The sequence below is a fragment of the Hydrogenophaga sp. genome, assembly GCF_051860785.1.
In the GTDB taxonomy this organism is placed as follows: Bacteria; Pseudomonadota; Gammaproteobacteria; order Burkholderiales; family Burkholderiaceae_C; genus Hydrogenophaga.
This window is the reverse complement of sequence record NZ_JBIMLB010000001.1, coordinates 335,427-391,354: the sequence shown is the minus strand read 5'-3', so window position 1 is coordinate 391,354 and position 55,928 is coordinate 335,427. Positions and strand designations below refer to the sequence as shown.

Below are 55,928 nucleotides of genomic sequence, written 5' to 3'. Positions count from 1 at the left end.
AGTTCGCGAAGCCCACGAAGGCCGGCATGATGGCGCCGAACACCATGATCAGGCCGTGCATGGTGGTGAGCTGGTTGAACAGCCCAGGGTTCACCAGTTGCAGGCCCGGCTGGAACAGCTCGGCGCGGATCAGCAGCGCCAGCACGCCACCCACCATGAGCATGGCGAAGGCGAACAACAGGTACAGCGTGCCGATGTCCTTGTGGTTGGTGGCATAGACCCAGCGGCGCCAGCCCGTGGGGGCGTGGTGATCGTGGTCATGGCCGTGCGCGTCGTGGTGGTCAAGAACTGCACTCATCATCGATTCCTTTGAGACTCTATGTTTTTAACCAGCCGGATCACTTGCGCGCAGCCTGCACTTCGGCGGGCTGGATGATCTGTTCGGTCTTGTTCGACCAGCTGTTCTTGGCGAAGGTCATGACGGCAGCGAGCTCGGTGTCCGAGAGCTGCTTCCAGGCCGGCATGGCGCCATTGGCCGCACCATGGATCACCACGTTGATCATCTTGGCGTGGTCGGCATCCGTGACGATGGCCGATCCGTCCAGTGGCTTGATCGGGCCAGCGCCCTTGCCGTTGGCCTGGTGGCACGCAGCGCAATTGGCGGCATAGACAGACTCGCCACGCTTGACCAGATCGGTCAGCGTCCACACCTTGCTCGGGTCGTCGGCGGCAGCAGCCATGGCCTTCTGCTGTTCGGTGACCCAGGCGGTGTACTGCTCGGCCGTCACCACCTTCACATGGATGGGCATGTAGGCGTGTTCCTTGCCACACAGCTCGGCGCACTGGCCATAGAAGTCACCGGTCTTTTCGGCGCGGAACCAGGTGTCGCGCACGAAGCCGGGGATCGCATCCTGCTTGACGCCGAAGGCTGGCACCATCCACGCGTGGATCACGTCGTTGGCGGTGGTGATGATGCGCACCTTGCGGTCCACCGGCACCACCAGGGGATTGTCGACCTTGAGCAGGTAGTCGTCGGTCACCTCGGGCTTGCCGCTGTTGGACATGACGCGGTGGCTGTTGTCCAGCGTGGAGACGAAACCAATGCCCTCGCCCTCACCCTTGATGTAGTCGTAGCCCCACTTCCACTGCATGCCCGTGGCCTTGATGGTGAGGTCGCTGTTGGTGGTGTCCTTCTGGGCCACCAGCACCTTGGTGGCGGGCAGCGCCATGCCAATGACGATGAGCAGGGGGATGATGGTCCAGCCCAGTTCCACCCAGATCGGCTCGGCCAGCGCCTGCGACTTGTGGCCGACCGACTTGCGGTGCTTCAGGATGGAATAGAACATCACGCCGAAGACGATGACAAAGATGACGGCGCACAGTCCCATCATGAACCAGTGCAGCCAGTGCTGCTCCACCGCGATGCGGGTCACCGGCGGGTGAAAGTTCAACTGATTGACGGCCGGGCCGCCCGGCAGATCCTTCACCTGGGCCGCCACCGAGGTCCAGGCGCCGACGCCCAGCGCCAGAGAGGCACCTGCTGCGCGAAGCGCGGACCACCGATTTCGCAGGGAATGCACCGTTTTCTTCGTCGTACTCACTTTAAGCGCCTCAAATATAAGTATTGATTTATATCAATGCCGATTAGAACAAATTTTCCCGGGCTCGCCCATCGAAACCCACCCAACGCATCCGTCATCCACCGCGCAATGCCAGGCGGATTTCCCGGGCCAGCGCCGGCCGAAGATCGGAGCGCAGGTAACGCCCGACTTTCACCGACTGGCCCCCACCACGGACTTCGATCAACTGACCGTCATCCCCTCGAGGCTCCACCCTCACCCACTCGCGGGCGAACTCGCACCGCTGGATCCTGCCCGCCGTTTCCTGCTCCACCACCAACTGGCCATCCAGCAGGTGGATGCGCTCGCGATCGGTGGCGTGACGGGCATACAGCAGGAACGCAGATCCCACAGCCACCAGTTCCAGCAACGCAAAGGGCAGCACCAGAGGAGCGCCCAGCGACCAGAAACCCACCGCGACTCCCAGCGACACCACGCACAGGGAGGCATAAAGCCAGCCCAGCTGAGCGGGTGTGACCGAACAGTTGCGCTTGAGCGACCACTCCATGCCTTGCTCAGACTGAGTCGCGAAGCGATAGACGCTGCAGGTATGGCTCACCAACCACCACCGATTCAAGCCGCCGCCAGCCACCAGGCCGACGCGCCGATGCAGGGAAGATGCCCTTGACGAAACGACAACCCCGGATTGTAGCGGCGCTCACCCCCTGCCCCGGGCAGTACCGCCACATCCGGGTGCGATGGATCGGATTCAGCGGCGCGGATTTCGCAACATGGCACGCAGGTCATCGACCGGCAGCGTGGTCGACGGACCCATGGCGACGCGGGGCACCGGTTTGAAGGCATGGCCGTAGATGACTTCGAAGGTCAGCAGCAGCCGCCCGTCGGGCGCACGCGGCAGCTCGGCTTCGATGGCCTGGCACAGGCGTTCTCGCCAGGCGCGCGAGCGGCAGGCGGGAAAACGCGCGGTGTTCAGGTTGCGCCCGAGTTCGCCCAGTTCCTTGAGCATGGGCTCCGCACTGCTGTACGAGAGGGTGATGCGCTCCATGTCCATCACCGGCTCGGCAAAACCGTTGTGCACCAGCATGTCACCCCAGTCGTGCATATCGGTGAAGGCATGCGCGGGCTCGGGCCAGCCGTGTCGCGCGAACACGGGACGGAGCTCGCGCAGGCTGTCCGGGCCAAGGCACGAGAACATGAGGAAGCCGTTGGTTTCGATGTGCGCGTTCCAGCGCTGGATCAGCGCCTGCGGGTGCGGCTCCATGTGCAGCAGCATGTTGGCCCAGAGCATGCGCACGCGGGTCTGGTCGTTGGCGGGCTGTGCGCCCTTGTGGCGACCCCAGTTGAGCGGGTTCCAGGCCGGGCCGGCGCCTTCACGGGTGGCCTGCAGTGCGTCCTGCACGCGCTCGGCCGAGGCGTAGCAGAGGGCTTCCGGCAACAGGCTGCGCAAATGCTGGTGCGCCCGCAGGCCGCCGGCGACCGGCTCCCAGTGCAACCAGCTGGCTGGCTGCTCACGGAACCAGTGCAGCCGTTCGGCCATGCGCGTGGCCACCTCTTCGTGCAGCCAGGGACTTTCACGTCGCGGGTGCCGCCGCCAGCGCAGCGCAGCGACAGGATCCAGCCCGGGCACTGCGGTTTCGGGAACGGAAAGCGTGTTCAATCGGGGCCCATGGGGGAGTACTGGGAAAAGCGGCCCAGTATATTGGCGCCCCATGTTCTCCACCTGGCACACCCTGCTGGCCCCTCTTCCGGGTATCTGCCAGGTGTGTGGTGGCTGGCCCGCGCGCCCGGTGTGCGAAGCCTGCGCGCGGCGCTTTGCCGGGCCGGCGGTGCGTTGCATGGGTTGCGCAGCGCCGGTGCCCGAAGGCCTGACGCGCTGCGGCACCTGCCTGACGCGCACCGATCCCCAGGTCCTGCAGGCCTGCACCGCCGCAGTGGACTACGCCTACCCCTGGGACCACCTGATCGCGCGCTTCAAGTTCCGTGGTGAACCCGGCTGGGCCGCACCTTTCGCGCAACAGATGCTGCAATCGCCCCATTCGCGCGACCTGCTGGTCCGATGCGGGCTCATGGTGCCGGTGCCGCTCACGCCCACCCGGCTGGGCGAACGCGGCCACAACCAGGCCTGGGAACTGGTGAAGGCGGTGCGGCAGCAGGCCCGGCTGCAAGGCCTGGCCCTGCCCGAGCTGGCCCATCCGGATGCACTGGTGCGGCTGGTCGAGGCGCCGGACCAGCACAGCCTGTCGCGCGAACAACGGCTGAAGAACCTGCGCGGGGTGTTCGCCGCGCACCCGGAGCGCGTGACACACATCTGCGATGCCCATGTGCTGCTGGTGGACGACGTGACCACCACCGGCGCCACACTTCATGCTGCGGCCCAGGCGCTGCTGCAGGCCGGCGCGGCCCGGGTCAGCGCGATGGTGTTTGCGCGAACACCGCCGCCGGATTGAGGTGCACCGGGTACAGTCGCTGCCCACACCTGCGTCCGAACCATGTTCCACATCGTCCTGGTCCAACCCGAGATCCCGCCCAACACCGGCAACGTGATCCGCCTGAGCGCGAACACGGGCTGCACGCTGCACCTGATCGAACCGCTGGGCTTTTCCATGGACGACCGGTACATGCGCCGCGCCGGGCTGGACTACCACGAGTACGCCGACGTGCGCCGCCACGCCGACTGGCCCGCGTTCCTGCAAGCCGAGTCGCCCGATCCGCGACGCCTGTTTGCCTTCACCACCCGTGGCAGCCACAGCGTGTTCGACAACACCTTTGCCGCCGGCGACTGGCTGGTTTTCGGCTCCGAAACCCGTGGCCTGCCCGAGGCGCTGCGTGAGAGCTTTCCCGCCCCGCAGCGCCTGCGCCTCCCCATGGTGGAAGGCCAGCGCAGTCTCAACCTGTCGAACGCCGTGGCGGTCACGGTGTACGAGGCCTGGCGCCAGATTCAATTTTCCCGACCGGTTCCGTGATGCAGGTCACGCGGGTGCGGGGGAGCCTGCTTCACAACGCCCGCGAAACGCGCACCATCGCGCCTGCAGCCTGTGACAGGCCATGCCGATCACCCAATGGCATGGTCCGACCAGCCAAACGCCAACCCGCAGGCTGCACGGAGACCACCTTGATCACTTCTCTCGCCCGGATCCTCGGGGTGACCATGGCGCCGCATCAGCGCCCGACCCGATCGGCCAGTCTGAAAGACCTGGCCATGATCCGCAACCAGTTGATGCGCAGCATCGCGGACTGCACGACGCAGGCCGCGCAACGCCTGCGCACGAAGATCGATCAGGCCCGGACCGCGCAGGAACTCTGGATGCTGCGCAACGACGCCTACCAGATCATTTCCCAGCAACACAACCAGTCCGTCGCCGCCGAGCGCATCAATGCGCTGATCGAGTGCTTCGAAGGCTGGCTCGAGCCCAAGCAACTGGTCCGGATCAACTAGCCGGCTTCAGGGATAGAGGCGGGCCAGCGACTCGGCCACGCAGGCGGGCTTGTCGCCACCCTCACGCTCCACCACCACCGCCCAGGTAATCTGCAAGCCGTCGCGTTCGATCGGCTCGGCCGCCTGCAGCGTCATGCGCCCACGCAGGCGGCTGCCCACCGGCACCGGGGACGGGAACCGCACGCGGTTGAGTCCGTAGTTCACACCCATGCGAGCACCCTTGATGTCCAGCGCAGCGTCGAAGAACGCCGGCAGCAATGACAGGGTGAGGAAGCCGTGCGCGATCGGTGCACCGAACGGCCCGGCCTTTGCGCGCTCCACATCGACATGGATCCACTGGTGATCGCCCGTGGACTCGGCGAAGCGGTTCACCTGCTCCTGGGTGACGGTGGTCCAGTCGCTCACCGCCACCTCCTGGCCCACACAGGCGGCCAGGTCGGCCAGGGTCTCGAAGGTCCTCATCAACGATCCAGCCACTGACAGATGCTTTCCCACTGGGCCAGGTCCTTCGGCATGCGGCCCGGCGTGATGTCGAACAGCGTGAGGCCACGTGCAGCCAGGTGCACGTAGTTCTGCGTGTCGCGCAGCGCACCCACCACAGGCAGGCCGAGGGAGACCACGAACTCGCGCAGCTTGTCGGCGGAGATCGTGCGCATGTCCACGCGCATGCCCACCAGGCCCACCTGCACCTTGCTGGCGCGGCTGGACTGGGCGAGTTCATCGAGGAAGGTCCGGGTGGCGTACATGTCGAAGATGCTGGGCTGCAGCGGCACCAGCACCTTGTCGGCCACCTTGAGCACCTCCCGGAGGCGCGAGCCCTGCAGCCCGGCGGGGGTGTCGAGCACCACGTGGGTCACGTCCTTCGGCGGCCGTCCGACCAGGTCTTCCGAGATGTCCCAGGTCTGGATGGGACGCGCGGTGGGCGGGCGCAGCTTGAGCCACAAGGCCGAAGACTGCTGCCGATCGGCATCGCCCAGCATGACCGAATGACCCTGGCGGGCGAAGTAGCCGGCGACGTTGGTCGACAGCGTGGACTTGCCCACGCCTCCTTTGGGATTGGCAACCACCACGATGGGCATGTAGAGCTCCTTTGTGCGTGTAGACACCCCGGCCGCAAGCTGCGGAGGGGAAGGCGGAATGGAGCCCTATGGTATCGCCATGGCGTCCCACACCAGTTTGCAGCCGGTGAGGAACATACCGGTATAGATCAGCCGGTAGAACAGCAAGGGCTGAATTCGGTGTGCCACGCGCACGCCCACCCAGACGCCGAGGGGTGCAAACGGCAGCAGCGCGAGCGAGGTCGTCATGTTGCGCAGATCGAGCAGGCCGAGCCACGCGTAGGGAATCCATTTCGCCAGGTTGACGAAGAAAAAGAAGAACGCCATGGTGCCGGTGAACAGCACCGGCGAGAGCCGCAGCGGTATCACGTAGGCGTTGATCGGCGGGCCACCAGCGTGCGCAATGAAACTGGTGAAACCCGAGGTGGCAGTGAGCAGCGCGCCCACCCATTTCGGCGGTGGTGCACTGTCCGCACGTGGCGGGAACAGCAGGCGCTGGGCGAGAAACAACAGCGTGAACACACCCACGATGCCCGCCACGAGGCGCGCGTCCATCACCTTGAAGAGCAAGGTGCCCACCACGATGCCCAGCAGCCCCCAGGGAATCAGGAACATCAGCAGGCGGCGGTCCACATTCTTCCGGAGGGCCGCCATGCCCAGCAGATCCATGAGCAGCAGCACCGGCATGAGGATGGCGGCTGCCTGCGGCACGGTGACGGCCAGCGCCATCATGGGCACCGCCAGCGAACCGAAACCGGCACCAAAGCCACTTTTGCTGATGCCCAGCAGGAGCACGGCTGGAATGGCGACGAGATAAAAATACGGATCGGTGATGAGGGGCATGGAAGAGGACAATCCCGAGGATGCACAACGTTCAATTCTGGGGCGAAACCCTGCGGCTGCTCGTCGAGCTTGCCGCCACGGTCGCTTTTGCGCTCTCGGGCATCCTCATGGGTGCCCGCATGCGGCTCGATGCCGTGGGGGTGGCGGTGGTGGGTTTTCTGGCGGCCTTCGGCGGCGGCACACTGCGCGATCTGCTGCTGGACCAGCGTCCTTTCTTCTGGGTGCGCCACGTGGAAATGCTCTGGGGCGTGCTCGCGCTGTGCGCACTCGCCATGCTGTTCCTGCGCGGGCGCCACGTGAAACTGACCGAACGCGCCATCCAGTGGCCCGACGCGCTGGGCCTCGGCCTGTTCACCGCCACCGGCGTGCACCAAGCGCTGCTGCTGGACATGCCGGCCCTGGTGGCCGTGCTCATGGGCCTGATCACCGGCGTGTTTGGCGGCGTGCTGCGCGACGTGGTGTGCAACGAAATCCCCACCGCCTTCAAGGACCATCGGCCCTACGCGTTGTGCGCGTTTGCCGGTGGCTGGTTGTATGTGGGCTTGTGGCAGATCGAGGCGCCCGGCTGGCTTTCGCTGGTCGCCTGTGTGGTGTTCACAGCGGGATTGCGCGGCCTGGCCTTGTGGCGCAACTGGCAACTCCCCGCCTGGAAGCTGTAGTCTTCAAACGCGTTCCAGCACCAGCGCAATCCCCTGCCCCACGCCGATGCACATGGTGCACAGCGCATAACGCCCACCCGTATGGTGCAGGCGGTTGACCGCCGTGGTGGCCAGGCGCGCACCGCTGGCACCCAGCGGGTGGCCCAGCGCAATGGCGCCGCCCCAGGCATTCACGCGGTCGTCGTCGTCCTTCAGGCTCAGCATGCGCAACACCGCCAGGCCCTGCGCAGCAAATGCTTCGTTGAGCTCGATCACGTCCATCTGTTCCAGCTTCAAACCCGTGAGCGCCAGCACCTTCTGCGTGGCCGGCGCCGGGCCGATGCCCATGACGCGCGGCGCTACCCCGGCCGTGGCCATGCCCACGATGCGGGCCTTCGGCGTCAGGCCGTTCTTCGCCGCCGAGGTTTCATCGGCCAGCAGCAGCGCGCACGCGCCGTCGTTCACGCCGCTGGCGTTGCCCGCGGTCACCGTGCCGTCGGGCCGCACCACGCCTTTCAATTTCGCCAGCGCCTCGAGGCTGGTTGCACGTGGGTGCTCATCCTGGTCCACCACGACGGCATCGCCCTTCTTCTGTGGAATCGTCACCCCCACGATCTCCCGAGCCAGATGGCCGGCCTGTTGCGCGGCCACCGCCTTCAACTGGCTGGACAGCGCCATGCGGTCCTGCGCCTCGCGCTCGATCTTGTAATCGGTGGCTACGTTCTCGGCCGTCTCGGGCATGGAGTCCACGCCGTACTGCGCCTTCATCAGCTTGTTCACGAAGCGCCAGCCGATCGTGGTGTCGTACACCGCGTTGTTGCGGCTGAAGGCCGACTCGGCTTTGGGCATCACGAAGGGTGCGCGGCTCATGCTCTCCACACCACCGGCGATCATCAGGCCCGCCTCGCCGGCCTTGATGGCGCGCGCCGCCGTGCCCACCGCATCCAGCCCCGAACCGCACAGGCGGTTGATGGTGGCACCGGGCACCTCCACGGGCAGGCCGGCCAGCAGGCTGGCCATGCGCGCCACGTTGCGGTTGTCCTCGCCGGCCTGGTTGGCGCAGCCGTAGATCACGTCGATCACGCTCGCCCAGTCCACACCGGGATTGCGGTCCATCAGGGCTTTGAGCGGAACGGCGCCCAGGTCGTCGGTGCGCACGCTGGAGAGGGCGCCGCCGTAGCGACCGATGGGGGTGCGAATGGCGTCGCAGATGAAGGCTTGTTGGGTCATTGGGTTTCTCCTCGGATCGGTCCGTGACTGTAACCAAGCCGGTCAAGCGGCGGTCATCCCGGGTTATTCACGTCGAGAGCTCCACGCCCGAAAATCCCTGACGGTCTGCGTGCTACGCTAAAACCATGTTCAACCCCTCCCAAGCCGACGTCCGTCGTTTTTACTGCTCGGTGTTCGCCAAGTCTCGCTCCAGCGAGCCCATGGAGGCCATCGAAATGCTGGCCGCGCAATGGATTGACGAGCATCCCGAACACCACGCCGAACTCACCGACGTGGAGGCCGCCCTGGCCCGCCTGGGCGAGGCCGATCCGGGGCGCGAAAATCCCTTCTTGCACCTGTCGATGCACCTGTCCATCAGCGAGCAGTGCAGCATCGACCAGCCTCCAGGCATCCGGCAGGCCGTGGAACTGCTGGCCGCGCGACGCGGTGACCTGCACGCCGCACACCACGAGGTGATGGAGTGCCTGGGCACCATGCTCTGGGAGAGCCAGCGCGCCGGACGGCCGCCCGACGGGCAGGCTTACATCGAAGCCGTGCGCCAGCGAGCCACGCGGGACTGAAACAGAAAAGCCGCTCAAGAGCGGCTTTTTTGACGGCGGCGGTGCAGCTCAGCGGAAGCGCGACTGCGGCACGGTCTTGAGGTCGCCTTCGACGGACGACAGGTACTTGGCGATCTCGCGCATTTCAGCCGGCGTGTACTGCTTGGCGATGCCGGCCATGATGCCGTTGGAACGGCCGATCACGTGATTGCCTTCCACCGTGTAGGCCTTGAGCGCGAAGAACAGGTAGTCGGCGTGCTGGCCACCGATCTTGGGGTAGCTGGGGTCGATGGGCTTGCTGAAGTTGGCGCCGTGGCAGGACGCACAGGCGCCTTTCTCGATCAGCGCGGCGGCCTTGGTGCTGGCCGACTTCGGCGCTTCGGGCGCGGCCTTGTCGGCGTGCGAGGCGTAGAAGGCGGCCAGATCGGCCATGTCCTGCTCGCTCAGCGAGGCGGCAATGCCGCGCATGGTGGGATGCTTGCGGTCGCCCTTCTTGTAGGCGTTGAGCGCAGCGACGATGTAGGCGCCCGACTGGCCCGAAATCTTGGGCACCTTGTGGATTTCAGGGAAGCTGTTCTGGTAGCCCTGAATGCCGTGGCAGCCGATGCACATCTCGGCCTTTTTCTGGCCTGCCTGCACATCACCCGTCACGCCCTGGGCCTGGGCGGAGATGGCCACCACGGAGAACGTCGCAGCGGTGACAAGGGTACGGGCGATCGTGGAGAGCGTTTGAATCATTTTGCAAGCACAATGAATGGGACGGCCGAGAAAAAATCAACCGCTGATTATATAGACTGGTCGGACGCCACCCTACCCCCCAACCCTTGCACGAAGCGCTTCCATGAAATTCAACGGCTCCGAGAACTACGTCGCCACCCAGGACCTGATGCTGGCCGTGAACGCCGCCATCACCCTGCAGCGCCCGCTGCTCGTCAAGGGAGAACCCGGCACCGGCAAGACCATGCTGGCCGAGGAAGTGGCGCAGGCGCTGAACCTTCCCTTGCTTCAATGGCACATCAAGAGCACGACCAAGGCGCAACAGGGCCTGTACGAATACGACGCGGTCAGCCGGCTGCGCGACTCGCAGCTTGCCGAAGACGACAGCGCCGAGCGGGTCAAGGACATCCGGAACTACATCGTCAAGGGCGTGCTGTGGCAGGCCTTCACGTCCGACCAGCCGGTGGCGTTGCTGATCGACGAGATCGACAAGGCCGACATCGAATTCCCGAACGACCTTCTGCGCGAACTCGACCGCATGGAGTTCTACTGCTACGAGACGCGCGAGTTGATTCGCGCGAAGCACCGTCCGCTGGTGTTCATCACGTCGAACAACGAAAAGGAACTGCCCGACGCCTTCCTGCGCCGCTGTTTCTTCCACTACATCAAGTTCCCCGATGCCGAGACGATGCAGCGCATCGTGGACGTGCATTTCCCCAAGCTCAAGAAGGAGTTGCTGGCCGCAGCAATGAAGACCTTCTACGACGTGCGCAACCTGCCGGGCCTGAAGAAGAAACCCAGCACCTCCGAGTTGCTGGACTGGCTCAAGCTGCTGATGGCCGAAGACATTCCGCTCGAGGCGCTGCAGAGCGCCGACAGCAAGGTGAGCGTGCCGCCGCTGGTGGGTGCGCTGCTCAAGAACGAGCAGGACACCACGCTGTTCGAGAAACTGGTCTTCATGAACCAGAGAAACCGATGAGCTTCGTGGCACCGGTGAGATTGCGTCAGCAAGGTGTTCTGCTCGAACCGCTGGATCTGTCGCATGAGCAGGGCCTGGCCAGCGCTGCAGCCGATGGCGAACTCTGGAAATTGCGCATCACCTCCGTCCCCGAACCCGGCCAGACACGCGCCTACATCGAGAGCGCACTTCAGATGCGCGCCGAAGGCCATCGCTTTGCCTTTGCGGTGGTCGAGGAAACGTCGGGGCGTGTGCTTGGCAGCACCAGCTACCACGACATCCTGCCTGCCGTGAAGCGCGTGGAGATCGGCTACACGTGGTACGCCCGGAGTGTGCAGCGCACGCACGTCAACACCACCTGCAAGCTGCTCATGATGGGCCACGCTTTCGATGCGCTGGGCTGTCACGTGGTGGGCTGGCGCACCGACAACTACAACTTCGCATCGCAAAAGGCCATCGAGCGGCTGGGCGCGAAAAAGGATGGCGTCATCCGCGGCCACGCGCTGCGCCGGGACGGCACCATCCGCGACACAGTGATGTACAGCATGCGTTCGGGTGAATGGCCGGAGGCCAGAGCCCAACTGCTGTACCTGCGCGACCTGCACGCCTGACCCAACCCGGGAGATCGCCATGCTGATCGACTTCTTCTACACCCTTCGCTCGGCCAAGCTGCCGGTCTCGGTCAAGGAATACCTGGTGCTGCTCGAAGCGCTGCAGGCCGACGTGGTCGGGCCGCGCAACCCGGAAGCCTGCTCCATGGACGATTTCTACTTCCTGGCGCGCACCGCGCTGGTGAAGGACGAGAAGCACTTCGACAAGTTTGACCGCGCCTTCGCCGCCTATTTCAAGGGCGTGGAGATGATCGCCGACTTCACCAAGCCCATTCCCGCCGACTGGCTGCGCCAGGAGATGGAGCGCATCCTGTCCGAAGAACAGAAGGCCAACGCGCCGAAGATGGACTGGGACGAGCTCATGGAGACGCTGAGGAAGCGCCTTGAAGAGCAGAAGGAGCGCCACGAGGGCGGCAGCAAGTGGATCGGAACCGGCGGCACTTCGCCGTTCGGCAACGGCGGGCAGAACCCGCAGGGCATCCGCATTGGCGGCAAGGGCGGCAACAAGAGTGGCGTGAAGGTGTGGGAACAACGCGCCTACCGCGACTACGACGACACGCAGGAACTCGGCACACGCAACATCAAGGTGGCCCTGCGCCGCCTGCGCAAGTTCGCTCGCGAGGGCAACGACTTCGAGCTCGACCTGCCCGACACCATCCGCGCCACCGCCGCCAATGCCGGCTATCTGGACATCAAGATGATCCCGGAGCGGCACAACAACGTGAAGGTGCTGCTGCTCATGGACGTGGGCGGCACCATGGACGAGCACATCCAGCGTGTGGAGGAATTGTTCTCCGCGGTCAAGAGCGAGTTCAAGCACCTGGAGTTCTATTACTTCCACAACTGCGTCTACGACTTCATGTGGAAGAACAACCGGCGCCGCTACGCCGAGAAATTCCCGACCTGGGACATCATCCGCAAGTACAACAAGGACTACAAGCTCATCTTCGTCGGCGATGCCACGATGAGCCCTTACGAAATATTGCAACCGGGCGGCAGCGTGGAATACAACAATGAAGAGGCTGGCGCCGAGTGGCTGCAGCGCCTCACGCACGCATTTCCCCGGTTTGCGTGGATCAATCCGGAACCTCAGGGCGTGTGGCAGTATCGACAGAGCATCAGCGTGATCCAGCAACTCATGGGCCAGCGCATGTACCCGCTGACCTTGAAGGGGCTGGAGGACACGATGCGCCTGCTGTCGAAATAGCCAACGAATGAAATGTCCCTTCCCGGCCCGGCCTGCACGGGCTCGGCTTCTCCTGCTTTGCGGAGCCTTGTTCTGCCTGCTCTCGGTGCCCTTTGCTGCCCTGGCCCAGGAAGCGGAATCGCCCGAGCAGGCTGCTGTGCGCTTGAATGCCGGGAAGCCGGCCCAGCCGGGGACATCGGCCGCGGACGACGACTCGGACGGGGGCGGGAACACGGAAACCCGCACGCGCCGAGGCCAGCGCGCCAGCGAGGCGCCCCCCCGTTTCGAGATCGACCTGAGCGCGCCGGACGAAGCCACCCAGTCCTTCCTGCTGCGCCACATGGAGCTGCAGCGCTACCGCCAGCAGCGCAGTCTGGACGCCAACGAACTCGGCCGCCTGCTGGTGCAGACGCCCGAGAACCTGAAGGAACTGCTCGCCACGCTGGGCCATTTTTCCCCCAAGGTGACGGTGACCGCACCGCCGGGCCTGGGGGAGGCGACGCTGAACGACCGCTATGGCGGCGGTGCCGGCACAACCGGGTCCCTCGGCACCGTGACCGTGCGGGTGGAGCCCGGCCCCGTGACGCAGGTGACCTCGGTCAACGTGTCCTTCGTGGGCGACATTGCCGATTCGCCCGCGGCGGCCCAGCAACGCGCCGATATCCAGCGCGAGGCCGGCCTGATCGCGGGCCTGCCCTTCACGCAGGCCGACTGGAACGCCACCAAGGCCGTTGCCCTGCGCCGCCTCCTGGCCCAACGCTACCCGCTGGGTCGCCTGCAGAACAGCCTGGCCGACATCGACGCCGAGGCCCACCAGGCGCGGCTCTACATCGAACTCGATTCGGGCCGCGCGATGCGCATGGGCGAGGTGAAGGTGCAGGGCGCGGAGCGCTACGACGCCATCACCGTGGAGCGGCTGGTGAGGCTCTCAGGCCTGGAGCCGGGCAGCGACTACGACCTCGCCAAGATGCAGGACGCGCAACGGCGCCTGGCGGAGAGCGGTTACTACGACGCCGTGTTCGTCTACGTGGACCCCACGCCCGAATCCGAAACGCTGCCGGTGCTGGTGCAGTTGCGCGAGAGCAAGCGGCAGAAGGTGGTGATTGGTGTGGGTGGCAGCACCGACAACGGCGCGCGCCTGTCGCTGGAGCACACCCACAACAGCGTGCCGGGGGTGGGCTGGCGCGCCCTGAGCAAACTCCAGCTCGAGCGCAACGACCGCCTGGCCAGCACCGACTGGAGCTCACCGCCCGACGACGATGGCTGGCGCAAGATCGTCGGTGCGCAGGCGGCCCGCCAGCTTGATGACTTCACCACCACCACCAGTCAGCGCCTGCGCGTGGGCCAGACGCAGCTCGGCGTGGAGTACGACCGCGCCTTCTACCTGCAGTACGACCGCGCCCAGGTGGTCAACAGCGTGATGCGCAACGCTGCCACCGAAGGTGCCGATTCGGCGATCAGTGCCAACTACGCCTGGACCCGGCGACGTTTTGACGACCTGATTTTTCCGCACCAGGGCTATGGTCTCGCGGTGGAGCTCGGTGCGGGCTACACGCTGGGCAGCACGCGCTTGCCCTTCGGCCGCACCAACGCTCGCTGGCTGACCTACTGGCCGCTGGGCAACGTGTCCGCCGCAGCCGAACCCGAGCCCGGACAGGCGCGCGAGGTGACCGCCACCCGCCGCACCGACATGGGCCGCCTCGCCCTGCGGGTTGAAGGCGGCGCGGTGGTCGCGCGCGACGACGCGCCGATTCCGGAAACGCAGCTGTTCATCACCGGTGGCGACAACACCGTGCGTGGCTACGGCCTGCGCGACATCGGTGTGCGCCGCCCCGACGGCACCATCGGCCCCGGCCGCTACAAGGCCGTGGTGAGCCTGGAATGGCAGCGCCCGATCTGGAACGACGACAACCGCTCCAACTGGGAAAACGTGGTGTTCATCGACGGTGGCGCCGTTTCCAACAAGGCCGGCGATCTCAAGCCGGTCTGGGGCGTGGGCACCGGCATCCGTTTCAACAGTCCCGTGGGTCCGCTCCAGCTCGACCTCGCTTACGGGCTGGAGACCAAGCGCCTGCGCATCCACCTCAACGTGGGCTTCACCTTCTGATGGCGACCCGCAACCCCGACACCCAGGCCCCGCCACCCTCGCGCATCGGACGCGTGGTGCGCTGGGTGTTCGGTGGCTTGCTCACGCTGGTCCTGTTGCTGCTGCTCGGAGTCGGCCTGTGGGCGGCCTCGCCCGGTTCGCTAGCGCAGGCGCTGGGCTGGGGTCAGTCGTTCATGGCGCGCGAGGGCATGAGTGCCGGCACGCTGACCACGGAAGACGTGGAAGGCAGTCTTTTCGCCGGCGGCCGCATTGGCCGACTGCAATGGCAGCGCGAGGGCATCACGGTGCAGGCCACCGACACCCGCATCGGCCTGAGCAAGCTGTTCTGGATGGACGCGCTGCTCTGGCGCGGCGTGCGCCTCTCGCACCTGGACATCGGCCACCTGCGCATCGACGACCAGCGCCCACCAGCACCCCCCACGCCACCCGAGCCGCTGCACCCCATCACGCTGCCCCTGCCGGTCACCCTGCCCTGGTCGATCGGCACACTTGAGCTGGCCGGCACCCGCGCGCTCACGCTCAACGAACTGAAAGGCCAGTACCGCTACCGAGCGGCCGAGAGCGCCTGGAACCTGGGCGTGGCCGACGCCCACCAGATCGAGCTGGAAAGCCTGCGCTTCGCCGAAGGCCGCTACCGGCTGCAGGCCGTGCTGGGTGCGCAGGCGCCCATGCCCTTGCGCGTCGATGCGCAAGGCGACGTGCAGGCCGAGGTGCCCGGTGGCGGTGAGCGCGTCAACCTGCAAGCCACCGCCGAGGTGCGCGGCACGCTGGGCACGCTGGACGCCACGCTCGATGCCGTGGCCCGGCTGCGCACGGTGGGTGGCGCCAGCACCGCGCCGGACACCGCGTCCACGCTCGATGCCCAGGCGCGGCTTCGCCCCTGGCAGGCCCAGCCGCTCGAATCGGCCAACGCCACCATGAACCGCCTGGACCTCGCCGCGCTCTGGCCGCAGGCGCCGGTGACCCTGCTCAGCGGCACGGTGCAGGCCCGGCCCGACGGCGACGCCTGGCGCGCGGAGCTGCAACTGAGCAACCAGGGCAGTGGACCAGCCGACCGGCAACGACTGCCGCTGGACCGCATTGAAGCCGCGCTGGAACAACGCGGCCAAAGATGGACCCTTTCACGTTTGGACGCGCAGCTCGGCCCGGGCCGCCTGCAAGGCGAAGGCTGGTTCGAGCCCGCACGCGAACCGCAGGCCTCGCCGCTGGGCGAGTGGCAGGGCGACCTGCGGGCCAGCCGCCTCAACCCGGCGCAGTTCTGGAGCAGTCTGGCGCCCGCCGCGCTCGACGGCACGGTGCGCGCCCGCACGGTGGATGCGCAGACCCCGCGCGCGGCGATCGACGTGGACGCGCGCGTGCGGCCTTCGGGCACGCAGCCGCGCGGCGGCGCGCTCGCCGGCTTGCGCCTGCGCGAACTGGAGGCCGAGGGCCGCTGGAAACCGCAGGCCCAAGACATCGCGCAAGGCGTGCTGGAACTGCGCACCTTGCGCCTGGCCGCGGCCGACGCCACGCTCGAAGGCCAGGGCGCGTTCGACACGCTGGCCCGCAGTTTCGACGGCCGCCTCGCGCTGCAGGTGCCGGGCGCGCAGGCCCGCTGGCAAGGCAAGGCGGCCCACGCCCAGGGCCAGGGCGATGTGGACCTGCAACTGGAAGACGCCACGCGACTGCTGACCTGGGTGCGCGGCCTGGAAACGCTGCCGGTGGCGGGGCCACCGATCAAGGCCGCGCTGGACGGGATGCCCGGCCTGGAGGTGGAAGGCAGCGCCCGGCTCGACGCCAATTGGCAAGGCGGCCTGGGCGCCTTCGGTTACCCGCCGCCCGCCAGCACGCCCAACGCCGTGGCCACCGCACCGCGTGTGCAGGTCGCGCTGGACGCTGCGCGCCTGCGCATCGCGCGCGATGTGCCCGCCAGCGAAGCCAGCACCGCATCGACCCGCCTGCAGACCCTGGATCTGCGGGAGCTGAGGCTCCAGGCCGACGGGCCGGTCGAGCGCCTCGCGCTGAGCCTGTCGGGTCAGGCCGAACAAGGCCCATGGCGTGCCACGCTGGACACCCACGGCACGCTGCAACTCGGCAGCACCGCCCGCCGACCCGACATCGACAGCGGCCGGCTCGACCTCGCGCGCCTGAAGCTGCAGGCCACCGACAGCGCGCGCCCGGACCGCACCGTGGAATGGACGCTCGAGACCGCTGGTGCGCTGGGTGCCGCCTGGCAAGGCGCTCGCACGGGAGCGCTGCAGGTGCAGGCCGACCCGGGGCAATTGCGGCTGCAACCGTCCTTCCAGCGCCGCGCCGCGCCGAGCGCTGCCGCCACGGTGGTGATCCCCGATACAACGGCCGCCGCCGCGGCAGCGGCCACGCCCAACGTCACCCAGCCCCTGAGCCTCAACTGGGATCGACTGAGTTGGCGCGCCGGCGCGCTGGACACGCGTGGCCAGCTCAGCGGCCTGCCCATGTCGTGGGTGGACGCGCTGGCCACCGCGGAGGGCGCGCGCCACGGGCCGCTGAGCCAGTCCGGCCTGGGGGGCGACGTGGTGTTCGATGGCGCCTGGGATTTGTCACTGCCCGCCGATGCCAGCCAGCCGCCGCGCCTGTCGGCCCAGTTGCAACGCCGCAGCGGCGACCTGTCGGTGCAGACCGATGGCGCTTTCGACGAAAACACGAACTCCGTTCAACGCCTGCAGACCGGGATTCGCCAGGCGCAGCTCAACATCGACACGCAAGGCAACACTGTGCAGGCGCGGCTGCGCTGGGACAGCGAGCGCCTGGGCCAGGCCAGCGCCGATCTGAGCACCACGCTGAGCCCGCCCAACGCGGCGCAATCCGCGTGGCACTGGGGCGAGCAGGCGCCGCTGGGCGGGCGCATCCAGGCCAGCCTGCCGCAGGTGGGCGTGTGGTCGGCGCTGGCACCGCCCGGCTGGCGCGTGCGCGGTTCGCTGGCCGCCGACCTCACGCTGTCGGGCACGCGCGCCGCGCCACTGCTCAACGGCAGCCTGCAGGCCGACGATCTGGCGCTGCGCTCGCTCGTCAACGGCATCGCTTTTTCACGTGGACAACTGCGCGCCACGCTGGCGGGCGAGCGCATCACCATCCAGCGCTTTTATCTGGAAGGCCGTGGCGGCGCGGCCACCGGCGGCACGCTGCTGGCCACCGGCAGCACCGAATGGCGCAGCGTCACGGTCGAGGGCCAGGCTCGACGCCAGCCCTACATCAGCCTGCAGGCCACGGCCACCCGGTTGCGCGTGTCTACCCGCCCTGATCGGCGTCTGACGCTCTCGGGCCAGTTGCAGGCCGAGCTGGCCGGCCCCGCGCTGCAACTGCGCGGCAAGCTCACGGCCGACGAAGCGCTGTTCATCCTGCCCGACGAGTCCACGCCCACGCTGGGTGCGGACGTCGTCGTGCGCGGCACCGAAATTCCGCTGGAAGACCCGAACGCGTTCCGCGTGCAGCCCGACGTGCTGGTGGATCTGGATCTGGGCAACAACTTCGAGGTGCGCGGCCTGGGCTTGCGCACCTGGCTGAACGGCGAACTCAATCTGCGCAGCACACCCGCGCAACCCACGCCGCGCGTGCTGGGCGAAGTTCGCACCGTGCGCGGCACGTACCGCGCCTATGGGCAGCAGCTCGCCATCGAAACCGGTGTGCTGCGCTTTACCGGCCCTTACGACAACCCCACGCTGGACATCACCGCCATCCGCCCCAACACCACGCAACGCGTGGGCGTGCTCATCAGCGGCACGGCGCAGACGCCGCGCGTTCGCCTGTTCTCGGACCCTGAACTGCCCGACAGCGAAAAACTGGCGTGGCTGGTGCTGGGCCGCCCGGCCAGCGGAGCCGGCGCCGAAGCCGCCGTGCTCCAGCAGGCGGCGCTGGCGCTGATCTCGCGCAGCGGGGGGGGCTTCGATGGTGGCCTGGCGCGCGCCTTCGGGCTGGACGAGTTGTCCTTCGCCGGCAGCGCCACCAACGCCGACGGCACCACCTCGGCCGCCGCGCTCACCCTGGGCAAGCGCATCTCCAACAAGCTCTACCTGAGCTACGAGAGCAGCCTGGCGGGTGCCATGGGCACGGTGTCGATGTTCTACGACCTCTCGCGCCGCTTCACGGTGCGCGCGCGAGCGGGCGAAGAGAACGCCATCGACCTGATATTTACAACGACATTTGACTAACCCCCGCGCCGCGCCTGCGGCGCGTCACCCCCTTTCAGGGGGCAACACCTGCGGCCCGGCAAAGCCGGTTCCGCGGTGTTTCTGGGCCGGAGCCTCACGCTCCGGAAAGGCCTCAAGCGGCCAGGGCGACGGCCGGCTGGTTGGCGGCGTGGGTGCGGATGTCGCCTTCGGCCGCTTCCATGGCCTTGGCCTTGGCCTCAGGACCCAGGCCCACGCCTTCGGCGCGCACGAAGCGCACGTCGGTGATGCCCATGAAACCGAAGATGGTCTGCAGGTAGCTTTCCTGGTGTTCCATGGCGCGGCCACCTTCGCTGGTGGAATAGACGCCGCCGCGGCTCAGGCCCACGATGACGGTCTTGCCGCCGGCCAGGCCCACGGCGCCCTTGTCGGTGTACTTGAAGGTGCGGCCGGCCTGGGCCAGGCGGTCGATCCAGGCCTTGAGCTGGGTCGGGACGGTGAAGTTGTAGAGCGGCGCGCCGATCACGACCACGTCGGCCGCCAGGAACTGGCTCACCAGTTTTTCGGAAAGCGCGTTCTCGCTGCGCTGCGTTTCGGTCGCAGCGGCCTGGCCGGTGCGAAAGCCCAGCGCGTCGGCGCCCAAATGGGGCACCACGTCGGCGGCCAGGTCCAGGCGCTCGACTTGCGTGCCGGGGTGGGCGGCCACCCACGCGGCCACGGTCCGGGCGGTGAGTTCGCGGGACACCGACTGGTCGCCGGTGACGGAGGAATCGATGTGCAGCAGTTTCATGAAAAGGCTCCTGAGGTTGAAAGCCACATCTGTGGCCATGAATAGATTGTGATTTCGTATCGATTGGGTGATAAGACGGCAGAATTGCGTCACATCGTTCCATCAACAGGACAATCAGGAGCCGCGCCATGCAGGACCTCAATGACATGCTCTTCTTCGCCGAGGTGGTGGAGCGCGGCGGCTTCGCGGCGGCGGGCCGGGCGCTGGGGGTGCCCAAGTCGCGCCTGTCGCGCCGCGTAGCCGAACTCGAAGCGCAACTGGGCGTGCGCCTGCTGCAGCGCACCACGCGCAAGCTCTCGCTCACCGCCATCGGCGAGACCTACCTGCGCCATTGCCTGGCGCTGCGCGAATCGGCCCAGGCCGCAGCCGACGCGGTGGCCGAGGTGCAGACCGAACCGCGCGGCACGATCCGCGTGGTCTGCCCCGTGACGCTCGCGCAGACCGTGCTGGGCGACGTGCTGCCGATCTACCTGGCGCGGCACCCGCAGGTGCAGGTGGACATGGAGGTGAACAACCGCGTGGTGGACCTGGTGGAGGAAGGCGTGGATGTGGCACTGCGCGTGCGCCTCACGCTGGAGGAAAGCGGCAGCCTGGTGATCAAGCGCCTGGACGAGGCGCGCTCCGTGCTGGTGGCCAGCCCCCGGCTGCTCGAACGCCAGGGCACGCCCACGACCGTGGAGGAAGCGAGCCGGCTCGACAGCGTGGCCATGTCGGCCACCGACGGCGTGGTCAGCATCCAGCTCACCCACAGCAGCGGACACCAGGCAGTGCTGCAACAGCGCCCCCGCCTGATCGCCGACGACCTGCTCACCCTCAAGCTCGCGGTGCTTGGCGGCTCCGGCATGTGCTCATTGCCCGACTACATGTGCGAGGAGGAACTGCGCGACGGCCGCCTGGTGCAACTGCTGCCCGAATGGACGCGGCCGGTGGGCGTGGTGCACGCGGTGTTTCCCTCGCGCCGGGGCCTGTCGCCCGCGGTGCGCAGCTTTCTGGATTTCCTGGGCGAATACGTGCCGGTCTGCGGCAACATGCTGCGCCTGCCCGCCGCCTTGCGCCCCGAGGTGCCCCCGTACAATGCGGGCTCTTTTTCGCCGCCATAGTTCAATGGATAGAACGAGCGCCTCCTAAGCGCTAGATACAGGTTCGATTCCTGTTGGTGGTACCAGCCACCTGCCGCCTGCGAGACACCCCCACCCCCATATCCTCTGGTTTTCGTACAACAATTAACTCAGGTTACATTTTTGTACATTTGACCGCCACGAACTTCGTGGCTTCACGAGGATTGGGGACGTTCATGCAAAAAGCGTTGGGTTGCATGCTGTTGGGCGTGCTTGCGTTGGCTGGCTGTGGCGGAGGCGGAGGGGATGATGTGGTCGAGCCCCTGTACGTGACGGTCACGTACCCCATGGATGCGGTGTCCCTGTACCAGCAAGTCACGATCACACCGGCGATGGCCGGCTTCCAGAGCTATGTCCCCCGGTGTTCGCTGGTCAACGGCGGTCTGCCTGCCGGTCTTCAGCTGAACAGCAACTGCACCATCACGGGACGCGCCACCGAGGCCACCCGCACCTGGATCACCGTCAGGGTCGGTGCAGACCGAGTGATCAACACCATCGACGTGGGTGCCGAAGTCCTGGTCAACGGTCCTGGGCTTTGGTACCCCGAGCGGCTCTTCCTCGGCGCCCTGCCCATCGGCACCCTGGTGAACGACGATCCCAGGCCAACGAACTGGACCGCCGCACCCGACCTGTCCATGAGCTGGAGCTACAGCCTCACTGGTGGCAGCCTGCCGCCGGGCCTGACGCTCGACCCGGTCAGCGGCCGCGTGTCCGGTACGACGCAAACGGGCGGCAGCTATTCAGCCCAGATTCAGGCCAGTCTGCAAACCCAGTTCGGCACCTTCCAGACCTACGCCACCAGCTACTCGGTGAACGTGAACGTGCCCACCCTGGGCTACCCCAGCAGCGCGTCCACCGCCTGGTTGAGCCAGCCCTTCTCCCTGGCGCCGCAGATCATTGGCGTGCACCTCCCGGACGCAACCATCTCGGGCGCAAGTCTCTCGCCAGCATTGCCAGCCGGGCTCACCGTCGACGACGCGGGCGTGATCAGTGGAACGGCCACCCAGCTCCAGACCGTCGTCAGCGCCCATGCGCTGCAGGCGACGCTGAACCAGGGCGGCGTGAGCGCACCGACGCAAGGCTCCCTGAATCTCTGGATCCGTTCTCCGGTGTCCTACAGCTACGAGGCCGGCAACACCTCTTTCGGTGTTCCTTTCAGCCTTTCGCCCACCATGACGCTGCACAGCCCCGTGCCTCTGCAGCCTGGCGCCACCCGCGTGTTCAGCCAGCAACCGGGTTATTGCTGGCTGCCCACGGGCCTCTCGATCGATCCAGCCACAGGCACGCTGTCGGGCACGCCGACAGACCGGGGCAACTTCGGCTGCTCCATCGACATCGTGCACACCAACCAGGGCGTGACCTGGACCACGTCGACCTACCTGAGCCTGGCTGTGTTCTGAAAAACCCGCCACCCGGGTAAGGCTACCGGGCGCCCTGTGGCGCGCACGAAAATACTGTATATGCTTACAGTATGAACACCGTGTCGCGCAAGCTCCGCATCCTGGCCGATGCCGCCAAGTACGACGCGTCGTGCGCCTCCAGCGGCGGCACACGGCGCGACTCGAGCGACCAGAAGGGCATCGGCTCGAACGAGGGCATGGGCATCTGCCACAGCTATGCGCCGGACGGCCGCTGCATCTCGCTGCTGAAGATCCTGCTCACCAACTGGTGCGTCTACGACTGCCTCTACTGCGTCAACCGCGTGTCCAGCGACGTCGAGCGAGCGCGGTTCTCGGTCGACGAGGTGGTCCGGCTCACGCTCGATTTCTACCGGCGCAACGTCATCGAGGGCCTGTTCCTCAGCTCGGGCATCATCCGCTCGCCCGACTACACCATGGAGCAGCTCGTGGCCGTGGCGCGCCAGTTGCGCGAGGTGCACGGCTTTCGCGGCTACATCCACCTGAAGACCATTCCCGATGCCGATGAAGCCCTGCTCGCCCAGGCGGGGCGCTTCGCCGATCGCCTGAGCATCAACATCGAGCTGCCCAGCCAGGCGGCGCTCGACGCGCTCGCGCCCGGCAAGAGCAGCCAGCAGATCCGGCAATCGATGGCGGGCATCCGTTTGAAGCTGGACGAGGCGTGCGAACAGAAAGCGCAGGCCGAGCAGATTCGCTCCCTGCCCGGCCAGCGCGGCACCGGCGCCGCGCCGCCGCGCTTTGCGCCGGCCGGCCAGAGCACGCAGATGATCGTCGGCGCCGACACGTCGGACGACCGCTGCATCCTGCAGACCAGCGCCGCGCTGTACGCGGGCTACCGGCTCAAGCGCGTCTACTACTCGGCCTTCAGCCCGATCCCGCACGCCAGCGCCAGGCTGCCCGGCCAGGCCGCGCCTCTGGTGCGCGAGCACCGCCTTTACCAGGCGGACTGGCTGATGCGCTTCTACGGCTTCGACGCCACCGAGCTCGTGCTGCCCGGCGGCATGCTGTCGATGACCATGGACCCCAAGCTGGCATGGGCGCTGGCGCATCCCGAGCTGTTTCCCGTGGACGTGAACCGCGCCCCGCGCGAGACCTTGCTGCGTGTGCCGGGCCTGGGCGTGCGCTCGGTGCAGCGCCTGCTGGATGCGCGGCGCGTGCGCCAGGTGCGGCGCGCCGACCTGGAACGCCTGGGCAGTGCAGGGCGCAAGGCGCTGGACTTCGTGCACCTGCCCGATCACCGGCCGGGCGCCGCGTTGCTCTCTCCGGTGTCGCCCGACGCGCCATCTCCGATGGCCCAGCCCGATTTGTTTGAAGCCTCCAGCGCGTGAGGATCGCCATGCGCTGGCAGGTCGAGTTCCAGTCCAACGAAGTGCCCGCTGCACTGCGCGCGCTCTCGGCGCTGCTGACCTGCGGCGCTGCGCCGGACGAAGTGGTGTGGACCGAAGGCGAACCGGCGCAGGGTGATCTGCTCGGCGAGGCCACGGCACCCGCGCCACCACCGGAAGCGGTGCCACTGCGGGCCTTGCGCCGCCTGCCTGCCGGCTTCGTGCCGCTGGCCGAGACAGTGGCGATGCACGCGCATCCCGATCGTTTTCAGCGCCTGCACGAACTGGCCATCGACCTGGCGAACGATCCACGCCGCTGGCGCGATGCGCTGGACCCGAGGCGCCTGGCCCTGGAGCGCATGGCGCGCGAGGTGAGGCGCGAGATCCACAAGATGCACGCCTTCGTGCGCTTTCGCCAGATAGAGGAAGGCGATGGCGAGGTGCGCTATGTGGCCTGGTTCGAACCGGTGCATCACATCGTGCGGGCCGCCGCGCCGTTTTTTGCAAAGCGTTTTGCTGCCATGCGCTGGGCCATCCTCACGCCCGCGTTGTGCGTGCACTGGAACCGCGAAGGCCTCGAATTCACGCCCGGCGTCGACCGTGCGCAGGCGCCTCCACCGGATGCCGGCGAGGCGCTGTGGCTGGACTACTACCGCAGCATCTTCAACCCCTCGCGCGTGAAGACCGCTGCCATGCTGCGCGAGATGCCGCGCCGCTACTGGCGCAATCTGCCGGAGACGCAGGCCATCACCGGGTTGCTGCAGGATGCGCCGGCGCGAAGCGCGCGCATGGTGGCGCAGGCCAGCGAATCGCAGCGGCGCTTGCCGATCAACGTGCCTGCGCTGGCCGCTCGGGTGCCCCGCACCCCACAGGAACAATTGGACGACCTGGGCCGGCGCGCACGCCATTGCACCGATTGCCCGATGGCCTCGGCCGCCACGCAGACGGTCTGGGGTGAAGGCCCGGTGGGCGCCCGCCTCATGATCGTGGGCGAACAACCCGGCGACCAGGAAGACCTGGCGGGCCGTCCGTTCGTGGGACCGGCTGGGGCTCTGTTGCGGCGGGCGATCGCCGAGCTCGGCTGGCCCACCGACCAGCTCTACCTCACCAACGCGGTCAAGCACTTCCATTTCCTGGCGCGCGGCAAGCGCCGCCTGCACAAGACGCCCGGTCAGCGCGAAGCCGAAGCGTGTGCGCAGTGGCTGGAAGCGGAAATCCGGCTCGTGGCGCCGCAGGCCATCCTGGCACTGGGCGCCACCGCGGCGGCCAGCGTGCTCGGACGCGGCGTGGGGGTAGCGCAGTGCCTGGGTGCGTGGTGGCGGCGCCATGACGGCGTGCCGGTGTGGGTGGTGCACCACCCTGCCGCGGTGCTGCGCCGCGCCGAATCGGGCGCACCGCCGTTCGAAGCCTGGGTGGAGGCCATGCGCCCGGCGCTTCAGCGCAACATCGCGTAGCCGACGCCGATCGCCATCGCCAGACCCACGGCGTCGGCGAACAGCGCGCACGCGAGCGCGTAGCGCGCGTGCTGGATGCCCACGCTGCCGAAGTACACCGCAAGCACATAGAAGGTGGTCTCGGTCGAGCCCTGCACGATGGCCGCCAGGCGCCCGGCGAACGAGTCCACGCCGTGCGTCTGCATCACGTCGATCATCAGTCCGCGCGCGCCCGCGCCCGAGAGGATCTTCATCAAGCCCACGGGCAGCGCCGGCAGGAAATCGGTGTTCCATCCCATGGCCGCCACGGCCGCACCGATGCCCGAGAGCAGGAAATCCATGCAGCCGGCGGCGCGGAACACGCCAATGGCAATGAGGATGGCGATGAGGTAGGGCACGATCTGGATCGCCACACCAAAACCTTCCTTGGCGCCTTCGATGAAGGCGTCGTACACATTGATGCGCCGCCACGCGCCGGCCAGCACGAAGAGCATCACCACGCCCAGGATGACGGCCGCACCTGTGGTGCCGGCCACGCGCGCGGCCTGCTCGGCCGGCAACCGCGAGAGCGCGGTCACGGCGGCGGCCAGCAGGCCGCCCACCGCCAGCACCGGCAACAGGAAACGCGCGCGCCACAGCGGCAGGCGCTGGCACACCGCCACCGCCAGCACGCCCGCCAGCAGCGCGGTGAAGGTCACCAGCAGCGTGGGCAGGAAGATGTCCGCCGCGTTGAAGTTCGCCCCGAGTCCCTGCTTGAGCGCGATGCTCTGGCGGATGGCGATCACCGAGGTCGGGATCAGCGTGAGACCGGCCGTGTTCATCACCACGAACATGATCTGCGCATGGCTGGCGGTGCCCTGCGGTTCGGTGTTGAGCGTCTGCAATTCGCGCATGGCCTTGAGGCCCAGTGGTGTGGCCGCGTTGTCCAGGCCCAGCAGGTTGGCCGACATGTTCATGGTCATGGCACCCTGCGCCGGGTGACCCTGCGGCACCTCGGGGAACAGGCGCCGCAGCAGCGGACCGGCCAGGCGCGCGAGCAGTTCGATCATTCCGGCGCGTTCGCCCACGCGCATGAGCCCGAGCCAGAGTGCCATCACGCCGGCCAGTCCGAGCGAAATCTCGAAGCCCGATCGCGCGCCGTCGAACATCGCCATCATCAAGGCTTGCAGGATGCCGTGTTCGCCGAGCAGCCAGCGCGTTACGGCGGTGGCGAACGCCACGGTGAAAAAACCGATCCAGACCCAGTTCAGCGCCATGGGGTGCGATGGTAGCCGCTGGCACATGCCAACCATCTGTCGCGTGGTCTGGGGGCGATGTCGAAAAGCGGGCGCAAGCTTCATCGTACCCATGCCAACAGAGCAACCGGGCATGTGGATGTCCGGTTTTTTCAACTTCTCAGGAGATGTCCATGTCAGTCCAGCTATCTGCCTACCTGTCCTACGACGGCAATTGCGCCGAAGCCATGAAGTTCTACGCGAAGGTGCTTGGCGCCAAGCTGGAAGCCCTCATCACCTATGGCGAAATGCCTGGCGGCGAACCGGTGCCCGCTGACCAGGCCGATCGCATCATGCACGCCTACCTGGTGCACCCCGATTTCGCCATCATGGCCGGCGACGCGCCACCCGGCGTGCCGTTTCAGGGCATCCAGGGCTGCATGATGGCCATCACCTACCCCACCACGGCCGAAGCCACGCGCGTGTTCAACGCCCTGGCCGAAGGCGGCAAAGTCGGCATGCCGCTGGCCGAGACCTTCTGGGCCGACACCTTCGGCATGGTCACCGACCGCTTCGGCACGCCCTGGGGCGTGAATGGCGGGCCGCGTGAAATGCCCGCCCGCTGAATCAGAGCTGACCTTCGGTCAGCGTGTCAAGCTGGAAACGCCCGCTGCGATCCCACAGCCAGGTGTCGACATACTGCACCCGGCCGAAGCCGCCGGGTGAGGGAAACGGCGCCGCCGCGCGCACCAGGCGCTCGATCTCGGCCATCACTTCGGGCGCATGGCTCGGGCCGCGCAGCCAGCGCGTGGCGCCCACGCGCCCGCCCGGCAACACCTCGACCTCGAGCACGCCAATGGCGTAGAGCATCGGCGGCAGCTTGCCCTGGTGGATGCGCTCGGGGTACTTGCGGTAGAGGTGCGCGGCGGCTTCGCGCTTGTAGGCGGGACTCGCAGGGGCCTGGCCCGGCAGGGGCGGCCGGACGGAGCAACCAGCGATGAGGGCGCCGACACTGCTGACGGCGGCCAGCGAGAGGAACCGGCGGCGGGCTTCGATGGAATTTTTCATCGGGGCATTACAACAGCACGCCCTGCACGGCACAAGCCGATGCAACGACCGCTTACCGCTGTCGCAAAGTCCGGCTGAGCAGGATCACCGGCACCAGGCCCACCAGCACCAGCGTGAGCGCTGGCAACGCGGCCTCGCCCAGGCGCTCGTCGCGCGCCAGCTGGAAGGTGACCACGGCCAGTGTGTCGCTGTTGAAGGGGCGCAGCACCAGGGTGGCCGGCAGTTCCTTCATCACGTCCACGAACACCAGCAGCGCGGCGGCGGCGGTGGAGCGCCGCAGCAGCGGCCAGTGCACGCGCACGGCCAGGCCGAGTCCAGTGGTGCCCAGCATGCGGGCGGAGTCGTCGAGGCTGGCCGGGATGCGCGTATAGCCGCTCTGCACCGACTGCAGGGCCACCGCCGTGAACCGCACGAGGTACGCCCACACGATACCGAGCACCGTGGCCGTAACGAAGTAACCGACCGTGGTGTCGGGCTTGACTGCCTGCAGCCAGCCCACCGGCAGCAGGATGCCCACCACGATGACCGCGCCGGGCACGGCATACCCCAGGCTGGCGAGCTGCGCCACGCCGCGCGTGAGCGGACCAGGCCGCGCGCGCTGCGCAAACGCCAGCGCCAGCGCGATGCCGGTGGCCAACGCCGCGGCCAGACCAGCCAGCCACACGCTGTTGCGCGACCATTGCAGGAACGCGGTCCAGGGCAGCGAGTCCCAGCCGCCAATCAGCGGGCGCAGCATGAACAGCACGGGCAGCACGAAGCCGAACACGATGGGCAACGCGCACACGGCCACGGCCCATGAGGCCCGGCTTCCGCGCAGGCGCACCGGCTGGGCCTCGGCGCTGCCGGCGCGCTGGCCGCGCAGCGTGGCAAAGCGCAGGCGGCGCTGTGCGCGGAACTCCAGCCACAGCAACAGCGCGACCACCGCCAGCAGCATGGTGGCGAGTTGCGCGGCCGCGGCGCGGTTGTCCATGGCGAGCCAGGCCTTGTAGATGCCGGCGGTGAAGGTCTGCACGCCGAAGTAGCTGACGACGCCGAAATCGGCGAGCGTCTCCATGAGCGCCAGCGCCACGCCAGCGGCCACGGCGGGGCGCGCCAGCGGCAGAGCCACCTCGCGGATGCGGCGCGCCAGCGGGGCGCCGAGCAGCCGCGCCGCTTCCATCAACTGCGCCGCGCGCTCGGCCAAAGCAGTGCGCGCGAGCAGGTACACGTAGGGATACAGCGAGAACGTGAACACCCAGACCGCGCCCGGTGTGTTGCGGATCTCGGGGAACACGCGGCCGGTGAGGCCGAAGCTCTCGCGCAGCCACACCTGCAAAGGCCCGCTGAACTGCAGGAAATCGGTGTAGGCGTAGGCCACCACGTAGGCCGGCATGGCCAGCGGCAGCAGCAGCGCCCATTCGAAGAAGCGGCGGCCTGGAAATTCGAAAAGGGTGACCATGCTCGCCGTGGCCATGCCCACCAGGGCCACGCCGATCGCCACGCTCACGCACAGCAGCAAGGTGGTGAGCGCGTACTCTGGCAGCACGGTCTGGGCCATCTGGCCGAGCACGTCGCGCGCCGCGGCGTCGAACTGGAGCCACGAAGCGCCCAGCGCCAGCACCGGCAGGGTGAGCGCCAGGGCAAGCAGGATCAAGAGGATCGGGGCCAACCAACGTTGCATGGGCAAGGGTTTCGATGGAGGGCCTGTGACCCACGTCAACACAAATGAGAATTGTAGTTATCTACAATGCCCTTCTCATGTTCCTGAACGTCTCCCAACTCAGCGTGCGCTATGCCGGCCTGCCGCAGGCGGCCGTGGATGGTGTCTCGCTCGGCTTGCGCGCGGGTGACATTGGCGTGCTCATTGGCCCTTCGGGCTGCGGCAAGACCACGCTGTTGCGCGCCGTGGCCGGGCTCGAGCGCGCCAGCAGCGGCAGCATCGTGCTGGACGGTGAAACCGTGAGCGACGGCCAGCAACATATGCCGGCCGAACAGCGCCGCATCGGCATGGTGTTCCAGGACTACGCGCTGTTCCCGCACCTTGACGTGGGTCGCAACATCGCGTTCGGCATCGAGAGGTTGCCGCGCGCCGAGCGCGAGGAACGCGTGGCCGAGGTGCTGCGCCTGGTGGGGCTGGCCGGCATGGAAACGCGTTACCCGCACGAGCTGTCGGGCGGGCAGCAACAGCGCGTGGCGCTGGCGCGCGCACTGGCACCGCGCCCGCGTCTGCTGCTGCTCGACGAGCCCTTCTCCAACCTCGACGTGGACCTGCGCGAGCGGCTTGCGCACGAGGTGCGCGGCATCCTGAAAGCGGCCGGCGCCACCGCCCTCTTCGTCACGCACGACCAGCTGGAGGCCTTTGCCATTGGCGACGTGATCGGCGTGATGCACGAAGGTCACCTGCACCAGTGGGAAGACGCCTACGCGCTCTACCACCGACCGGCCACGCGTTTCGTGGCGGAGTTCATCGGACACGGTGTGTTCGCGCCGGCCCAGATCCAGATGAGCGGCGACCAGGTGTCCGTGCAGACGCCGCTGGGTCCGCTGCACGACGTGGAGGAATGCCCGCTGCCTTCAGCCTACGAAGCCGGCCTGTGCGACGTGCTGCTGCGCGCAGACGACATCGTGCACGACGACGATGCACCGGTGAAGGCGCAGATCCTGCGCAAGGCGTTCCGGGGTTCCGAGTTCCTCTACACGCTGCGCCTGGCCAGTGGCGAAGTGCTCATGACGCACGTGCCCTCACACCACAACCACGCCGTGGGCGAGTGGATCGGCATCCGCGCCGAGGTCGACCACGTGGTCACTTTCGAACGCGGATCGGGCGCTAACTCGCCACCCGCCCAGGCCAGCGCGACACCACCAGCCCATCCAGCAGCAGCACGGCCAGCAACACTGCACCCGTGAGCGGGAACGCCAGCGCCACCGTACACATCACCACGGCGCCGCCCTTCCACAGCGGTAGGTTGCGCGGCGCAGGCGGAGCCACCACGCGCCAGCCGCTGCGAGCGGGCCGGCGCTTCCACCACATCACCATGCCGCTGACGCACAGGAATGCGACGCACGTGCAGAACAGCAAATTGAGTGTGGCGTTCCAGAGTCCCATGTCACCCTGGTGAAAGGCGATGCCCACAGCCATGCCTTTGGCCATGGGCGAGTAGTCTGCAAACGCCACCTCGGCGATGACGCGCCCGGTAAACCGGTCCACATGCACGGTGCGATCGCGCGTGGGGTTGCGCAGGTCACCGCTCATGGTGTCGGCCGAGATGGTGAACACACCGGATTCGCTCTGCGGCAACTGGATGTGGTGCTGGCCGTCGAAACCAAGTTGCTTCGCGAGCGTCGCCACGGTGTCGACATTCACCGGCTGGCCCAAAGGCACACCCACCGCGCCCGAAGCCGAGCCGGAGGCCGGCAGCGGCGTCTGCTCCAGACCCCAGGGCACTTCGTGCTGTCCCTTCGGGTTCAGGCTGCCATGCGTGGCGTCGGACTTGAGCGCTTCGCCCCACTTCTCTGCCGGAAACGAGCCCCAGGGTTGCACGATCTTGCCGCCCCAGATGCCGGACCAGGACAGGCCCGTGAGCAGGAAGGTGAGCAGCACCGCACTGATCCAGAAGCCCACGCTGCCGTGCAACGAGCGCCACCAGAGTCGGCCTTTCAACCGCAGATCCGGCACAAGCACCTGTCCCCAGCGCGTGCCGCCGCGTGGCCACCAGAGGTAGAGCCCGGTGACGATCATCACCACGCCGAAACCAGCGGCGATCTCGATCAGGCGATCTCCCACATCGCCCATGAGCAGGGTGCCATGGATGCGTTGGGCCCAGGCAAAAACGGTGTTGTCCTTGTCGACCAGGTGCAGCACGCGGGCGGTGTACGGATCCACCGCCACTGCTTCCGTGAGGCCATCGCGCGCCACCACGAACCAGCTCGCCTCATTCACCGCGCGCGGGGCCACGTATTCGAGCAACGCGCCATCCGATCGCAGCTCCATCACGGCTTGCGCCTGCACGCCCACCGGCTGAGTGAGCGCCTGCCGGGTGACACTGACCACTGGCCCGAGCCGCGTCTGGAAGCCGGTGAAGAACACCATGACGGCACCGGTGACCGAGAGCATGAGGAGGAAAGGCACCACGTAGAGCCCGGCGTAGAAATGCCAGCGCCAGGCGATCGCGTGAAAGGCTGAGGCGGCGGACGGCCTTGTGCCCGCGTCCTGACGGGACGCGCGTTCGACGGCGGCCATGACCTCAGTGCTTGTGTTTGCCGTGGTCGGCCGGGGCAGAGGCGGCGCCACCAGCACCGCCCAATGGGCGAGCCGTGGCCTTCACCTCCAGCGTCTCGCGCTTGCCGTCCTGGCCTTCAAAGACCAGCGTCACAGGCACCACGTCGCCCGCCTTCACGGGTCCCTTCAAGTCCATCAGCATCACGTGGTAGCTGCCCGGCTTGAGTTCGACCGGTTTGCCTGCGGGAAGGCTCAGGCCGGCGGTGAGGGCGCGCATTTTCATCACGTCCTTCTCCATGGCCATTTCGTGGACTTCGACCACGCCAGCGACAGGAGACTTCACCGCCACCAGACGTGTGTCGGCTTTTGCGGTGAGTTGCATGAAAGCACCGGTGGCCTTCTGCTGGGCCACGGTAGCGCGCACCCAGGGATCTTTGACTTCGACGTTGGCAGGGGCTTGTGCCCAGGCGCTGGCGGTGAGGGCCAGCAGGGAGGCGATGAGAACTTTTTTCATGGCGGAATCCAGCGAATGAGGGAGGGCATGGCCCGGGCCGCGAAGCAGCGGGGGCACGAGAGACAGCGCAGCGAAAACGCCGCGCGGTTCGCTAGACCCGGGGCGGCGCGCGCGACAGCGCGGCGGGCCACGGAGGCGCGGGGATGGCCGATTGAAAACGCGCCTGCGGCAACCCGGCCGGCATGGACAGCGCAAACGACGTCGACCCGATCCAGGGTGACAGACCGGCAGACCCTTGCAAGCTGCACCACGGGCAGTGCCGCGAGGCATCGGCCATGGGTTTGCCAGCAGCAGGATCTTCCAGCCCATCGGCCTTCACCCACACCATGCCGCTGGCGCTGCAGACCTGCACCCAGCCCGCACCACCTTGCGAAGCCACCACCGCCTGCGCCACGGCGGGCGCGAGCGACCCCAGCAGCATGGCAAGCATGGCCAGCCAGGCGGCGAATCGGCGGGTGAAACGGTTGAGGGGGGACAGCGGCATGAGCGCGCAAGTTTATCAGCGGGTCAACTGCGGGACGTCCAGACAGAGCGCGCGCGGCTAGCATCGAATCACAACACCACCCCAGGAGATACCCATGCTCATCCTATGCGGCTTCTCGGCCAGCAACTACTACAACAAGGTCAAACTCGCGCTGCTGGAAAAAGGCGTGACGTTCGAAGAGGAACTGGACTGGGTCGGCGAGACCGACATCGGCTGCAGCCCACTGGGCAAGGTGCCCTACCTCAAGACCGACCGTGGCCCGATGTCGGAGTCCACCGTGATCCTGGAGTACGTGGAAGACGCCTACCCGCAAACCCCACTGATGCCCAGGGATGCCTTCGAGGCGGCCAAGGTGCGCGAACTGCTGCGCTACATCGAACTGCACCTGGAGCTGGTGGCTCGCAACCTGTACCCGGAGGCCTTCTTCGGCGGCAAGGTGAGCGAGTCGGCGAAGGAAAAGATCGGCCAGCAGCTCGAGAAGAACATCGCCGCCTTCGCCCGCATCGCGAAGTTCTCGCCTTTCGTCGCGGGCAACCAGTTCACGCTCGCCGACTGCGCGGCGGCTGTGCACCTGCCACTGGTGGCCAGCGCCACCAAGATCATCTACGGGCGCGACTACATGGCCGAACTGCCAGTGCGTGAGTACCTGAAGACAGTGGGCGAGCGCGCTACGGTGCAGAAGGTGAATGCGGACCGCAAGGTGAACACCGAAGTGATGCTGCAGCGCGCGAGGGACAAGGCCAAGGCCTGATCAGGGAAAGCGCCGCACCAGTTCCACGCCCACGAACACCGAGCGCCGCGCGCCAGGTTCGAAAAAGCGAGAGTTGCCTTCGTTGACGATCACCGAGCCGGCGTGCGCGCGGTCGGTGAGGTTGTCGATGCGCAGGAACTGGCGCCAGGTCCAGTCACCGCGCACCTGCTCGAATCGCACGCCCAGGTTGAACAAGGTGCTGGCTTCGGCGAAGTCGGTGTTGCGGTCGTTCACCGCCATGCGCCCGGTGTGCGTGGCCTCCAGCGTGAACACACTGCCCGCCCAGCCGGGCTCCCACGCCACCTGCAGAAACGCCTGTTGCCTAGCCAGCCCTGGCATGCGATTGCCGGCGGCCACCGGCACGGTGGGCGTAGCGCAAGGCGAAGCCGTGCAGGTAAGGAAACCATCGCGGTAGCGCGCGTCCATCCAGGTGTAGGCCGGAGTGACCGTGAACTGGCCCCACTGCAGCAGGCCGGCCAGTTCGAAGCCATGGCGGCGCGTGCGCCCCGCGTTCTGGAAGGTGGACCGCCCACCGGTGTTGGAGAGCACCACGATCTCGTCGCGCGTGCGCGTCTCGAACAGCGTGGCGCTCCAGGTGCCCCAACCCTGGCGTCCGCGCAAACCCCACTCGGCGCTGAGGCTGCGCGAGGCATTGAGCGCGGGGTTCAGACCCGTGAGGCCTGAGGCGCGGTAGGCAACCTCATTCAGCGTGGGCGTCTCCAGGCCCCGCCCCACACTGGCGAAGGCCTGCAACTGCGGCGTGATCTCGCGGCGCACACCGAGCACAGGGCTGAAGCCGTCGAAGCGCACGCTGCCACTGTCGTCCGGATTGCCTGCCGCGATGTAGCGGTCTGCGGAGGTGAAGCGCACGCTGGAATGCCGCAGGCCGGCGGTGAGCGTGGTGGCATCGGTGCGCCACTCAGCCTGCACATACGGATCGAGCGTGCTCGCGCGATTGGTCTCGTCGCGGCGCAGGTTGCCCACCACGCCCAGCGTGGGGCCGATGAAATTCTCATAACCCCGGCGCACCTCGCTCTGGCGGTCCAATGCCAGACCAGCGCTCACGGTGAGCCGCTGGCCGCTGTCGTAACTGCGGTCCAGGCGCCAGCGTGCGTTCCAGCCCCAGTAATCGCGCGCCAGGTCGATCACGCCGCCCGCACTGCCGGGCGGTGTCTGGGCGCCGGTGGGAATGGCCTGGAACTGCCGCACGCCGCGCTGCCCGCCGTAGCCCATGAGTTCAATGCGGTGGCCTTGCCCCAGTGCCTGTTCCCAGGCCAGACCGAGTTGGGTTTGTGAAACCGTCTTGCGCGTGTCGAACTGCGTGGCCGCTGCCGTGGTCTGGCCGGGGTCGGCGTCGAACTCGGCGCGTGTGAGGCCCAATGGATCCTGCGCGGCGCTGGTCTGGCGGTTGAAAACCAGCACGCTGCGCCCGCCCTCGTGGGTGCGCGTGAGCTTGAGGTTGCCGCTGGCGCGCGAGGCGGCGGACTGCACGCGCTCGCCGCCGGTGGCGAACTTCCCCACGTCCAGCGTGTAGCCCCAGCCAGGCTCGGCCTCGCTGCTGCCCGTTCGCCCACTGAGTTGCGTGGACAGTCGCCACAGGCCATTGGTGCCGGTGGCCAGACCCGTGCGCCATTCGGTGGGGCGCTGCCCATCCTGCGTGTAGAGCGCGATCGCACCGCCGGCCGATGCGCCGTACAGCGCGGAGAACGGACCCCGGATCACCTCGATGCGTTCGGCGCTGCCCAGCGGAAAGTTCGCCGCCTGGCCCTGCCCGTCGGGCGCACTGGCGGGGATGCCGTCCACATAAAGGCGAACGCCGCGCACACCGAATGGCGCGCGCGCGCCATAGCCGCGCACCGAAATTTGTAAATCTTGCGCGTAGTTCTGACGGTTGCGCACCACCAGCCCCGGTACACGGCCCAGACCTTCTGAGAGGTTGATCTGCAACTGGCCAGCGCGCAGCTCCTCGCCATCGATCACCTCCACCGAGCCTGGCGAGCGCCAACTCTGTTGCCAGGCGCTCTCACCGGTGACGACCACCGGCGCCAGCGCGCCGGTGGTGTCCGAGCGTTCAGGAGCCTGTGCGTGAACGCCGCCACCACTGGCCGCGAGCAGGACGAGACATGCTCCTCTAGTTCTTCGGCCGAATGGCATCGGCCGTACCTTGAATGAAAGCCTTGATTTTCTGGACATCGTCGGGTGTGAGTTTTCCGGTGAAGTCCGGCATTCCGCGTGCCTGGGCCGGGCCGTTGAACACGAATTTATCGAGGTTCTCGATGAAGCCCGCATCCATGTACCCAAGATTGGGGATGTTACCCCCCCGGTCCACACCCGGAACACCATGGCAGAACACGCAGTTGCTCACGTAGAGCGCGGTGCCCGCCGGCACGTGGGCCGGGTCGTACTTGACGCCGGCCACGAGCTTGCCGAGCTGGTAGTTCACGAAGGCCGGGGGCTGCGCCTTGCCGCCCACGGCGAAGGTGTAGACCGTGCCCGGACCCTGGCGATCGGTGGCACGCTGCGCCAGCCCGTACACACCGCCCCAGCCCACCGCGATGGACACGTACTGTTTGCCGTCCACCAGGTAGGTGGAAGGTGCGGCGATCACGCCAGTGCCGGTGGGCGTCTCCCACAGTTGCTCGCCGGTGGTGGCGTTGTAGGCGATGAAGCGCCCGTCGGCCGTGCCCTGGAACACGAGATTGCCAGCGGTGGTGAGCGTGCCCCCGTTCCAGGGCGAGATCTGTTCCTTGGTCCAGGCGGCTTGCTGCTTCACCGGGTCCCACGCCACCAGCCGGCCAAAAGGCTTGCTGGTGGGCGGCTCCACGTTGGCGAAGGTCGCGAGGTTCCAGCCCATGTTCGCGTGCGGTTCGCCCGGGCGGTCGGCGTTGAACTTCCAGTCCTTGTTGTCCATCAGCGTGAGTGGCACGCCCTGCACCGGCATGTAGACCAGTCCCGTGGCGGGGTTGTACGACATGGAGTGCCAGTTGCGCGCACCGAAGGCGCTGGGAATGATCTCGCGCGGGCGGTCGGCCGTGCGCGCGGCAGCGGTCTCGATCGGGCGGCCGTTCTTGTCGTAGCCGGTGGCCCAGTTCACTTCCACGAAATTCTTCGCCGAGATGAACTTGCCGTTGGTGCGGTCGATGACGAAGAAGAAGCCGTTCTTGGGCGCGTGCAGGATCACCTTGCGCGGCTTGTTGTCGAGCTTGATGTCGGCCAGGATCATGGGCTGCGTGGAGGTGAAGTCCCAGTTGTCACCGGGGGTCTGCTGGTAGTGCCAGACGTACTTGCCGGTGTCCGGGTTCAGCGCCACGATGGAGGCGAGGTAGAGGTTGTCACCACCGGCCGGGCTGCGCTTGCTGCGCGCCCAGGGCGAGCCGTTGCCGGTGCCGATGTACATGAGATTGAGGTCGGGATCGAAGGTCATGGTGTCCCATGCCGTGCCACCGCCGCCGGCCTCCCACCACTTGCCAGCCGGGTCCCAGGTTTTCGCGGCCTTCGCCATCGACTCGTCCTCGAACGGCTTGCTCGGATCGCCCGGCACGGTGAACCAGCGCCACTTCTGATCGCCGGTCTTCGCGTCGTAGGCGGTGATGTAGCCGCGCACGCCGTACTCCGCGCCGCCGTTGCCGATGATCACCTTGCCCTTGAAGACGCGCGGCGCACCGGTGATGGTGTAGCTGAACTTGCGGTCGATGATGGTGTCCTTCTCCCACACCTTGGCACCGGTGGCCGCGTCGAGCGCGATCAGGCGGCCGTCGTACGCCGCCACGAACACCTTGCCCTCGTGCAGCGCCACGCCGCGGTTCACCACGTCGCAGCAGCCCTTGTAGCCGGCCTCGCGCGAGACCTGGGGATCAAACGTCCAGATGCGCTGGCCGGTGCGAACGTTCACCGCGTGCACGACGCTCCAGGAGGCCGTGACGTACATGATGCCGTCGACCACCAGCGGCGTGGACTCCACCCCGCGCGAGGATTCGAGGTTGTATGACCAGACCAGTCCCAGTTCCTTCACGTTGGCGGTGGTGATCTGGTTGAGCTTCGAGTGGCGGGTCTCGGCGTAGTCCAGACCGTAGCTGGGCCAGTCGGCCGTCTGGCGCGCGTTGCTCTTCATGAACGCGGCATTGACCTTGCTGATGGTGGTGGTGATGTGCGCCGCCGAACCCTTGGCAGGGGCTTGCTGCGCCAGTGCGCTGCCCGCGAAGGCCAGCAGGGTGACAAGGCAGGCGAGCGTGCGCCGCCCGGTGCCGGGGAATGGGAACGGTTTCATCGTGTCTCCTGGTGCGGCCCGATGACAAGGGGCCTGGCGTGGGGTGCCCCGCCAGTAAGGAGCAGGGCCGACAAATCGTCGTCTTCCGGCGCCCCCGTTTCACCCTCGGGATTTCCCTTAAGCCAATGTGTTCCGGCGTGGAACACATGCCGGGCAGGGCCAAGGGCTTACCCGCATGCGCGGCAGTTTCGAAGGGCCGGATACTGCATTCGGAGACAACCCACGGACCACGCGAGGACACCGCCATGCGCCAGCCATCGACGGGACGCCAGCACGCGCCGCAACAGCTCTTTTTTCGCACCGCCGAACAACGCACGGCGCTGGCACGCCAGCAGTTCTTCGACGAAGGCGCGCGGCCCTCGGGCCTGGTGGGCGAAGCGGTCATCCAGTCCTGGCTGCGCTGCTGCAAGGCCCACCAGGACCCTGGAGAGCTGGTGAGTTTCGAGCAGGTCACGCGCAGCCGCGCACACGCCACGCTGAACCGCAACCGCCAGCTCCTGCAGGCCGGCAACCACGAACTCAACCACATGGAGGCGGCCCTCAGCGGGACCGACTGCCGCGTGCTGCTGACCGACGCGCACGGTGTGGTCATTCACGCCACCGAACTGACGCCGACCACCGGCCAGCCGCTGCTCAAGACCGCCTCGCGCGTGGGCGTGAACATCGCGGAAACGCACATCGGCACCACCGCGCCCGGCATCGTGGTGCGCAGCGGCGAGGCCTGCACGGTGGCCGGCGCCGAGCATTTCTTTCAATGCCTGCAAGGGTTGCACTGTGCGGCCGCACCCATTCACGACATCCACGGCCAGCTTGCGGGGGTGCTCGATATCTCCGTCGAGGGGGGCCCGTTCCACTTCGACGCCGCTTCGGTGGTGGGTCTGTACGCCACCACCATCGAAAACCGCCTGCTTCAACTGCAATCGGTAGAGCATCTCGTGCTGCACTTCCAGGCCAGCCCCACGCTGCTGGACACACCGCTGGAAGCGCTGGCCGGCATCGACGCGAGGGGGCGCGTGCTCTGGCTCAACGCGGTGGCGCGCCGCCTCACCGGATCCGCCCTGCAGGAGCAGCTCATGGTGGAAGAAGTGTTCGGCGCCACGCTGGGCTGGCTGCTCGGGCTGCCCAGGCAGACTTCGGTGCAGACGCTGCACCTGCCCAACGGCCTGGGCGTCTGGATCAAGGGCCGACTCACCGCCCCCGATGGGGCCGACTTCAAGCACGCCGTGGCCGTAGCCAGATCCGCGCCGCCGCCACCACCGCAAGCCCAGTTGCAGGCCGCCATTCCCCCCATCGAGCCCGAAGCAACCGCCTCGCATTCCACGCTCGTGGACCACAGCCAGCGCCTGATCGAGACCACGCTGGCGCAATGCGGTGGCAACATCGCCAAGGCGGCGCGGGCACTGGGGGTGTCGCGCGGGATGCTGTACCGACGGCTGCAGAAAAGCAGCCCGCCCCCCGCTCAGGAATAGGCACTCACGGTGCAGACGGGCGCCGCGTGAAAGCCGAAATGTGAAGCCTCAATCTTCGACGAACGCTTCCTCGCGCTTGGCCTTTACGGAGGGCAGCAGCACGACCACCAGCAGCACCACGGCGATGGCAAGCAGCGTGGCCGACATCGGGCGCGTGACGAACACGCTCCAGTCGCCGCGCGAGATCAGCATGGCGCGCCGCAGGTACTCTTCCATCATCGGCCCGAGGATCAGGCCCAGCAGCAACGGTGCCGGCTCGCACTTCAGCTTGTGGAACAGGTAGCCGATGACACCAAAGATGGCGACCATCCAGATCTCGAAGACGTTGTTGTTCTCCGAGTAGACGCCCACCGCACAGAACAGCACGATCGCCGGGAACAGCCACTTGTAGGGAATGGTGAGCAGCTTGATCCAGATGCCGATCATCGGCAGGTTGAGCACGATCAGCATCAGGTTGCCGATCCACATCGAGGCGATCAGGCCCCAGAAAAGCTCCGGGTTCGAGGTCATGACCTGCGGGCCGGGCTGGATGTTGTGGATGGTCATCGCGCCCACCATCAAGGCCATCACCGCATTGGGTGGAATGCCCAGCGTGAGCAGCGGGATGAAGGAAGTCTGCGCGCCCGCGTTGTTGGCCGACTCGGGGCCCGCGACACCGCGGATGTTGCCTGTACCGAAGGGAAGTTCGCCGGGCTTGAGCTTGACCTTCTTCTCGATCGTGTACGAGGCGAAGGCCGACATCAGCGCGCCACCACCCGGCAGGATACCCAGCACAGAACCCAGCGCGGTGCCGCGCAGCACAGCGGGCGTCATGCGCTTGAAGTCTTCCTTGGTCGGCATCAGGCCCTTCACCTTGGCGGTGAACACCTCGCGCTGACTCGATGGTGTGGCCAGGTTGGCAATGATTTCACCGTAGCCGAACACACCCATGGCTATGGCAATGAAGCTGATGCCGTCGGTGAGTTCGGGAATGTCAAAACTGTAGCGCGCCACGCCGGAATTCACATCGGTGCCCACCAGACCGAAAGCCAGGCCGAGCAGGATCATGGCCACTGCCTTGACCAGCGAACCCGATGCCAGCACCACGGCGCCGATCAGCCCCAGCACCATCAGCGAAAAGTATTCGGCCGGGCCGAACTTCAGGGCCACTTCGGTCAATGGAGGCGCGAAGCCCGCGAGGATCAAGGTGCCGACGCAACCCGCAAAGAAGGAGCCCAGGCCAGCGGCGGCCAGCGCGGGCCCTGCCCTGCCCTTGCGCGCCATCTGGTAGCCGTCGATCACCGTCACGACCGACGATGCCTCGCCCGGGAGATTGACGAGGATGGCGGTGGTCGAGCCACCGTATTGCGCACCGTAGTAGATGCCGGCCAGCATGATGAGCGCGGCCACGGGCGGCAGGCCGTAGGTCGCCGGCAGCAGCATGGCAATGGTGGCGACCGGTCCGATGCCGGGAAGCACGCCGATCAAGGTGCCCAGCAGGCAGCCAAACAGCGCGTAGAGCAGGTTCTGCGCCGTGAAGGCGACGCCGAAACCGATCGAAAGGTTGGTGATCAGATCCATGGTTCTTGTCTCGTTGTCGTGGTCGCTGCCTTCAGCCGAGGAAGGCTGGCCAGATCGGGAAGTTCAACTTGAGCGCCATCTTGAAGGCCACGTAGCTGCCAACCGCCAGGATGGTGGCCAGAATGAGCACCTCCTTGAACTTGAACTGGTCGCCCGCCAGACTGGCGACGAAGGTGAGCGCGTAGATCGCGACGATGAGGCCCATGGCGGGCAGGCCGAGGCTGCGCACGCCGACCAGCAACACGCCGAAGATCAGGTTGGAGCCGATGATGAAGATCAGCGGCCGCCAGGCAATTCGGCCGATCGGCTCACCGTCTTCGGTCTTGACGGTGATGGACTTGATCGCGATCACCGCGCCCAGGATGGCGATGAGCACACCCACCATCAAGGGAAAGTAACCGGGTCCCATGCGGGCAGCGGTGCCCACGGTGTAGGTCGTGGCGCCCCATGCGAAGGCCACGCCAAACACGGTGAACAGCACACCCGAGACGAAATCTCTCTGACTCTGGATTCTCAACGTTGACTCCTGAAATCTGCGTCACTCGCCAGGCGCAGGACAGGGTCCGACGGCGGCACGAAAGTACGCGAGCGATCGTAAGAAGAGTCGGCGTTGGCGTGGATGAACAAAACATTGCCATTTGGCAATGTGAAGCGAGCCGCCGGTGAACGTCAGGCGTGGGAACGCGGCAGTTCGATGATGGCGCACAGGCCGGGATTCGCATCCTCGAAACGAAGACGCCCACCGTGCAGGGCGGCCACCGCCTGCACGCTGGCCAGGCCCAGGCCATGCCCCGGCGCTTCCGGATGGAGCCGATGAAAGCGCACACCCAGGCGTTCAAACTGCCGGGGGGGCACGCCAGGCCCGTTGTCCTGCACGGTGAGCAGGAACCCATCAGGCGTCTCCCGGGTGCCCACCCGGATCAGCGCGCCCTGGCCACCGTACTTGAGCGCGTTGTCCAGCAGGTTCGCGATCGCCCCGGCGAGCAGGTCGCGATCGCCAGCGAGCAGCGCCTCGTCGGTGGGCTCGCGCACCAGCACCGCGCCCTGCGCGTCGGCGACGGCTTCGTAGAGTTCCAGCACGTCGTTGGCGATCAGGTCGAGCGACACCTGCGTGAAGCTGCGACGCCGTGCACCGGCCTCCGCTTCGGCGATCTGCAGGAGCTTTTCGAAGACGAGCGTCAAATCCTCGACCTCCCGGATAGCGGCCCCGACAGCGGCCTTCCCCTGTGCAGAGCTGGCGGCTTTCTCGGCCTCGCGCAGGTTCACAAGGATGCGCGTGAGCGGCGTGCGCAGGTTGTGAGCGATGGTGTCCGAGACGTGGCGCACGCCTTCCATGAGCGACTCGATGCGGTCGAGCATGGCATTGATCTCCCGATTGAGCAGCGCAAATTCGTCTTCTTCACCCGACTCGGCCACCCTCTCCTGCAGCCGCCCCGCGCTGGCGATGCGCCTGGCGGTCAGCCGTATCGAGCCGACGTGGCGCTCGAGTTCCTGCCGGAACACGAAGGTGCCCCCGATCAGCAGCAGCACGGCGAAGATCGCTGCTGCGCCACTGGCCCTGGCCACCAGCGATTCGATCATCTCCTGGTCGCGCAGGTTCTGTCCCACCACCAGCACGCCACCCCCCGGCAGCGCGTGGGTGACCAGGTAGGCATTCAGGCTTCGGCCACCGCGCACCACCCGCCGCTGCACCGGGCTGGCGTTGCTGGCGGCATCCGGCAACTGGTCGAGGTTGCCCGCGAGCCATCGGCCTTCGCGGTCGATCAGCAGGTAGATCTCGTTTTCGGCATCACGGTCGTCGGCCAGCGCGCGTGCGATGGCCGCACTCCCAGCCTCAAAGCCGCCTTCATCCACATTGGCCAGCAGCTGCTGCGCCGTCAGCGACACGTGGCGCGCCATGCGTTGGTGCATCACGCCCACGGTCTGCAGGTAGATGATGGCCAGTGCGGCCATCATGGTGATCACGACCAGAACACCGTAATGGAACGCAAGGCGGGAACCGACCGAGCGCCAGAGCGGGCGCAGCCTGTCGATCATGGTTCGGGGTCGGCCGCGATGCGGTAGCCGATGCCCCGCACCGTGTGAATCAGTTGCGGCGCGCCCCCCACATCGAGCTTGCCTCGCAAACGGCTGACCTGCACGTCGATCACGTTGGTCTGCGGATCGAACTGGTAATCCCACACCGCTTCGAGCAGCATGGTGCGGGTGAGCACCTGACCGGGATGGCTCATCAGGTAGGCCAGCAGGCGGAACTCGCGCGGCTGCAACGGCACCGGCCTTCCGCCGCGCTCAACCTGGCGGCTGGCGAGATCGAGCCGGAGGTCGGCGATCTGCAACACGCGCAGGGGCGCAGCGGGGTAGGAGCGCCGCACCAGCGCCTCGGCGCGGGCCGCGAGTTCGGAGAAGGCGAAGGGTTTGGTCAGGTAGTCGTCGCCGCCGGCCTTGAGACCGCGCACGCGTTCATCGAGCGCGCTCAGCGCACTGAGCACGAGCACCGGGGTCTTCTTGCCCAGCCCGCGCAAAGTCGAGAGGATGGCGAGGCCGTCGACCTCGTTGGGCAGCATGCGATCCAGAATGATCAGGTCCCAGGGCTCACCGGTGGCGCGGCCAAGTGCTTCCATGCCGTCGCGACAGATCACGACCACATGGCCGAGTTCGCGAAAGCCCGTGGCGATGTAGCGCGCGTTGTCCGCGTCGTCTTCCACCACCAGGCAACGCCACATCGCTGGAGATTCCATCAGGCCGTTTTCCCTTGCACGCCGGTCTCCGGTTCCAGTAACCGGGCCACCTCTTCCTGCATGTCGCGGGCCCAGGTGCGGCGGTCGCGGCCCTGGGGCATCTGCGGCTCGCCGTAGCGCACCCTCACCTGCACGCCATCGGCACAGAGCGTGGCCCAGATTGAGCTGATCAGCGTGGCGTCGCCCACGAACACGGGTGCGTCGTGCGGCGCACCCGTGCGGGTGTCGATGAAGCGCAGCGCCACCGGCAGGATGGGGGCATTGGCCGAGATGGCGGCCTGGAACAGGTTGGCATGGAATGGCAACAGGGCCCGCCCGTCGCCCGTGGTGCCTTCGGGAAAGATGGCGAGGATGTCGCGCTCACGCAGGCGCTCGGCCATGTGGTGAACCATGCGCATGGCGTCGCGCCGGCTGCCACGTTCGATGTAGAGCGTGCCGGCACCGGTGATGAGCGAGCCCAGCAGCGGCCAGTGCTTCGCGTCGGACTTGGAGACGAAGCGAGCGGGCTTGGCGGCGTTCATGACCAGGATGTCGAGCCAGGACATGTGGTTGGCTACTACCAGCAGCGGGCCACTGGCCGGTGGCTCACCGCGAACCACCAGATCCACACCCATGATGCGCAGCATCTGCCGCGACCATTCACGCACCAGCAGCTCGGTCTGGGGCGGCGTGAGGCGGCCGAACTCGGTCCGGATGATCCACAGGCCACGCACCACGAGGCCAACGCCTCTCAGAACACGCCAGAGCGCGCGCACGCGCTTTTTCATCGCCGGGCCGCCCCCAAGATGAAAACTGCCCCCTCGGGGGGCAGCGACCCGCGCAGCGGCGGAGCGTGGGGGCCGCTTTTCACGCTGTTGTGGCCCCTTCGGCCGAGTGGTCGGCGCCCACCTGGTGGGCCAGTTGGCCAGCCACCAGCGTGGCGCGCACGCTCACCGGCAGCTCGTGGCCACCGAAGGGGGTGTGCTTGCCCTGGCTGCGCAGCGCCGCCGGGCTCACGGTCCAGGGGCTGTTCGCGTCAAAGATGCAGACGTCGGCCACGCCACCCAACGCCAGCCGCCCCACGCTGGCCTGCAGCGTGCCCAGGCTGGCGCCCAGCACCGCCTGCGGCCCGCTGGTGAGCACGGTCAGCGCCTGCATGAGGCCCAGGCCATCCTGCTGTGCCCAGGTGCAAGCCAGGCCAAGCAGCAATTCGACCGCTGTGGCCCCGGGATCGGCCTCGGCGAAGGGCAGCGTCTTGGCGTCGCTGTCCACCGGGTTGTGGTCGGACACCAGCGCATCGATGGTGCCGTCGGCGAGCCCCGCGCGCAGCGCATCGCGATCGCGCTGCTGGCGCACCGGCGGCTGCAGGCGCAGGCGGCTGTCGTAGAAGCCGATGTCCACGTCGGTGAGATGCAGGTTGTGCACGCTCACATCGCAGGTGATGGGCAGGTCTTCGGCTTTGGCCTGGCGCACCAGCGCGAGGCCGGCCGCGCTGCTGATGCGACAGAGGTGCACGCGCGCGCCCGGGCCACTGCCCTTCACGCTGCGCATGAGTTCGAACAGCGTGTGCAGCGCAATGGTTTCGGCCGCCACTGGAATGCCGGCAAGACCGAGGCGCGTGGCCAGCGGACCGCTGGCGGCCACGCCCTTGCCCAGCCAGAAGTCCTGCGGGCGCAGCCACACCGTGTAGCCAAAAGTGGCGGCGTACTGCAATGCGCGCTGCAGCACCTGCACGTTGACGATGGGCACCTCGGCCTGGCCAAAGCCGATGCAGCCGGATTCGGTGAGCTCGGCCATTTCGGTCAGCACCTCGCCCTGCAGCCCGCGCGTGAGCGCGCCAAGCGGGAACACGCGCGCCAGATGCAGCTTCTCGGCGCGGAACTTGAGCATGTCCACCAGGCCGGGCTCGTCGAGCACCGGGTCGGTGTCGGGCGGGCAGACCAGCGAGGTGACGCCACCGGCCACTGCTGCGGCCATCTCGCTCTCGAGCATGCCAGCGTGTTCCTGGCCGGGCTCGCGCAGGCGCACAGCCAGGTCCACCAGCCCGGGCGCCACCACGCAGCCGGTGGCGTCGATGGTGCGGTTGGCGTGAAAGTCGGCCGCCACGTTGCCGATGGCGATGATGCGGCCGGCGGCGATCGCCACGTCGGCCATCTCGTCGCGACCGGTCGCCGGGTCCATGACTCGGCCGTTCTGGATCAGGATTTTCATAGAAGGTTCTTTCGCACATCAAGCGAACGGCCGCAGCGCAGGGCCGCCCCAAGCAAGGCCAGCCCCCTCGGGGGGGAGCGACCCGCGCAGCGGTGGAGCGTGGGGGTCATGCTCATGCCTCGTTCCCCGCGACGATGCCCATCACCGCCATGCGCACCGCAATGCCGTAGGTGACCTGCGGCAGGATCACGCTCTGCGGCCCGTCCACCACCGCCGAGTCGATCTCCACACCGCGGTTGATCGGACCCGGGTGCATGACGATCGCGTCCGGCTTGGCCCAGCGCAGGCGCTCGGGTGTGAGGCCGAAGCTCTTGAAGTACTCCTGGCTGGAAGGCAGCAGCGCGCCGCTCATGCGCTCGTTCTGCAGGCGCAGCGTGATCACCACGTCGCAGCCCTTGATGCCCTCTTCCAGCGTGTGGCACACGCGCACCCCCATCTGCGAGAGGTCGCTGGGCACCAGGGTGCGCGGGCCGACCACGCGCACGTCGGGGCAGCCCAGTGTGGTCAGGGCGTGGATGTCGGAGCGTGCCACGCGCGAATGCAGCACATCGCCCACGATGGCCACCGAGAGCTTGGTGAAGTCCTTCTTGTAGTGGCGGATGGTGTACATGTCGAGCAGCCCCTGCGTGGGGTGCGCATGGCGGCCATCGCCCGCGTTGATCACGTGCACGTGGGGCGCCACGTGCTGCGCGATCAGATACGGCGCACCCGACTCGCTGTGGCGCACGACGAAGATGTCGGCCGCCATGGCGCTCAGGTTGGCAATCGTGTCCAGCAGCGACTCACCCTTGGCGGTGGAGCTGCGCGCGATGTCGAGGTTGATCACATCGGCCGAGAGGCGGGTGGCCGCAATCTCGAAAGTGGTGCGCGTGCGCGTGCTGTTTTCGAAGAACAGGTTGAACACGCTTTTGCCGCGCAGCAGTGGCACCTTCTTCACCTCGCGGTTGCTCACGCTCACGAAGTTGGCCGCCGTGTCCAGGATCTGCGTGAGGATGTCGCGCGAGAGGCCCTCGGTGGAGAGCAGGTGGATGAGCTCGCCGTTCTTGTTGAGCTGGGGATTGCGTTGCGTCACGTTCAGGCTTCCTTGTTTTCCAGCACGAAGCTCAATCGGCCTCCGTCGTCGCGCGCGAGTTCGAGCGACTGGCCCTGCGCGACCTCGATGCTCGCGGCGCAGACGTTGGCCTCGATCGGCAGCTCGCGTCCACCGCGGTCCACCAGCACCGCCAGCCGCACGCTGGCCGGCCGGCCGTAGTCGAAGAGTTCGTTGATCACGGCGCGCAGGGTGCGGCCGGTGTAGAGCACGTCGTCGACCAGCAGCACGTGGGCGCCGTTCACGTCGAAGGGCAGCACGGTCTGCGCACTGGAGGCCAGGCCCCGTTGGGCGAAGTCGTCGCGGTGCATGCTGGACGAGATCACGCCGGCGTTGCCCGGCAGGCCCAGGTCGCGCTGCAGGCGTTCGGCCAGCCACGCGCCGCCGGAGGTGATGCCGGCCAGAACCACCGGCTGGGGCGCCACCGCGATGAGGGCCTTCACACCACTCAGCAACTCTGTGTAGAGCGTCTCGGCGTCGGGCATGGAAGAAGATGAACTCAAGGAAGGCTCCTCAGAAACTGTTCCAGGATGATGCAGGCCGACGCGGCATCGGCGTCCTTCGCGCCCAGACTGTGGGCCTCGGTGGTGCTGTAGCGCTCGTCGACCTCGAACACCGGCAGGCCGTGGCGGCCGCGCAGCTGGCGGGCAAATTTCAAGGCGCGTGCCGTGTTCTCGTGCGCAGCGCCATCCGGGTGGTAGGGCACGCCGACGACCAGCGCATCGGGCTGCCACTCCTTGAGGCGCTGAGCGACCTGCTCGAAGCGCGCGTCACCCTCGGCGGCAATGGTGGGCTGCGGCGTGGCGCTGCGCGTGAGGCGGTTGCCGGTGGCCACGCCGGTGCGTTTGAGGCCAAAGTCGAAAGCAAGAAACATCTGGCATTCAGCCGGAACGGCCGTGGCCAGGTCGCTCATGCGTGCCCCGCGTCTGGAGACAGCATCCACGGTTGCAGCCCAAGTAAACCCATCGCGCGCTCGTAGCGCTCGGCCACCGGCGCATCGAAGATCAGGCTGGGGTCGGCCTCCACGGTGAGCCAGCTGTTCTCGGTGATTTCCGACTCAAGCTGTCCCTGGCCCCAGGAGGCGTAACCGAGTGAGACGAACACCCGGCGCGGCCCGGCGCCCGAAGCCATGGCTTCGAGCACGTCCTTGGAGGTGGTCATTTCCAGGCCACCGGGAATGGACAGGGTGGAGGCATAGACCGACTCACCCTCGCCCGACACCGCCTCGTGCAGCACGAAGCCGCGCTCGGTCTGTACAGGGCCACCCTGGAACACAGGCAGCGTGGCCAGGTCGTCGCGGCCCATGGGCAAGTCCACCTTTTCAAACAGGCGGGGCAGGAGGATGTCGCTGGGCTTGTTGATCACCAGCCCGAGCGCGCCGCGTTCGCTGTGCTCGCACATGAACACCACGCTGCGGCCGAAAAGCTCGTCGCTGAGGCTGGGCATCGCAATCAGGAAATGATTGGTCAGGTTGATGGAGGCAGAATCAGCAGACATGGCGGGATTTTAAGCCGCCGCACCCTGCCGGGCGCCGCACGGCGGGAACCTCACCCGACCCCGCCGCATGAACCACTACGACAAGGGCCTGATGTGGTTTCGCCGTGACCTGCGCACGCAGGACAACGCGGCGCTGTACCACGCGTTCAAACAATGCCGGCAGGTGTGGTGCGTCTTCGTGTTCGACACCGACATCCTGGACGGGCTGCCCCGCGCCGACCGGCGGGTGGAGTTCCTCCGCGAGTCGCTGGTGGAACTGGACGAACGTCTGCGCGAAATGGGCCGGGCGCACGGCGTTCGGGGCGCCGGGCTGATCGTGCTGCACGCCCGCGCCGGCCAGGCCATTCCGGCCCTGGCGCAGCAGCTCGGGGTGCAGGCGGTGTTTGCCAACCACGACGACGAGCCCGCCGCCCTGGCGCGCGACGCCCGCGTGTTCGGCGACCTGGCGCACGCCGGCATCCTGCTGCACAGCCACAAGGACCATGTGATCTTCGAGCGGCGCGAGGTGCTCACCCAGGCTGGCCAGGCCTACGGCGTGTTCACGCCGTACAAGAACGCCTGGCTCAAGGCGCTCACCCCGTTTCATCTGCAGGCCTACCCGGTGGAGCGCTACAGCAAGGCGCTGGCCCCGGTGCCCACGTCGCACACGGCGCCCGTGCCGCGGCTGGCCGACATCGGTTTCACCGCCACGAATCTCTCGCAGTTGCCCATGCCCACGGGTGAGACGGGTGCGCACCAGTTGTTCGAGGATTTCGTGGAGCGCATCGACCGCTACGACGAGGCGCGCAATTTCCCTGCCGTGAAGGGGCCGAGCTACCTCAGCGCGCACCTGCGCTTCGGCACCATCTCCATCCGGGGCATTGCCTCCGTGGCTTACCAGATGCACCTGCAGGGCATCGCCGGCGCGAGCACCTGGTTGTCGGAGCTGATCTGGCGCGACTTCTACCACCAGATCCTGGCCAACTTCCCCCACGTGGTCGACAAGGCGTTCCGCTCCGAGTACGACGCCATCAAGTTCGAGCGCGACAAACACGCCAAGGAACAGTTTGCCGCCTGGTGCGAAGGTCGCACCGGCTACCCGCTGGTGGACGCGGCCATGGCACAGATCAACCAGTCTGGCTACATGCACAACCGCCTGCGCATGGTGGTGGCGAGTTTCCTGGTGAAAGACCTGGGAATTCACTGGCAATGGGGCGAGCGCTATTTCGCCGAGCACCTGATCGACTTCGACCTCGCGGCCAACAACGGCGGCTGGCAGTGGGCCAGTTCCAGCGGCTGCGACGCGCAGCCCTGGTTCCGCATCTTCAACCCCGTCACGCAAAGCGAGAAGTTCGACCCGCAGGGCAAGTTCATCCGCCGCTACCTGCCGCAACTCGCTGGCCTGCCCGATGCGGTGATCCACGCGCCGTGGAAGGCCAATGAAATCGAGCTGGCGGCTGCGGGTGTGGAACTGGGCAAGAACTACCCGCTGCCGATCGTGGACCACGCCCTGGCGCGGGAGCGCACGCTGCTCCGCTACGCCGTGGTGAAAAATCCAGCGAAGCTGACTTAGGCTTCCGCAGCCGTCTTGGCGTAGTGCCCGATCAAAGCCAGCAACTCGTCTTCCGAGTACGGCTTGCCCAGGTAGTGGTCCACGCCCAGTTCGCGCGCATGCTCGCGGTGTTTCTCGGCAATGCGTGAGGTGATCATGATCACCGGCAGGTCCGACAGGCGCACGTCGCTGCGGATGTTGCGCACCAGATCGAAGCCGTCCATGCGCGGCATTTCGATGTCCGACAGCACGACGGTGGGCCGCTCCATCTGGAGCTTCTCGAGCGCCTGCAGGCCATCGGCGGCCAGCGTGACGCGGTAGCCTTCGCGCTGCAGCAGGCGTTGGGTGACGCGGCGCACGGTGATGGAATCGTCCACCACCAGAACCAGCGGCACGGCATTGACTTCCACCTCGGCAGCCGCCGTCGCATCGGACGACACCAGCGCACCGCTGCGCTGGTGGCTGGCCACCCAGGCCGGCACCTGGCTGCCGTACACCGTGGCCAATGCCACCGGGTTGTAGATCAGCGCCACTGCGCCCGATGCCAGGACCGACATGCCCGCCAGACCCGGCAGCCGCGAGAGCTGCGTGCCCAGGTTCTTGACCACGACTTCCTGGTTGCCCAGCACTTCATCCACGTGCATGGCCACGCGCTGCGCGGCGCTTCGGAAAATCACTACCGGATGGGTACGGCCATGTATTTCCTGCGAATGGGCGGAAGACTGCAGCAGCGCACCCGTCCAGAAGAAAGGCACGTCTTCCCCCGCGACGTTGAGTGCGCCGCTGGCATAAGCCTTGTTCAGGTCGGCGGTGCTCAGGCGCCGCACCACCTCCACCACGTTGGACGGCACGCCCATGGTGAACGAACCCGCGCGCAACATCACCACCTGGGTGACGGCGGTGGTCAGTGGCAACACCAGCTTGAAGCTGCTGCCCTGGCCCCGCTGGGTGGCGGTCTCGATGCGGCCACCCAGGGCCACCACGTCACTGCGCACCACGTCCATGCCGATACCGCGGCCGGCGAGTTCGGAGACCTCGCGTGCTGTGCTCAGGCCAGGTTCGAACACGAGCTGTGCGGCCTCTTCGTCGCTGACCTGCGCGCCCGGTGCAACAAGCCCTTGCGCCTCGGCCTTCTCGCGCAAGCGCGCCAGGTCCAGGCCACCCCCGTCATCGGTGAACACCACCGACACGTCGTTGAGTTCCTGCGCCAGCCGGATCTCGATCTGGCCTTCCGCCGGCTTGCCCGATTGCTGACGGGCTTCGGGCAATTCGATGCCGTGTACCACGCTGTTGCGCAGCAGGTGTTCGAACGCACCGGTCATGCGGTCGAGCACGCCACGGTCCATTTCGATGTTGCCGCCGGTGATGTCCAGCCGCACCTGCTTGCCGGTTTCCTTGGAAGCCTGCCGCACCACGCGGTACAGGCGCTCGGAAATGCCTTCGAATTCCACCATGCGCGTGCGCAGCAGGTCGCGCTGCAATTCGCGCGTCTGGCGCGCCTGCGCCACCAGGCTGTCTTCGGTGGACTCCACCGCGCGCTGCAGGTTGCGCTGCACGGTGGCCACGTCGTTGACCGACTCGGCCATCATGCGCGTGAGTTCCTGCACCCGGGTGAAGCGGTCGAATTCGAGCGGGTCGAACGACTGGTCGGCGTCGCGCGCCTGCGCGAGCCGCGACTGCATCTGCGTCTCGGCCTGCAGTTCGATGTCGCGCAACTGCCCACGCAGACGGTCGAGGTTGCCGGTGAGGTCCTTGAGTGAGCCGCGCAGGGTGACGAGTTCGGCCTCCATGCGCGAACGAGTGATCATCACCTCGCCCGTCTGGTTGACCAGGCGGTCCAGCAGTTCGGGACGCACACGCACGGCAGCGCCCGCGCGCGCCTGCACCTGAACCGGCGCTTGCGGCAGGGAAAGACCGACCAGGCCCAGGGGCGCGTCTGCACCGGCCGGTGCAGACTCCGATGGGGTCGAAGGCTCCGGCTCGGCCACGGTGGGAACCGGACCGATGATTTGCTCGGGCGCGGTCTGCACCACGTCTTGCGCCTGGGGATCGGTGTGGCGCAGCAGTTCGAAACGCGCGTTGATGGCGTCGAAGGCGGTCTGAAGCGGTTCGAGATCGCTGCTTCGCTGCACGTCCGAGCCCAGGCGTTCGGCCGCGGTCTCCATGCGATGCGCCATTTCACCAAGGCGCAACGCACCTGCCAGGCGGGCGCTGCCCTTGAGCGTGTGCAGGTTGCGCAGCACCTCGGCGCGCGCGCTGCCGTTGTCTGGCCGCGAAACCCACTGGCGCAGGGCACCGGCCAGCTGGGGCAGCAGTTCCATCGCCTCCTCGGCAAAGATCGGGAACAGGTCGACGTCGATGGTGTCGAGCACATCGATGTCATCGTCGATGTCCTGAACCTGGCCATGCGGTCTGCTGGTGTCGGCGTGGGGCGCAGTGAAGCCGGCGGCGAGGTCACCGTGGCTGGTCACTTCGAAGCCGGTGAGTTGCAGCACCGGCGAAACCGGTTCAGCCATCGGCGCCTCGAACACGGCTTGCGCCGGCACTTCCGGTTCGGCTTCCGGTTCGGGATCGTGCACCACCCGGTACAACGCCGCGAGCAGATCGGCGTTGGGTTCCTTGAGGAAGCCGGCGGCAAACTGGTGCAACAGTCGGCGAATGTCGTCGGCGGACTGCACGAACAGTTGCGCCTGTTCGGCGGTGGCGGTGCGGCCGGCCTGCTGGTGCAGGGCAACGGATTCAAGGGCGTGCTCAAGCGCGCGGGCGATGTGGGAGAGCGACTCGAAGCCCACCGTGGCCGAACTGCCGGCCAGGGAATGGGCGAGTGCCTCGGCCTGTTCGGGCACGGGCTCGTGGCGCTCCAGCGCCCATTCGGCCAGCACCGTGCTCAGACGACGGGACCATTCGTCCGCCTCGTTGAGGTAGACGTTATAGAGCTTGTGGCCAATGCGCAGCGAGCCGATGACGCGCGTCTGGTCGTCCGGCATGGCCTCGATCTCGGTCATTGGCGCGGGCTCTTCGGCTGGCAACTGAACGTCGGTGGCTTCTGCCGAGGTCGACTCGACCACCTCATCGACCACCGGCGGCGCCAACGGCTCGGGGACGGGGACGGGTTCGACCAGGGGCTCCGCCCATGCGGAGACCGGCTCGGGCACGGGTTCGGCTTCGAGAACCGGTTCCGGCAGGATTTCGGGTGGCTGCTGCACCTGCTGGGCGGACGACACCGCCGCCAGGCTGTCGAAATCGATGTCGGCCAGCATGGCAGGAGGCTGGTCGCTGGCAGCGGCCAATGGCGCCTCGGCCAGATGCTGCAGATTGGTGGGTTCGAATTCTGCGGCCAGTGCTTGATCCAGCGACAAATCGGGCACCGATTCAGGTTCAGGCTCCGCCAGGGGCGCGGGCTTGGAAAGCGCATCGAGATCGAAGTTGAAGTCCGGCTCGGCCGTGGCTGGCACAGGCACCTCGACCGGCTCGGGTACGGTCAGCGTCACGGCTTCGGCCCGGCCTTGTGGCGGCACCGCCAGCGGGAGGTACTGGCCCTGCTCCCGCAAAGCCTCGGCGCTGGCCCGGAAGGGTTGCGAGCGCCACGCGTCGGCCTGACGGGCAGAAATATCGGTCACCCAGCGACCGAACTGGTTCATGGCCTCGCCCGCCAGGGTGAGCAGCGGCGGGCTGGCTGGCCGCTGTTCGGCCAGCACGGTGTTGAGCAGTTGCTCCATGGCCCAGGCGGCTTCGCCGAACTCGTCGAGCCCGACCATGCGCGAACTGCCCTTGAGTGTGTGGAAGGCGCGCCGCAGTGTGGTGAGATGTTCCAGGTCGCCGGGTTGCACCTGCAGATGCGACACCGCCTCGAGACCATGGGTCACGACTTCGCGGGCCTCTTCCAGGAAGATGTCGAGCAGGTCGTCTTCGTCGTTGTCCTCGGCCGCGGTGGCCGAGGGCTCCAGAGGCGCCATGTGCGAACTCTCCGACAGGCCCACCAGCGCCTGCGCACCCGCAGCGGCGTTGTCATTGACAACCGCTTCAGCGGCTTCGCGCGCGGCCCTGGCCACGCCGGATTGCTCTGCCAGCGAAGCCTGGTCGGCCAGGGAATCCAGTTGCTGGCTCAGGTCCACGAGGCTCGCGCCACCTTGCACGCTGTCCACCACGCGCTGCACGCCATCGCTGATGGCGCGGGCATCGGCCTGCGCGGGCTGGTGCATGACCCGGGCGCTCACGGTGCGGCCCATCAGGGGCAGCAGTTCGCCCTTTCCCTCGTCGAACACGAACAGCTTCTTGGCCAGCGCGGGCTGGTAGTTGAGCATGTCCACCAGGAAGCTCAGGGCGCTCAGGTTGTTGCCCAGTTGCTGGAAGGTGCCGGCCTCGCGGGCCATGGTTTCGTCCACCTCGGTGTCGAGGATCTGGTCGACCGTGTTGCGCATGCGCGCCACGGTGTGCACCGCCTGCTCCAGGCCCAGCACCGAGAGAACGCCGCGCATCTGCCCCAGTTGGGACACCGCCACGTGCAGGCCAGCCTTCTCCTGTGGCGTGCGAAAAAACTGGTCGAGCGATTTTTCCACCTCGCCGAGCGAAACCTTGAGCTCGCCGACCACGCTGCCCATGGTCTGCCGGTCGCTCACGCGGCGGTAGAGCTGCTCCATCCAGGCGTCCAGCGGCTGGGCGGGTGCGCCCGCGAGAACACCTTCCAGGCGTCCGGCCAGCGCCTGGGTGCGCTCGGTGAGTTCGGGCGCGCTCGGATCGAAGTCCTCGAACGCGGCCTCCAGATACAGCGTGGTGGTGGCCACTTCCATGGCCAGCTCGGGGCGCACGCCACCGGGCTCGTGCACGGCCGCATCGGCCGCCTTCACCAGCGCCTGGGCCAGCACGGTGCTGGCCGGATGCAGTTTGAGCAGCGAATCGCCAATCAGGCCGAACTGGTCGGCCACCTGGCGCGCACGGCTCTGGTCGCCACCAGAGTACAGCGACCACACCTCCTTGGCGGTGTGGATGCGCTTGCGCGCCTGCGCCAGCACGGCAGGATCGAAGCGGCCAAGCGTGGCCTGGTGGTAGTCCACCGGCGTGACGCCACCCAGCCCGAAGGCCTCGCGCACCGCTGCGAGGTGGGGCGTGGTCGTGGTCGACACCGCGGTGGGCTGCGCGCAGAAGAAAAGCAGGTCGTGCAGCAGCGTCTCGGAAATCTGGTTCTTGCCCTGGGCAATGTTGGCGAACTGCAGCAGGATGCGCGAGGCCGCGCGCTTGACATACACATCGGCCGGCAACAAGCGCTGCGCGACGGATTCAAAGTGAGCCGCACTGACACGCCAGAAGGTGCGCACGCGCGCATCCTCGGCGCCCGCGCACAGGCCTGCGCACAGCTTGGCCAGCTGTTGCGCCGCCGCCGGACTCTGCGTCTTGACGACCAGCAGCACCAGCCGGTCGAACAGGGAACGCATGGCCGGATTGACCTGCAAAGGCGCCACGCCAGCGGGCGCACCCACCTCGACGCCCCGGTGCTCGAACGGCCACAGATCAGCCGGGTGCACGCGCTCGGCGGCAGCGAGTTCCTGCACCTCGCGGTACTGTGCGAAAAGGGCCACCGGCTGCACCGGCTTGTTGTTGAGGACCGCTTCAAGGTACTCCACCAGAGCGAAACTTGCGCGCTCCACCTTGGAGGCGGCTTCCTCGTTGCAGGTGGTGGGCCGCTGCACGAAACGCTGCACTGCCGCTTCCATGCCGCGCAGCACCTGGGCCGGTGCACCGAGCCCCACCATCTCGAGAGCGCCCACGGCCTGGTGCAGTTGCTGGCGAGCCAGACGCAGCGAACCGGGGTCCACCGCTTCCAGGTCGTTCTGGCGCGACTGCTCGGTCTCGCGCACGAAACGCTTGATGGCCTTGTTGGCGGCATCGAGCGATTTGCGCAGTTCATCGAAGACCCACGCCAGCGGACCCAGGTCGGCGACCGTGTCCATCGGCTGGCTGTCGGTGGTGTCGGTGGCGGTGTCGAACATGGTGATCCAGAAAAAATCGGGCCTTGGGAGCGGGCTGGACTCAGGCGATCTTGAACCGGGCCACCGACTGGCGAAGTTCCTCGGCCATCGCCGAGAGCTCACGCACCTGCTGGGCCGTGGAGCGCGTGCCCTCACCGGTCTGCTCGGTCACGGCAAAGATGTGCTGGATGTTGCCGGCCACTTCGTTGGCCGAATCGGCTTCTCGCGATGCCGCGTTGGAAATCTGTTCAATCAGGTCGGCCAGGCGGCGCGACACGCGGTCGATCTCGGAGAGCGCGGTACCCGCGTTGTCCGACAGCTTGGCCCCTTCCACCACACC

General features: G+C 67.2%; 49 protein-coding genes and 1 tRNA gene (2 of these 50 cut by a window edge). 20 read left to right on the top strand and 30 right to left on the bottom strand.

Translation table 11 applies throughout. From position 1 onward, the window contains the following. The 4 genes from ctaD to ACTIF6_RS01810 all read right to left on the bottom strand — a co-directional run. Positions 1-298, bottom strand: partial view of a cytochrome c oxidase subunit I gene (ctaD, locus tag ACTIF6_RS01825; RefSeq protein ID WP_439586291.1) — the 5' end (the start) only. It extends 1,322 nt beyond the left edge of the window; the window shows 298 of its 1,620 coding nt (coding positions 1-298); it begins with the start codon at positions 296-298; its stop codon lies beyond the left edge, outside the window. A 40-nt stretch (positions 299-338) separates the two neighbouring features. Then, positions 339-1,511, bottom strand: coding sequence for a cytochrome c oxidase subunit II (coxB, locus tag ACTIF6_RS01820; RefSeq protein ID WP_439586525.1), 1,173 nt, complete (start codon positions 1,509-1,511; stop codon positions 339-341). Positions 1,512-1,635: 124 nt separating this feature from the next. Then, positions 1,636-2,067 (bottom strand): DUF2244 domain-containing protein, encoded by a 432-nt coding sequence (locus tag ACTIF6_RS01815; protein ID WP_439586290.1) that lies wholly within the window; start codon positions 2,065-2,067, stop codon positions 1,636-1,638. 201 nt (positions 2,068-2,268) lie between these two features. Then, the gene (locus tag ACTIF6_RS01810; protein ID WP_439586289.1) at positions 2,269-3,177 is read right to left on the bottom strand and encodes a biotin synthase; all 909 of its coding nucleotides are present in this window, start codon (positions 3,175-3,177) and stop codon (positions 2,269-2,271) included. Between the two features lie 52 nt (positions 3,178-3,229). On the opposite strand from ACTIF6_RS01810, the gene ACTIF6_RS01805 reads away from it, so the two are divergent. The 3 genes from ACTIF6_RS01805 (at position 3,230) to ACTIF6_RS01795 (ending at position 4,956) form a co-directional block, all read left to right on the top strand. Beyond that, positions 3,230-3,967 (top strand): ComF family protein, encoded by a 738-nt coding sequence (locus tag ACTIF6_RS01805; RefSeq protein WP_439586288.1) that lies wholly within the window; start codon positions 3,230-3,232, stop codon positions 3,965-3,967. A gap of 42 nt (positions 3,968-4,009) precedes the next feature. Then, complete coding sequence (trmL, locus tag ACTIF6_RS01800) at positions 4,010-4,483, top strand: tRNA (uridine(34)/cytosine(34)/5-carboxymethylaminomethyluridine(34)-2'-O)-methyltransferase TrmL (RefSeq protein WP_439586287.1); 474 nt, start codon at positions 4,010-4,012, stop codon at positions 4,481-4,483. Between the two features lie 149 nt (positions 4,484-4,632). Then, entirely contained in the window at positions 4,633-4,956 is a 324-nt protein-coding gene (locus tag ACTIF6_RS01795) for a hypothetical protein (RefSeq protein WP_439586286.1), read from the top strand. 6 nt (positions 4,957-4,962) lie between these two features. Here the strand turns inward: ACTIF6_RS01795 and ACTIF6_RS01790 are convergent, their stop codons facing one another. The 3 genes from ACTIF6_RS01790 to ACTIF6_RS01780 form a co-directional block, all read right to left on the bottom strand. Beyond that, positions 4,963-5,418 (bottom strand): MaoC family dehydratase, encoded by a 456-nt coding sequence (locus tag ACTIF6_RS01790; RefSeq protein WP_439586285.1) that lies wholly within the window; start codon positions 5,416-5,418, stop codon positions 4,963-4,965. Beyond that, entirely contained in the window at positions 5,418-6,035 is a 618-nt protein-coding gene (locus ACTIF6_RS01785) for a nucleotide-binding protein (protein WP_439586284.1), read from the bottom strand. The genes ACTIF6_RS01790 and ACTIF6_RS01785 overlap by 1 nt, the downstream gene beginning before the upstream one ends. 66 nt (positions 6,036-6,101) lie before the next feature. Beyond that, complete coding sequence (locus tag ACTIF6_RS01780; protein ID WP_439586283.1) at positions 6,102-6,857, bottom strand: sulfite exporter TauE/SafE family protein; 756 nt, start codon at positions 6,855-6,857, stop codon at positions 6,102-6,104. Between the two features lie 20 nt (positions 6,858-6,877). Here ACTIF6_RS01780 and ACTIF6_RS01775 point away from each other — a divergent pair, with 20 nt between their 5' ends. Next, the gene (locus ACTIF6_RS01775; protein ID WP_439586282.1) at positions 6,878-7,516 is read left to right on the top strand and encodes a trimeric intracellular cation channel family protein; all 639 of its coding nucleotides are present in this window, start codon (positions 6,878-6,880) and stop codon (positions 7,514-7,516) included. Positions 7,517-7,519: 3 nt separating this feature from the next. Here the strand turns inward: ACTIF6_RS01775 and pcaF are convergent, their stop codons facing one another. Then, complete coding sequence (gene pcaF / locus ACTIF6_RS01770) at positions 7,520-8,725, bottom strand: 3-oxoadipyl-CoA thiolase (protein WP_439586281.1); 1,206 nt, start codon at positions 8,723-8,725, stop codon at positions 7,520-7,522. Between the two features lie 125 nt (positions 8,726-8,850). On the opposite strand from pcaF, the gene ACTIF6_RS01765 reads away from it, so the two are divergent. Next, positions 8,851-9,285: a DUF1841 family protein gene (locus tag ACTIF6_RS01765; RefSeq protein ID WP_439586280.1), complete on the top strand. Its 435-nt coding sequence runs from the start codon at positions 8,851-8,853 to the stop codon at positions 9,283-9,285. Between the two features lie 48 nt (positions 9,286-9,333). Here ACTIF6_RS01765 and ACTIF6_RS01760 read toward each other — a convergent pair whose 3' ends face one another. Continuing rightward, positions 9,334-10,002, bottom strand: coding sequence for a c-type cytochrome (locus ACTIF6_RS01760; protein ID WP_439586279.1), 669 nt, complete (start codon positions 10,000-10,002; stop codon positions 9,334-9,336). Between the two features lie 103 nt (positions 10,003-10,105). Between ACTIF6_RS01760 and ACTIF6_RS01755 the strand changes: the two genes are divergently transcribed. From ACTIF6_RS01755 to ACTIF6_RS01735, 5 genes are all read left to right on the top strand, one after another. Further along, positions 10,106-10,960, top strand: a complete 855-nt coding sequence (locus ACTIF6_RS01755) for an AAA family ATPase (RefSeq protein WP_439586278.1) — start codon at positions 10,106-10,108, stop codon at positions 10,958-10,960. Then, a complete protein-coding gene (locus ACTIF6_RS01750) occupies positions 10,957-11,550 on the top strand; it encodes a GNAT family N-acetyltransferase (protein ID WP_439586277.1) in 594 nt (197 codons plus the stop codon). Before ACTIF6_RS01755 ends, ACTIF6_RS01750 begins: the two co-directional genes overlap by 4 nt. Before the next feature lie 19 nt (positions 11,551-11,569). After that, positions 11,570-12,757: a vWA domain-containing protein gene (locus ACTIF6_RS01745; protein WP_439586276.1), complete on the top strand. Its 1,188-nt coding sequence runs from the start codon at positions 11,570-11,572 to the stop codon at positions 12,755-12,757. Between the two features lie 67 nt (positions 12,758-12,824). Next, positions 12,825-14,843 (top strand): autotransporter assembly complex protein TamA, encoded by a 2,019-nt coding sequence (locus ACTIF6_RS01740; RefSeq protein ID WP_439586275.1) that lies wholly within the window; start codon positions 12,825-12,827, stop codon positions 14,841-14,843. Then, complete coding sequence (locus ACTIF6_RS01735; protein WP_439586274.1) at positions 14,843-19,009, top strand: translocation/assembly module TamB domain-containing protein; 4,167 nt, start codon at positions 14,843-14,845, stop codon at positions 19,007-19,009. Before ACTIF6_RS01740 ends, ACTIF6_RS01735 begins: the two co-directional genes overlap by 1 nt. Positions 19,010-19,121: 112 nt before the next feature. Here ACTIF6_RS01735 and ACTIF6_RS01730 read toward each other — a convergent pair whose 3' ends face one another. Next, positions 19,122-19,757: an FMN-dependent NADH-azoreductase gene (locus ACTIF6_RS01730; RefSeq protein WP_439586273.1), complete on the bottom strand. Its 636-nt coding sequence runs from the start codon at positions 19,755-19,757 to the stop codon at positions 19,122-19,124. 128 nt (positions 19,758-19,885) lie between these two features. Between ACTIF6_RS01730 and ACTIF6_RS01725 the strand changes: the two genes are divergently transcribed. From ACTIF6_RS01725 to ACTIF6_RS01705, 5 genes are all read left to right on the top strand, one after another. Further along, positions 19,886-20,857 carry a LysR family transcriptional regulator gene (locus ACTIF6_RS01725; RefSeq protein WP_439586272.1) on the top strand — a complete coding sequence of 324 codons (972 nt, stop codon included), beginning with the start codon at positions 19,886-19,888 and terminating at the stop codon, positions 20,855-20,857. After that, positions 20,848-20,922 (top strand) — tRNA-Arg (locus ACTIF6_RS01720). The genes ACTIF6_RS01725 and ACTIF6_RS01720 overlap by 10 nt, the downstream gene beginning before the upstream one ends. A gap of 129 nt (positions 20,923-21,051) precedes the next feature. Then, a complete protein-coding gene (locus ACTIF6_RS01715; protein ID WP_439586271.1) occupies positions 21,052-22,275 on the top strand; it encodes a putative Ig domain-containing protein in 1,224 nt (407 codons plus the stop codon). A gap of 71 nt (positions 22,276-22,346) precedes the next feature. Then, positions 22,347-23,621 (top strand): putative DNA modification/repair radical SAM protein, encoded by a 1,275-nt coding sequence (locus ACTIF6_RS01710; RefSeq protein ID WP_439586270.1) that lies wholly within the window; start codon positions 22,347-22,349, stop codon positions 23,619-23,621. An 8-nt stretch (positions 23,622-23,629) separates the two neighbouring features. Beyond that, positions 23,630-25,072 (top strand): UdgX family uracil-DNA binding protein, encoded by a 1,443-nt coding sequence (locus ACTIF6_RS01705; RefSeq protein ID WP_439586269.1) that lies wholly within the window; start codon positions 23,630-23,632, stop codon positions 25,070-25,072. Here ACTIF6_RS01705 and ACTIF6_RS01700 read toward each other — a convergent pair. Further along, positions 25,054-26,307, bottom strand: a complete 1,254-nt coding sequence (locus ACTIF6_RS01700) for a nucleoside recognition domain-containing protein (RefSeq protein WP_439586268.1) — start codon at positions 26,305-26,307, stop codon at positions 25,054-25,056. The genes ACTIF6_RS01705 and ACTIF6_RS01700 overlap by 19 nt on opposite strands. A gap of 152 nt (positions 26,308-26,459) precedes the next feature. Between ACTIF6_RS01700 and ACTIF6_RS01695 the strand changes: the two genes are divergently transcribed. Beyond that, complete coding sequence (locus ACTIF6_RS01695; RefSeq protein ID WP_439586267.1) at positions 26,460-26,891, top strand: VOC family protein; 432 nt, start codon at positions 26,460-26,462, stop codon at positions 26,889-26,891. Between the two features lies 1 nt (position 26,892). Here the strand turns inward: ACTIF6_RS01695 and ACTIF6_RS01690 are convergent, their stop codons facing one another. Both ACTIF6_RS01690 and ACTIF6_RS01685 read right to left on the bottom strand, forming a co-directional pair. Next, entirely contained in the window at positions 26,893-27,333 is a 441-nt protein-coding gene (locus ACTIF6_RS01690) for a hypothetical protein (RefSeq protein WP_439586266.1), read from the bottom strand. A 52-nt stretch (positions 27,334-27,385) separates the two neighbouring features. Next, on the bottom strand, positions 27,386-28,993 hold the full coding sequence (locus ACTIF6_RS01685; protein ID WP_439586265.1) for an ABC transporter permease: 1,608 nt from the start codon (positions 28,991-28,993) through the stop codon (positions 27,386-27,388). Positions 28,994-29,070: 77 nt separating this feature from the next. Here ACTIF6_RS01685 and ACTIF6_RS01680 point away from each other — a divergent pair, with 77 nt between their 5' ends. After that, complete coding sequence (locus ACTIF6_RS01680) at positions 29,071-30,219, top strand: ABC transporter ATP-binding protein (protein WP_439586264.1); 1,149 nt, start codon at positions 29,071-29,073, stop codon at positions 30,217-30,219. Here ACTIF6_RS01680 and ACTIF6_RS01675 read toward each other — a convergent pair. The 3 genes from ACTIF6_RS01675 to ACTIF6_RS01665 form a co-directional block, all read right to left on the bottom strand. Further along, the gene (locus ACTIF6_RS01675; protein WP_439586263.1) at positions 30,140-31,552 is read right to left on the bottom strand and encodes a PepSY-associated TM helix domain-containing protein; all 1,413 of its coding nucleotides are present in this window, start codon (positions 31,550-31,552) and stop codon (positions 30,140-30,142) included. The genes ACTIF6_RS01680 and ACTIF6_RS01675 overlap by 80 nt on opposite strands. A 4-nt stretch (positions 31,553-31,556) precedes the next feature. Beyond that, a complete protein-coding gene (locus ACTIF6_RS01670) occupies positions 31,557-32,045 on the bottom strand; it encodes a copper chaperone PCu(A)C (RefSeq protein WP_439586262.1) in 489 nt (162 codons plus the stop codon). Positions 32,046-32,136: 91 nt separating this feature from the next. Further along, entirely contained in the window at positions 32,137-32,529 is a 393-nt protein-coding gene (locus ACTIF6_RS01665) for a DUF2946 family protein (RefSeq protein ID WP_439586261.1), read from the bottom strand. Positions 32,530-32,623: 94 nt separating this feature from the next. Here ACTIF6_RS01665 and ACTIF6_RS01660 point away from each other — a divergent pair, with 94 nt between their 5' ends. Beyond that, positions 32,624-33,280 (top strand): glutathione S-transferase, encoded by a 657-nt coding sequence (locus tag ACTIF6_RS01660; protein ID WP_439586260.1) that lies wholly within the window; start codon positions 32,624-32,626, stop codon positions 33,278-33,280. Here ACTIF6_RS01660 and ACTIF6_RS01655 read toward each other — a convergent pair whose 3' ends face one another. Together ACTIF6_RS01655 and ACTIF6_RS01650 are read right to left on the bottom strand one after the other, a co-directional pair. Then, positions 33,281-35,434 (bottom strand): TonB-dependent receptor family protein, encoded by a 2,154-nt coding sequence (locus ACTIF6_RS01655; RefSeq protein ID WP_439586259.1) that lies wholly within the window; start codon positions 35,432-35,434, stop codon positions 33,281-33,283. It lies immediately after the preceding gene. Continuing rightward, positions 35,412-37,547, bottom strand: a complete 2,136-nt coding sequence (locus ACTIF6_RS01650) for a PQQ-dependent dehydrogenase, methanol/ethanol family (protein WP_439586258.1) — start codon at positions 37,545-37,547, stop codon at positions 35,412-35,414. Before ACTIF6_RS01650 ends, ACTIF6_RS01655 begins: the two co-directional genes overlap by 23 nt. Positions 37,548-37,792: 245 nt before the next feature. On the opposite strand from ACTIF6_RS01650, the gene ACTIF6_RS01645 reads away from it, so the two are divergent. Next, positions 37,793-39,016 carry a helix-turn-helix domain-containing protein gene (locus ACTIF6_RS01645; RefSeq protein WP_439586257.1) on the top strand — a complete coding sequence of 408 codons (1,224 nt, stop codon included), beginning with the start codon at positions 37,793-37,795 and terminating at the stop codon, positions 39,014-39,016. 48 nt (positions 39,017-39,064) lie between these two features. On the opposite strand, the gene ACTIF6_RS01640 is transcribed toward ACTIF6_RS01645, so the two are convergent. The 10 genes from ACTIF6_RS01640 to ACTIF6_RS01595 form a co-directional block, all read right to left on the bottom strand. Continuing rightward, positions 39,065-40,576, bottom strand: a complete 1,512-nt coding sequence (locus ACTIF6_RS01640) for a tripartite tricarboxylate transporter permease (RefSeq protein WP_439586256.1) — start codon at positions 40,574-40,576, stop codon at positions 39,065-39,067. A gap of 31 nt (positions 40,577-40,607) precedes the next feature. Next, positions 40,608-41,093: a tripartite tricarboxylate transporter TctB family protein gene (locus ACTIF6_RS01635; protein ID WP_439586255.1), complete on the bottom strand. Its 486-nt coding sequence runs from the start codon at positions 41,091-41,093 to the stop codon at positions 40,608-40,610. Between the two features lie 152 nt (positions 41,094-41,245). After that, positions 41,246-42,613, bottom strand: coding sequence for an ATP-binding protein (locus ACTIF6_RS01630; protein ID WP_439586254.1), 1,368 nt, complete (start codon positions 42,611-42,613; stop codon positions 41,246-41,248). Then, positions 42,610-43,299, bottom strand: coding sequence for a response regulator transcription factor (locus ACTIF6_RS01625; protein ID WP_439586524.1), 690 nt, complete (start codon positions 43,297-43,299; stop codon positions 42,610-42,612). The genes ACTIF6_RS01630 and ACTIF6_RS01625 overlap by 4 nt, the downstream gene beginning before the upstream one ends. Positions 43,300-43,313: 14 nt before the next feature. After that, positions 43,314-44,081 (bottom strand): lysophospholipid acyltransferase family protein, encoded by a 768-nt coding sequence (locus ACTIF6_RS01620; protein ID WP_439586253.1) that lies wholly within the window; start codon positions 44,079-44,081, stop codon positions 43,314-43,316. A gap of 79 nt (positions 44,082-44,160) precedes the next feature. Continuing rightward, positions 44,161-45,504, bottom strand: coding sequence for a dihydroorotase (locus tag ACTIF6_RS01615; RefSeq protein WP_439586252.1), 1,344 nt, complete (start codon positions 45,502-45,504; stop codon positions 44,161-44,163). Between the two features lie 112 nt (positions 45,505-45,616). Next, entirely contained in the window at positions 45,617-46,576 is a 960-nt protein-coding gene (locus tag ACTIF6_RS01610; RefSeq protein WP_439586251.1) for an aspartate carbamoyltransferase catalytic subunit, read from the bottom strand. A gap of 2 nt (positions 46,577-46,578) precedes the next feature. After that, positions 46,579-47,079, bottom strand: a complete 501-nt coding sequence (gene pyrR / locus ACTIF6_RS01605) for a bifunctional pyr operon transcriptional regulator/uracil phosphoribosyltransferase PyrR (RefSeq protein WP_439586523.1) — start codon at positions 47,077-47,079, stop codon at positions 46,579-46,581. A 14-nt stretch (positions 47,080-47,093) separates the two neighbouring features. Next, positions 47,094-47,507 (bottom strand): Holliday junction resolvase RuvX, encoded by a 414-nt coding sequence (ruvX, locus tag ACTIF6_RS01600; RefSeq protein ID WP_439586250.1) that lies wholly within the window; start codon positions 47,505-47,507, stop codon positions 47,094-47,096. Continuing rightward, positions 47,504-48,091 carry a YqgE/AlgH family protein gene (locus ACTIF6_RS01595; protein WP_439586249.1) on the bottom strand — a complete coding sequence of 196 codons (588 nt, stop codon included), beginning with the start codon at positions 48,089-48,091 and terminating at the stop codon, positions 47,504-47,506. Before ACTIF6_RS01595 ends, ruvX begins: the two co-directional genes overlap by 4 nt. Before the next feature lie 67 nt (positions 48,092-48,158). Here ACTIF6_RS01595 and ACTIF6_RS01590 point away from each other — a divergent pair, with 67 nt between their 5' ends. Beyond that, positions 48,159-49,643: a cryptochrome/photolyase family protein gene (locus ACTIF6_RS01590; RefSeq protein WP_439586248.1), complete on the top strand. Its 1,485-nt coding sequence runs from the start codon at positions 48,159-48,161 to the stop codon at positions 49,641-49,643. On the opposite strand, the gene ACTIF6_RS01585 is transcribed toward ACTIF6_RS01590, so the two are convergent. Next, the gene (locus ACTIF6_RS01585) at positions 49,640-55,609 is read right to left on the bottom strand and encodes an Hpt domain-containing protein (RefSeq protein ID WP_439586247.1); all 5,970 of its coding nucleotides are present in this window, start codon (positions 55,607-55,609) and stop codon (positions 49,640-49,642) included. The genes ACTIF6_RS01590 and ACTIF6_RS01585 overlap by 4 nt on opposite strands. Before the next feature lie 40 nt (positions 55,610-55,649). Continuing rightward, positions 55,650-55,928, bottom strand: partial view of a methyl-accepting chemotaxis protein gene (locus ACTIF6_RS01580; protein WP_439586246.1) — the final stretch only. It continues 1,977 nt past the right edge of the window; the window shows 279 of its 2,256 coding nt (coding positions 1,978-2,256); its start codon lies off the right edge, out of view; the stop codon is at positions 55,650-55,652.

What these genes read in the sequence shown, in the direction of transcription:
- ACTIF6_RS01815 (WP_439586290.1), bottom strand. Translation starts at nt 2,067, where the DNA reads ATGGAGTGGTCGCTCAAGCGCAACTGTTCGGTCACACCCGCTCAGCTG.
- ACTIF6_RS01780 (WP_439586283.1), bottom strand. Translation starts at nt 6,857, where the DNA reads ATGCCCCTCATCACCGATCCGTATTTTTATCTCGTCGCCATTCCAGCC.
- ACTIF6_RS01710 (WP_439586270.1), top strand. Translation starts at nt 22,347, where the DNA reads ATGAACACCGTGTCGCGCAAGCTCCGCATCCTGGCCGATGCCGCCAAG.
- ACTIF6_RS01655 (WP_439586259.1), bottom strand. Translation starts at nt 35,434, where the DNA reads ATGCCATTCGGCCGAAGAACTAGAGGAGCATGTCTCGTCCTGCTCGCG.
- ACTIF6_RS01665 (WP_439586261.1), bottom strand. Translation starts at nt 32,529, where the DNA reads ATGCCGCTGTCCCCCCTCAACCGTTTCACCCGCCGATTCGCCGCCTGG.
- ACTIF6_RS01745 (WP_439586276.1), top strand. Translation starts at nt 11,570, where the DNA reads ATGCTGATCGACTTCTTCTACACCCTTCGCTCGGCCAAGCTGCCGGTC.
- ACTIF6_RS01625 (WP_439586524.1), bottom strand. Translation starts at nt 43,299, where the DNA reads ATGTGGCGTTGCCTGGTGGTGGAAGACGACGCGGACAACGCGCGCTAC.
- ACTIF6_RS01670 (WP_439586262.1), bottom strand. Translation starts at nt 32,045, where the DNA reads ATGAAAAAAGTTCTCATCGCCTCCCTGCTGGCCCTCACCGCCAGCGCC.
- ACTIF6_RS01615 (WP_439586252.1), bottom strand. Translation starts at nt 45,504, where the DNA reads ATGAAAATCCTGATCCAGAACGGCCGAGTCATGGACCCGGCGACCGGT.
- ACTIF6_RS01640 (WP_439586256.1), bottom strand. Translation starts at nt 40,576, where the DNA reads ATGGATCTGATCACCAACCTTTCGATCGGTTTCGGCGTCGCCTTCACG.
- ACTIF6_RS01690 (WP_439586266.1), bottom strand. Translation starts at nt 27,333, where the DNA reads ATGAAAAATTCCATCGAAGCCCGCCGCCGGTTCCTCTCGCTGGCCGCC.
- ACTIF6_RS01765 (WP_439586280.1), top strand. Translation starts at nt 8,851, where the DNA reads ATGTTCAACCCCTCCCAAGCCGACGTCCGTCGTTTTTACTGCTCGGTG.
- ACTIF6_RS01695 (WP_439586267.1), top strand. Translation starts at nt 26,460, where the DNA reads ATGTCAGTCCAGCTATCTGCCTACCTGTCCTACGACGGCAATTGCGCC.
- ACTIF6_RS01775 (WP_439586282.1), top strand. Translation starts at nt 6,878, where the DNA reads ATGCACAACGTTCAATTCTGGGGCGAAACCCTGCGGCTGCTCGTCGAG.
- ACTIF6_RS01715 (WP_439586271.1), top strand. Translation starts at nt 21,052, where the DNA reads ATGCAAAAAGCGTTGGGTTGCATGCTGTTGGGCGTGCTTGCGTTGGCT.
- ACTIF6_RS01645 (WP_439586257.1), top strand. Translation starts at nt 37,793, where the DNA reads ATGCGCCAGCCATCGACGGGACGCCAGCACGCGCCGCAACAGCTCTTT.
- ACTIF6_RS01590 (WP_439586248.1), top strand. Translation starts at nt 48,159, where the DNA reads ATGAACCACTACGACAAGGGCCTGATGTGGTTTCGCCGTGACCTGCGC.
- ACTIF6_RS01785 (WP_439586284.1), bottom strand. Translation starts at nt 6,035, where the DNA reads ATGCCCATCGTGGTGGTTGCCAATCCCAAAGGAGGCGTGGGCAAGTCC.
- ACTIF6_RS01730 (WP_439586273.1), bottom strand. Translation starts at nt 19,757, where the DNA reads ATGAAACTGCTGCACATCGATTCCTCCGTCACCGGCGACCAGTCGGTG.
- pyrR (WP_439586523.1), bottom strand. Translation starts at nt 47,079, where the DNA reads ATGCCCGACGCCGAGACGCTCTACACAGAGTTGCTGAGTGGTGTGAAG.
- ACTIF6_RS01725 (WP_439586272.1), top strand. Translation starts at nt 19,886, where the DNA reads ATGCAGGACCTCAATGACATGCTCTTCTTCGCCGAGGTGGTGGAGCGC.
- ACTIF6_RS01735 (WP_439586274.1), top strand. Translation starts at nt 14,843, where the DNA reads ATGGCGACCCGCAACCCCGACACCCAGGCCCCGCCACCCTCGCGCATC.
- ruvX (WP_439586250.1), bottom strand. Translation starts at nt 47,507, where the DNA reads ATGAGCGACCTGGCCACGGCCGTTCCGGCTGAATGCCAGATGTTTCTT.
- ACTIF6_RS01630 (WP_439586254.1), bottom strand. Translation starts at nt 42,613, where the DNA reads ATGATCGACAGGCTGCGCCCGCTCTGGCGCTCGGTCGGTTCCCGCCTT.
- ACTIF6_RS01755 (WP_439586278.1), top strand. Translation starts at nt 10,106, where the DNA reads ATGAAATTCAACGGCTCCGAGAACTACGTCGCCACCCAGGACCTGATG.
- ACTIF6_RS01680 (WP_439586264.1), top strand. Translation starts at nt 29,071, where the DNA reads ATGTTCCTGAACGTCTCCCAACTCAGCGTGCGCTATGCCGGCCTGCCG.
- ACTIF6_RS01620 (WP_439586253.1), bottom strand. Translation starts at nt 44,081, where the DNA reads ATGAAAAAGCGCGTGCGCGCGCTCTGGCGTGTTCTGAGAGGCGTTGGC.
- ACTIF6_RS01685 (WP_439586265.1), bottom strand. Translation starts at nt 28,993, where the DNA reads ATGCAACGTTGGTTGGCCCCGATCCTCTTGATCCTGCTTGCCCTGGCG.
- ACTIF6_RS01585 (WP_439586247.1), bottom strand. Translation starts at nt 55,609, where the DNA reads ATGTTCGACACCGCCACCGACACCACCGACAGCCAGCCGATGGACACG.
- pcaF (WP_439586281.1), bottom strand. Translation starts at nt 8,725, where the DNA reads ATGACCCAACAAGCCTTCATCTGCGACGCCATTCGCACCCCCATCGGT.
- ACTIF6_RS01675 (WP_439586263.1), bottom strand. Translation starts at nt 31,552, where the DNA reads ATGGCCGCCGTCGAACGCGCGTCCCGTCAGGACGCGGGCACAAGGCCG.
- trmL (WP_439586287.1), top strand. Translation starts at nt 4,010, where the DNA reads ATGTTCCACATCGTCCTGGTCCAACCCGAGATCCCGCCCAACACCGGC.
- ACTIF6_RS01750 (WP_439586277.1), top strand. Translation starts at nt 10,957, where the DNA reads ATGAGCTTCGTGGCACCGGTGAGATTGCGTCAGCAAGGTGTTCTGCTC.
- ACTIF6_RS01705 (WP_439586269.1), top strand. Translation starts at nt 23,630, where the DNA reads ATGCGCTGGCAGGTCGAGTTCCAGTCCAACGAAGTGCCCGCTGCACTG.
- ACTIF6_RS01805 (WP_439586288.1), top strand. Translation starts at nt 3,230, where the DNA reads ATGTTCTCCACCTGGCACACCCTGCTGGCCCCTCTTCCGGGTATCTGC.
- ACTIF6_RS01790 (WP_439586285.1), bottom strand. Translation starts at nt 5,418, where the DNA reads ATGAGGACCTTCGAGACCCTGGCCGACCTGGCCGCCTGTGTGGGCCAG.
- ACTIF6_RS01650 (WP_439586258.1), bottom strand. Translation starts at nt 37,547, where the DNA reads ATGAAACCGTTCCCATTCCCCGGCACCGGGCGGCGCACGCTCGCCTGC.
- ACTIF6_RS01660 (WP_439586260.1), top strand. Translation starts at nt 32,624, where the DNA reads ATGCTCATCCTATGCGGCTTCTCGGCCAGCAACTACTACAACAAGGTC.
- ACTIF6_RS01595 (WP_439586249.1), bottom strand. Translation starts at nt 48,091, where the DNA reads ATGTCTGCTGATTCTGCCTCCATCAACCTGACCAATCATTTCCTGATT.
- ACTIF6_RS01760 (WP_439586279.1), bottom strand. Translation starts at nt 10,002, where the DNA reads ATGATTCAAACGCTCTCCACGATCGCCCGTACCCTTGTCACCGCTGCG.
- ACTIF6_RS01700 (WP_439586268.1), bottom strand. Translation starts at nt 26,307, where the DNA reads ATGGCGCTGAACTGGGTCTGGATCGGTTTTTTCACCGTGGCGTTCGCC.